Here is a 57,671-nt window from a genome sequence, read left to right on the forward strand (position 1 = left end):
TGCGCGGGGCTGTTTTCATATCAGTATTATGACAGTCCCTCTGACTGCGAGAGGGGCTTTCTTTTTAGTCGGGCATTATTATGTAGCCTGCGGTGTCACCGACGCGCACATCGCGGAAACCGCGCTTTATCGCCTGCACATCGACTTCATCACCGAAAGCATGGCTGACTGCAAGCTGAGGGAAATTCACGCCGACAGCATCAGCCTTATAACAGCCGCCTGCCATGCGGGTGTTTATCTCCATGAACACATACTCACCTTCAAGCGGGCGAAGCTGTATGTTATAGGGGTACTCGATGACAACTTTTTCGGATATTTTCTCGGCTATGCGGATAAACTCCTCATCAAACCTCAGCGCGGTGATGTGGCGGTCTACCTTACAGCGCGGGACAGCTATCAGCCCGCCCGATGTACGCATGCAGTCGATGCTTATCTCAGGTTCGCTGAGGTAGGGCATGACCACTGTGGGGTATATGCGAGAACGGCTTTTAAGGTCTGCGATATAGGCGCTGACGCTGATATCTTCGGGCAGAGTTTTCGGCGCGTCCTCGTCATAGAGCCGCCTGTAGGTGATGCCGCCCTCGTCACGGTCAGCCTTTACGCATACCTTGTGCTGTCTGCCGTATTTTTCCTTGATGGCGGCATAAGCGCTCTCAAAGCCCTCTACTGTGGTTATCCTCTCCATCAGCGGGGTGGCACACAGACTGTTCTCGCGCATGAAATTACATGACCTGAACTTGCTGTCGAGCATGTCGTTCTGCTCAAAATTGCCGTCTGCGGTGACTTTTGTGCCTATCGCGGCGAACTCATCGAGGTGTTTCATTATCTCGGCACGCCAGCGTTTAGGGAAGAACACATCTACCTCGTGTGCCTTGCAGAAATCCAGCGCCCACGCGGTATACTGCACGCCGTCAACGCCGCGCGGCTCGGTATAACGCTCGTCTGCCGATGCGCCAAAGACAAAATCCCCTACCTTTGCGCTGGCGATGATATAGTTGCGCGCATCTCGCCTGAGCATCTCTATAAAATTATACGCCTGACTGAACCAGTGGTTGAACCAGATAACACGCTTGCCATTCTTCATATGTATTTCTCCTTTATATTACAGCGAAAAGCCCGAGAGCGTGCTCACGGGCTTTATAGCAATCCGCCTTAAAATTCAGACAAAATCCAGTCACAAAACCCATAGATCCGAGCTTTTGCGACTGGATTTTGTGAATTTAAATAGTTGGATTGCTATAGGATATTTTATTTATAACACTCAAATGCCTTTTCTGTCACCTTTGCGTCCTCTTCGCTCTGCTTTGTCACAAGGCTGACAACGGGTACGACTATAAGACCGAACAGCATCGCGAATGCACCTGCGTTTACGGGTGAAGCCAGTGCCAGACCGCCCAACGTCTTAGGCGCATCGGGTATCATGCCGAAGGTGTATATCAGCATGTGTACGACAGTTATGCCAACGCCGCAGATGAAACTTGCCATAACAGCCGCCTTTGTTACGCCCTTCCAGAACAGGCCGTACATGAAAGGTGCGAGGAAAGCGCCTGCCAGTGCGCCCCAGCTGATGCCCATCAGGCTGGAGATGACCATAGCGTCCTGCTTTGCGCCGCGCAGTGAGTAGATGGCGATAGCGACCGAGATAAGCAGGAAAACAGCGATGAATGCACGCATTATGTTGACTTCCTTCTTCTCGTCCATCTTGCCTTTCATAAGGGGCTTTATCAGGTCGATGGTCAGGGTCGAGCTGGAAGTAAGTACCAGCGAGGACAGAGTGGACATCGAAGCTGACAGCACCAGCACGATTATCAGTGCGAAAAGTCCGCTGGAAAGGCTGTCCATCATTGAGGGGACGATAGCGTCAAAGCCTTCCTTTGGTGCGCCGTCAACGTTCTCCATGAACAGTCTGCCGAAGCCGCCGAGAAAATAACAGCCGCCTGCGACAACTATCGCGAACACGGTGGAAACGACTGTGCCTGTCACAACAGCCTTGTCGTCCTTGATGGCGTAGAACTTCTGCACCATCTGGGGCAGTCCCCATGTACCCAGCGAAGTCAGTATAACAACGCCCACAAGGTTTATGGGGTCGGGTCCGAACAGCGAGTTATAGACCTGTGTATTGCCGTTTGCATCGGGTATAGCGCCCATAGCTTTCAGCGAGCCTGAAAGACCGCCATGAACGTTCAGCACTGCCACAACAACGGCGGCTATGCCTATCAGCATGATTATGCCCTGTATGAAATCGTTGAGCGCAGTTGCCTTGTATCCGCCCATGATGACATATATCGCTGTGAACACTGCCATTGCGATTATGCACCATTCATACTCTATGTGGAAACTCTTCTCGAACAGTCTTGAAAGACCGTTGTACACCGATGCGGTGTAGGGTATCAGGAAAATGAAGATTATCAGCGCCGAAACTGTCTTCAAAGTTTTGGAATTATAGCGGTGCTCAAAAAATTCGGGCATCGTTTTGGCATCTAGGAATTTAGACATCGCGCGGGTGCGCTTGCCCAGCACAAGCCAAGCCAGCAGCGAACCTATCAGCGCGTTGCCGATGCCGACCCATGTTGAAGCCACACCGTAAGCCCAGCCGAATTTGCCTGCATATCCCACGAAGATAACTGCCGAAAAATAAGATGTGCCGTAGGCGAATGCCGTGAACCAGGGTCCAAGACCTCTGCCGCCCAGCACGAAATCAGCCACATTTGCCGTTTTTTTGCGGTAGTACACGCCTATACCTATCATAATGAACAGGTATACACCCAGTATGATCCATCTGACGATCATATCACTCATCACATACACTTCCTTGTCAATTTTTAGCATTAACGTTTTAACGCTTTTATGCTTTTACTTAATAAAGTTTACCATGATATTATAATACATTTTCCCGCCAATGTCAACCGCCGCTGACTTCTTTTCGGCTATAAAATTTAACGAATTTTATCCGCCAAATTTGTACAGGTTGACTTTGATGAACATTCACAGCCGAGCGTTTTGCAGTTTAATCTATTACCAAAAGCTAAAAATATGGTGAAAGCGAGGTGAAATAAGTCGGCAAATGTTTGACAAAGGCGGAGTTTTACTATATAATGTTTATACTTGCGAAAAGATGATACCGAAAGGAAAGATAGAATGAACAGCAAAAACAACGGAGGTCGCCCTCTTGACCCGTATGAACTGCAATATCAGCAGCAGCTTGAACAGTTCACACAGCTGGCGGGCGACACAGATGATGATATCGGGCTTGACCCCGGCAGTATAGACGATGCCTTTGCGGGGTACGAACAGCAGACTCAGCAGCAGTACCCACTTCCGCGAAACTATGGTCAGCCGAATGGTGGTGCGGTCTATGGAAGACCTCAGCAGCCTTACCGTGAACAGGGCGAAACATCTGGCAGGGGCAGACAGCCTTACCGTGAACAGGGCGCTCGGCGCAGAGAACAGCAGTCGGACAGAGGTCAGCAGCCTTACAGACCCGCACCTCAGCGACCCGCAAGGCAAAACACTGAACCGCCCCCGCGTCCGCAGAAGAACAAAAAGCGCTCTTCAAGCAGGAACAGACCGCCAAAAAAGCAATACGAGCGTGAACAGCTGCAATTCGGCAGCCATCATGAAGAACACACGCGGGCAAAAAGACACCCGATACAGCGTTTTTTCAGCACAGTTGTCATTCTGGTGCTGGTGATGTTTTTAGCACTGAACTGCCTGCTATACTACTACGTTTGTCTTGTGAACCAGCGCGGCAGAGGAGAGAGGGCGGTCACGGGCGCTTCGATGAAGTCAGCCGATGTGACCAACATACTGCTGATAGGCTCTGATACACGTTCACCCGAAGAATTCGGGCGTACCGACTCGATGATACTGTTATCGGTGAACAGTTCCAAAAAGACAGTCACCATGACTTCTTTCATGCGCGACATGTATGTTGAGATAGTCGGGAACGACAACAATGGTGAGAAGGTCGATGTATGGGACAAGCTGAATTCAGCCTACGTTTACGGCGGTGCGGAACTGCTGATGGACACTATACAGTACAACTTTGACATAGCGGTAGACGACTATGTTTATGTGGATTTCTTCGCGTTCATCGACATAGTGGACTCCATCGGCGGCATAGAGGTAGAAGTCACTGATGAGGAAGCGGAAGGAATGGAAGACCCTCAGCGTGAGCAGAACAAGTATCTCGGTCAGGCAAGCGGCACCGACCTGCTGACACACGGCGGCAAGCTGAACCTCAACGGCAATCAGGCGTTGGCTTATGCAAGGCTGAGGTATGTGGGCAACGCCGACTTTCAGCGCACCGAACGTCAGCGTGAGGTCATCGGCAAGATCATCGACAAGGTAAAAGGCTCGAACCCGCTGGTAATGAACAAATTCGCCAAAACATCACTGTCAAAGCTATCTACCAACATGAGCAGGGCTAAAATGATGACGACAGCGTACAAGGCTATATTCTCGCTGAACTATGAGGTGAAGTCGCTCAGACTTCCTGCCGAAGGTGCGTACAGCTACGGCTGGCATGGTGACCAGTCAACCCTTGATGTTGACATTGACGCTTGCAGGGCGCTTCTGAGAAGTGAGATATACGAGTAACCGCACAGCGGACAGTTCGTTATGAGATTGCTGATACAGAAAATTAAAGCCATAGTATCTCTGATGTGAAGTCAAGTACTATGGCTTTTCTGTTTACAGCACAGAGTTTCGGGATAAGGAGGGAAAATATGTGCCTGATATGTGAACGCATAGAGATGATAAAAAAGGGCGTGAACCCTTATTTTGTAAAAGAACTTGAAACAGGATATGTGGTGATAGGTGATAATCAGCATTTCTACGGATATACGCTGTTTCTTTACAAGCATCATGATGATAAGACAGAACTGTTTCATCTTGACCCTGCGGAGAGGGCAAAGTTCCTTGAAGAAATGACGATAGTTGCCGAAGCTGTTTCAAAGGCGTTCGGTGCAGATAAAATAAACTATGAACTGCTCGGCATGGGCGATGCCCATCTTCATTGGCATCTGTTTCCGAGAACCGACCGAGATATCGAAAACTACGGAAACAACGGCAGAGGTCCTGTCTGGTGGTATCCGATGGAAAAGATGTACTCAGATGACAACAGACCCGACCGCGAAGAACTTGAGGATATGAAACAAAGACTGCTTGATGAATTATAGCGATCAGCCTTAAAATTCAGACAAGATCCGGTCACAAAACCCATAAATCCAAGATTTTACGACCGGATCTTGTGAATTTAAACAGTTGGATCGCTATAAGTCCTATATAGCCACTGTTTTTGTGGTGTGTAAGCGGGATAACCACATAGATAAATTATTGTAGATACAGTTCTGTCTGCATAGAACGGATAAATACTATGCCCCTGAGTGCTTTGCGGCACTTTGGGGCATATTTTCTGTATGGGTGTATGTCGTGGGGGGCGTAGTACAGTTAAGAGGGGCGTAGTACAGTTCATGGTGGTGTGTAGTACAGTTTTGGGGAGCACGCGGGATTAATTTTAGCAGATATCAACAAGTGTTTTATGTAAAAATGATGCTTTATTATGATATTTTACAATTCAAGCAGAGAACTATTGACAAATCGGGTGCTTGGTGTTATGCTATAGGTGTACTACGACAGATAATACAGTTGGTACACATAGGACAGATGAAAAGAAACAACAAAACATTCCGCAAAGAACGGAAAGAAAGGCAGGTCAACATGAGCGGTCTATTATCGTTGGCGATAGGTGCGCTGGGCGTATGTGTTTATCTGGCAGGCAAAGAAGATCGTCAGGACACTGAAAGAAACAGAAAAAAAGACGGTGTATCACAGCAGACGATAGTCGAATGACCGCATAATGTCAGCTAAAAGAAAGGAGGTCGGCTATAAAATTATCAGGCTGACGACAGAAGATACGGAGAAAAGCGGCATCTGCACAGCGCGGAGAAAAAGCGGTGTGGGACAATGACGCGGAGAGAGAAAAAGAATATGGCTATCCCTTTAGCACACTGCTTTGCATGGGTGCGGCGCTGTTACCTATCCTCTGCCGAAGATGGGTCGGGTGATGAACGGTGATTATTCAGAGTACACATTAACATGGTGCGGCGCGGTGTGTCGGCGGGATGACCATAACAGAGAAAAAAAATCAAAGAGGAAAAAGGAGAAAAATGAAAATAGCAGTGATAATTGCCGCATCGGCGGTGATGGCTTTGGGGCTGAGCGGGTGTTCAAGCGAAGGTCCGAAGCAGGACATTGACACCATGAAATATGAGGTCGATGACATGAATGTTACAACGAAAAGTATGTATGAAACACTCGATACACAGGGTTATGTGGTTGACAATGTTGTTTACAGGGGCGATGATCTCTGTGACGATGAAGCGCTCGAACAACTCAACAGTAATTGCGAAAATGACGAGCCGTACACAAGCTGTATAGGTTTCAAGGTGGACTATCACCTGTCATCGAACCCGTTAGTTTTGGCGCGAAGGCTTCTGGGCGGCAAAGATATAGACAATGAGGAGAAAACACAGTACTTCTGGTTCGGTAAAACAGATGACGGCGAATGGGAAAAAGCTTACAGCGGAGAGATAGACATAGTCGTAAAGTAGAACAGGAGAAAGAATACAGCAGAAAAAGGAGTGCATGATATATGAAAAAGCTGTTCGCGCTTGTGATGGTGACGGTATTGGCGGCACTTATGACAGCATGTTACGCTGACGGCAGGGGCACATATTTCCCTGACAGCGGTGAGATGCAGAAAAACCTCACAGATAAGGGCTACAATGTCAGCATTGAGGACACTGACAGCGGTGAACACCTCATGGGCGGCAAGGGTGACACGTTCATAGAGTTTTATTGGCTCGACTCACCCGATGATGCAAAGGGGCTTTCAGATGAACTGGCGGCACATCACGCCAACTACAAGGAACTTCGCAGTATCACCAACAGTGATGAACACGGCAACATAGTGTTCTGCTCGAACGGTTCGGCTATGGACGATGCGGGCATACAGATAGTTGAGGTCAAAGTTGGCGACTGACGGCACATATATCAGCAATTACGTGTATAAGACCCGAATAAATAGATAATAGGGGTCGGCATAACAGAGATATGTATGCTGTTCGTGCATGCGCGGGAGAAAACTGACTTTCCAAAAGAACACCACCGTAAATGACGGTAAACAAAGAATAACACTGACTGTCATACATGCCTGCTGAAAGGCGGTACGGTGTTCAGGCGGGATAGTCACACACAAAAAAGAGATAACAAGACATTTGACGAGAGGAGGAAAGCTCTTGATAAACATAGACCTGACAGGCAGGATACCCATTTATGAACAGATATGCAAAGGCTTTTCGGAACTGATAGGCAGCGGGGCGCTGAAAGAGAACGACAAACTTCCCGGTGCGCGAACGCTTGCAAAAGAGCTGGGACTGAACCCGAACACGGTGGCTAAGGCTTACAGCAGGCTCGAACATGACGGCATAATATATTCGGTGGCGGGTAAGGGCTGTTTTGTGGCTAAGCAGAAAGGTCACATAGAAAAGAAGCTGTTCGAGGCATTCGATGCGGCGGCGATTGCGGCGCTCAGGGCGGGTGTCACCGCTGATGAACTGAAACAGCGGGTCGATGATGCGGCAGTCAGCTCAGGTAAGGAGGACAACTGATGATAGAGATAAACAATGTCACCATGAAGTTTGACAAAAACAAAGGTGAGAAAGAGGACTTCACTGCACTTGACAGAGTGAGCATAAACATACCCGAAAGCTGTATATACGGTTTTCTGGGGTCGAACGGTGCGGGCAAAAGCACGCTGATGCGACTGATGTGCGGTGTATACCCATGCACTGAGGGCAGTATAAAGATAGACGGCAGAGAAGTATTTGACGACCCCGAAGCAAAGGGAAAAATATTCTTCGTTAATGATGAAACGATACAGTATTCGACATACACGCTGAAAGACCTGAAAAACTACTACAAATGCTACTACCCGCAGTTCTCGGAGGAAGTATTCGACAGGCTGACAGAAAAGCTGTCACTGCCGCAGAACAAGAGAATGTCGCAGTTCTCTAAGGGCATGAAGCGTCAGGCAGTGGTGGTGGCGGCGCTCAGCTGCAAGACCAAATACATAATGCTTGATGAAGCCTTTGACGGTCTTGACCCTGCGATGCGCAAGATAATCAAGACCATGATAGTCGATGAACTTATGGACAGAGATGCGGCGATGATAGTATCTTCCCATAACGTGGCGGAGATAAATGAACTTTGCGACAGGGCGATGCTGATACATCAGGGGCATCTGATATTTGCGGGCGAGGTAGACGAGATAAAGAGCGGTTTCTGCAAATTGCAGACCTCGCTCGGCAGCAGACAGATGACAAAAGAAATGGCAGAAGCGGCAGGACTGGAGGTAATGCAGTTCTCGACACTGGGCAGTGTGGCACAGATGATAGTGCGCGGCGGCGCAGAGGATTGTCTGGCAAAGCTGAAAGGGCTTTCGCCCATACTGCTTGAAGCAGTGCCGCTGACATTAGAGGAGATATTCATATACGAACTGGAGGTGCGGGGCTATGGTGCAGACATACTTAAAGAAAATTGAACTTGCCTCAAGAGCGGAATGCCGCAACAGAAAAAAGATAAGACTGATACTGCTGATACTTACGATAGTCGGGGCGCTGTTTGAGATAAAAGATTACAAGGTCATGACCATCACAGAAAATGCTTACAATGATGGTATTCGTTTTCAAAGATCCCCTTCTTTGGAAGGTATATTCGGTGCATTCCTGATGTTTTTGGCGGCGTGCTTCGGGCTTTTTGCGGTGCATGGCGTGTTCAGTGACCTGACTTCAAAGCAGAATGCAGATATACAGCTGTCACTGCCGATGAATGCTAAAGAGAGGTATCTCTCAAAGCTGATGGCGGTGTTCAAGCTGCACATACTACCCATACTGACAGCAGGCATCGCTGTGATACTCATAGGCAGTGCAAAAGAGGACGCTTTTGACATGATGGGCTATATCGTGCGTTTCCAGCTGGTGACGCTGGCTGTGGCACTGTTCGTTGACAGCGTGAGCATATTCTGCATGAGCTGCTGCGGCGCTAAGGCTGAGGGAATATACACCTCGATAATAATGGGAGGCTGCATCAGCGTACTGCCTATCATGTTTTTCATGGAAGCGATAATAGGTTTCTCGGGCGTTGACAACACATATTCTTTCTACATGAACCCGTTTTATGTGTTCGGCGGTTCGATACTGACCGCTCTTGAGGAAGTTGGTACAGGTATAGGCGCAACAATGCCGTATATCCTTGCAAACCTGCTTATGAGTTTCGCGACCTTGTTCGCCGCATATTTCATATACCGCAGGCGTGACGGCAGACATGTGGGCAAGCCCATCGTGTACAGCTTATTCCTTGAACTGTTCATGTTCACAGGGCTGACAACGCTGTTCTTCGTATTCGTATACACAGGCGGCTGGTCGATAGGACTCACCGCTGCGCTGATAATCTGCATTGTGATACGCATAATACTGGCAAGGGCGAAGATAACCCCGATAAAGTTCGTCATATGGATAGGCAAATATGCTACTGCACTTGCTATATTCATTGTGTTGATGGGTGCGGCTTACTACACGGGCGGTTTCGGCTACTACAAAGTGAGATACCATATGAATAACGAGAAAGCTATCAATATTGAAGCCACTGCAATATCTGCTAACCCGTCAAGCGCCTACACTTCCTCCGAAACAAAAAACAGATATTTTCAGCGGGACTTCAGAACAGAAAATACCACAGCAGCAAATGATGTGACGGTACCCGCAAACTGCACCCGCGAAGAAGCAAAGCAGGCAGTTGAAGATATAAATGATCTGATCGACCGTTATCACAACCTCCAAGACCGCGATAACGAATCATTTCTCAGTATTTTTACGGATAATTACAGTAATTGGTATTATAGTCATGATTATGACTACTATAATATAAGGATAACGATCAGTGATCTGAAATTCAATACTAAATATACGGCTAACATAACATTAGACGATGAAACCGAATATGAAGAGTTTTGCAGTGAACTGAGCAAGATACTGGAAGAATCGTACACAGAAAGTTACAGATAAAATGAAGGGCACTCACCGATAATGGCGAGTGCCGCTTTGTTTTATACGCACGATCTTATCGAAGTATCAGTTCCATCAGTATACACTCACGGTCGCCTGCGGGCATGGGGAATATCTCTCTGCCAAATTCTTTGAAGCCCACCGCTTTGTAACAGCAGGCGGCGCTGACATTATCGGCAAAAACGCCGAGATCTATCCTTTTGGCAGACAGTTCACGCCTTGCATATTCGATACCGAGCCTCAGCATCTCACTGCCCTTGCCCTGCCCCCTGAGTGCGGGGTCAACTATAACAAAGCCGAAGCGCACTGTGCTTTCGTCAGTCTTATCGGGATACCTTATTATAAAATGACCCGCGATACTGCCATCGTCCTCAACAGCAGTAAGCGGAAAAAACTTCCCTGCTGACTGCATATTCGCATAATTCTTGTCGATATCACTGCCCGTCAGCGGAAATCTGCAATACCTGTCAGCCGACCAGCTGTACAATTCTTCAATATTTCTTATCCAGCCCGCTATGGCTGTGCCGTCTTTGCTTTCATACTCACGCAGTAACATAATGCTTTCTCCTTTACTATAGCGATCCGTCTTTTTAGATCCACAAGATCCTGTTGCCGCCCGAATTCCTTAAAAGTACGGCGCATGAACACGGTCTGTCACTTATCATAAATGCTCCTGATGACCCTTGCAGGACTGCCGACTGCTATCATGTCAGCGGGGATATCCTTTGTCACCACCGAGCCTGCACCGATCACGGCATTGTCACCGATGGTAACACCGGGCAGGATAATACTTCCCGAACCTATCCAAACGCCCTTGCCGATATGTACGGGCGAGGGAATAAGGTCGCCGCGCTCTTCGGGCAACATACCGTGATTTAAGGTCGCGATGACGGTGCCATGCCCGATAAGGCAATTATCACCGATAAATATCCCGCCCTGATCCTGAAACTTACAGCCCGCGTTGATAAACACGCCCTTGCCGAGATGGATATTCTTTCCGCAGTCGGTGTAGAATGGCGGGAACAGACCGAATTTATCATCAAGGGGCTGTCCTATCAGTTCTTCCATAAGGCGGCGGAGTTCGGTCGGTTCGTGATAACTTCCGTTTATCTGAGATGTTATGCTAAGTGCCTGCTGACTGAGTTCGTGCATTTTCAGGTGGACTTCACCGCCGCATTTTGTCTGAGCACTGCTGTTCATAGCATTAACAAATTCTTCGTTGGTCATTTTATATTTCTCCTTAGCATGATATTTTGCGTTTATGCTCAGTATATCACAGCATCTGCCAAATTACAAATACCTATTGTGAATGCACTGCTATTCATTTTGCGAATAAGCTATATTCTCTTTTGTGGTTATCCCGCTGACACACCACAAAAAAGCGGCTATACAGAACTTAAGGTTCTTGGCGTATATCTTTCCCCCGCCGCAGGCGGGGGAAAGATATGGGGCGCTCAATTATCCTTTTGTTTAACGCATTTTTAGCACACCGGCTGAGAATGCGTTAAACAAGCGGGAGAACCACGTTCTCTTTTTTACAAAAAGTACCCCGACTGTGAGTGGTCGTACAGTCGGGGCTGAAACTTAAAGTTTCTATTCAACAAAGAGGAAAAGAACATTTCATTACTCAGTGCCGCACCGCAATATCCTTTGAAGATACACAGTGCATTCCATTTTCTGCATAAGTATGATGCTTATGCTACAGCATAAAGCGAAAAAATGTTAAGTAAAAATAACCTCTGTAGGTCATGCTATAAGTATACACCATTTATTAATACTTGTCAATACTTTTTGTATAAGTTTTACATTTAACTAATTATTTGACCGACGATTTTATATATATTGTATTTTTATTACAGGGAACTATTTACATTCATACAATGTTATCAGTGCAGGAGCGTGTCAGCTTGACAAGTTCGGCGCTGACATGATATAATTTCACTTATATGACAATATTCGCAAAGGATGGACATGATAACATGGAAAACAGCAAGATGATAGCTAAAGCGGCACTGGAACTGCTTGAAAAAATGGAGATAGTCAGCGTTGGCATAGACGGTCTTGGCGGTGCGGGCAAAAGCACCATCGCGGAAGAGGTGCGCACTGAACTTGAAGCGGCAGGCGTGCATGTGGTACTTCTGCACATAGATGACCTGATAACCCCGCGTGCAGTGCGTTACAACAATAACTTTCCTGAATGGGAGTGCTACTATGTTTTACAGTGGCGGTATGACTATTTCACCGAAAAACTGGAAATACTCAAAAAGGGCGGCAAGACAGAGATAGAACTTTATGACAAGGACAACGACAGCTATATCACCGAAGAATACAGCACAGCAGGCAGAACTGTCATTCTTACAGAAGGTATATTCCTGCAGCGGAAAGAACTTGACGGTTCGTTCGACCTGACGGTATACATCGACCTGCCCGAAAATATAAGGCTTGAAAGGGTGCTGTGCCGCGACAGGTACATCGGCAATGATGAGGAGATACGCGCTAAATATGAGGGCAGGTACTTCCCTGCCGAGCGCAGGTATGTCGAGGAATACAGCCCCTCTCTCAGGGCGGATATCACTGTCAGCCTCAACAGCTGAAAATGTGTGCGCGGAGCGGTTAGTTAAATAATTACATTATATCGGGTTGATGTTGACATATTCACAAATTTGTGATATAATTACAATGAAATATAAAACATTGGTCTGTAAAATAATCGCCCGAACGGAGGGAAGAGAATGCACACGGAAGAAGAATATCGCGCGGCGCTGAGAGAGATAACCGAACTGAAAGGCGAACTCTCGCGAATGCGGAAAAAATATGAAACGGTGACAGAATTCATGTCACACACCAGCCACGAGATACGCACGCCGATGAACTCGATAATAAGTCTTGCAAGCATCGGTGAAGAAGAGTGCTACGGGCGGGCTGTCGGGGAATACTTCAAAAATATCCGCGAATCGGCAGAGTATCAGCTGGAGATACTCAATGAAGTGCTGGACATGGCGAAGATAGAGAGCGGCAGTGTGACCCTCTACCCCGAACCATATTCGCTGGAAAGTCTGGCAGAAAGCATAAGCGCCATCATTACACCGATGATGGAACAGAAGAAGATAGATTTCCGCTTTGAGTTCCACGATATTTTTGCCGACACGCTGGTGGTGGACAAACTGCGTCTGCGGCAGATATTCTTAAATCTGCTGTCAAATGCGGCAAAGTTCACGCCCGAACGCGGACGGGTCGAACTGATAGTTTCTCAGCTGGCGGCAAGCGGCGGCAAGGTGAGGACTGTTTTCACGGTGAAGGATAACGGCATCGGCATGAGCCGCGAATTTATCGACAAGATGTTCACGCCATTTGCACAGGAGAGGACTTCCTCCACTGCCGAGATACAGGGCACAGGGCTTGGTCTGCCCATAGCCAAAAACCTCACCGAGATAATGGGCGGCGAGATGCGTGTAACTTCTCAGCTCGGAGTCGGCACGACTTTCACGGTGGAACTGGACTGTCAGCCTGCGGGCGATGTGCCGTCAAACGACAAGGTAATAGTCAGGAACATAAACTTTGCAGGCAGGCGCGCACTGGTGGTAGATGACCACTCCATCAACCGCATACTGGAGGTAAAACTGCTTAAACGGGCAGGCTTTGAAACAGATGCGGCAAGCAACGGCTATGAGGGTCTTAAAAAGTTCATGGCGAGCGAGTCGGGGCATTATGACCTGATACTTATGGACATAAAGATGCCTGTAATGGACGGACTTGAAGCGGCGCAGAAGATACGCGGACTTGATCGCAGTGACGCTGATACCGTCAGGATAGTGGCAATGAGCGCCAATGCTTACCCCGAAGATGTGAAGCAGTCAAAGGCGGCGGGCATGAATGAGCATATCGCAAAACCTGTGATACCTGCGGTGCTTTACAATCAGCTGGCAATGCTGTTTTCAGAGGAAAAATAAAACAACTGCGGCATTGATACCCGACTGCTGTAAATATACTGAAAAGGTATCGGTTGTGCTTGACTAACCAACATTTATTGTGGTACAATTGAATTGTAAAAATCGAATATTTCACGGTGACTGACACCGATAGAAAGGAAGCATGGTTATGCAGACGAGAGTAGCTGTAATTTCTATCATCATCGAAGATTCAAGCACTGTGGAAAGCATAAACTCCATACTGCATGATTTTGCAGAGTACATCATCGGAAGGATGGGGGTTCCCTACCGAACTAAAAAGGTAAACATCATAAGCATCGCCATCGATGCACCGCAGGACAAGATAAACACTCTTGCGGGCAGGATAGGCAGGCTGAACGGTGTTACAGCAAAGACGGTATATTCATCGGTCTGAGTCTAAGCGCGGCTGACGGCTAAGACCTGAAATTTAACAGCGACAAGCATCTCCTGACGCCGAAAAGTTCTTTGAGGCGAAAGCAGCAAGCACTATACGGCTTCGTGCAGATCGGCGCGGGGTCTTTATCGGTATACTTACCCGTGTTTTCTGAGGAAGGAGAACACGGGTATCTTTTATGCTTTTTACAGTTTTTTCACAAAGGAGATGAAGGGAATGGGACTTAATGACACACCCTCCGGCGAGAGGGTACACATCGGATTTTTCGGGCGCAGGAATGCGGGAAAATCAAGTGTGGTGAACGCATTTACAAATCAGGAACTGGCGATAGTTTCCGACACGCCCGGCACTACCACCGACCCTGTATACAAGGCGATGGAACTTCTGCCGATGGGACCTGTGATGATAATCGACACACCCGGTTACGATGACGAGGGCGAACTGGGCGAACTGAGAGTAAAAAAGACGGTGCAGGTGCTTGGCAAGACCGACTGTGCGGTGCTGGTGACAGACTGCACGCGCGAACTCGATGACAGCGAAAAACAGCTGACAGAACTTTTCGTGCAGAAGAAGATACCTTATATAATAGCGAAGAACAAGTCTGACCTGCTGGAAAGCGTACCACAGGCGGGCAGTAACGAGATATATGTCAGTGCGCTGAACAAGACTAACATCAACGAGCTGAGAGAACTTGTCGGCAGGCTCAGCAATGTGAAAGAGCAGGAAGACCCGCTGGTGGGCGACCTTGTCAAGGCGGGCGAACTGGCGGTGCTGTGCATACCGATAGACAAGGCGGCACCAAAGGGCAGGCTGATACTTCCGCAGCAGCAGGTGATAAGAGATCTGCTGGAGCATGGCGCGGCGGCGCTCACCTGCCGTGAAACTGAACTGAAAGGCTATCTCGAACAGCTTAACCCTAAGCCTGCTGTGGTCATAACCGACAGTCAGGTGTTTGCAAAGGCGAATGCCGACACACCTGCTGACATCAAGCTGACTTCATTCTCGATACTCATGGCAAGGCACAAGGGATTTTTAGAGATCGCTGTGCGCGGCGCTAAGGCGATAGACACACTAAAGGACGGCGACAGGATACTTATCTCGGAGGGGTGTACACACCACCGTCAGTGCGAGGATATAGGCACTGTAAAACTTCCGAAACTGCTGAAAAAGTACACGGGTAAAGAGTTCAGGCCGGAATTTTCATCGGGCAGAGAGTTTCCCGATGACCTTAGCGACTTTGCACTGGTCATACACTGCGGCGGCTGTATGCTCAATGCCCGCGAGATGCAGAGCAGGATGCAGACTGTCGAAGACGCGGGCGTGCCTGTCACAAACTACGGCACAGCTATCGCATACATGAACGGTATACTGAAAAGAAGTCTGGAGATACTGCCCGGACTTTTATAGAAAAGAGGTCAGCGATGAAGAATAAAGATGCTTTTCCATATGAAAAAACAGGTGCGAACGCAGACAAGTTCGCTGAGATAGACAAGTTTTTACAGCTGAACGCCCGTTTCAGCGGGGGCATGAACAAATTTAAAACAGTTCTGGGTTCTTTCGTCAACCGCGGAGGGAAAGCGCCCCTTGAAAGGGCTAAAAATATAGTGAACTCCGACGGTATTGACAGCGTTTATGACGACCTTATGCACTGCACGAGGATAGACAGGTGCGATATCTTTATCGGCAAAAAATACATTTTCAAACAGGGCATGTTCGTTTTCAGAATGAGTGATGTGCGCGAGTGCTATATAGTCGATGAAGCATCGGGCGATGACAACGAGTATCACTGCATGGTGGATATCAGCGATGAAACAGGTACCGATACACTTGAACTGAGAAAGCTGAGCATAATAAAAGTACAGCGTCAGCAGCAGTTTGAAACTATAAACAAACCCATCGAAGCGGCTAAGATAAGGCTGGAATGACAGTTCCCCCTGAAACATAACGGAGGTGCGGCATGGACGGCAAAGAGATGATATCCTACTACGACATGGGCGGCAGAGATGCCGAGATGTACAGAGCGATAGACGAATACCTGCGTCTGACAGCAAGGTTCAGCCCTGAAAATGTTGCGCGAAAAAGAAAGAAACTGCTGACGGTCACACTTGTCGGCGGTATACTGCTGTATGTATCTATCCCTGTCACACTGCTGACAGTTGGGTTCAAGATTCCCGCAGTGGGACCGGAATTTGTGATAGGCAATTTCCTGGTGGGCGTTTGGAGACTGGCAAGGCAGATATACGGTGTCGGTCCTTTCACTGAGATGGAGAGGGCTGAGAAAATAATCTCGGCGGACAGCCTTGAAAGGGTCTATAACGACTTTATACATGCGAGACAGATGGGTGATACCAATATCAGGCTGGGCGAAGAATACATCTTCAAAAAGGACGACTGCCTTTACCGAATAAAGGACATACAACGCACCTATATCAGGAAAGAGAACAGCGATGACAGCTGTCACTATTTCGCCAGCGCTGAGATACTGGACGAATGCGGCTTATGCCATGTCGATGTGAAAATGCTTCACGGTTTCAGCGAAAAGAAAATGCAGGCGCGTTTTGAGGAACTGACAGCGCCCATAGAACAGGCAAGATACAAGCAGAATAAATCGGAGGACAAGCTCTGATAACAGATGACAGAGGAAAGAGGACAAAAATATGGACAACAAAGTTGATTTTTACAGGCGGCTCGACAGTGCTGATGCACAGAAGTATGAGAAGATAGACAACTTTCTCGCACTTTCGGCAAGGTTCAGCCCCAAAAGGATAAGACAGAAGAAGATACTTACAATAACGCTTGTTGCGTTCATAGCGGCACTGTTTCTGTTTATGTGCTTGGCGGCAGATGACCTGAGCGTCAGAATAATGAGCCTGCTGACCCTGCCTGCGCTTTTTGCCGGAGCATATTATAGTGTCAGAAAGCTGAACAACAACTTCTTTCCCGAAATGGAAAGGGTAAACACGATAATCGAAACTGACGGCATCGACGCTGTATTTGAGGGGCTTATGAAGGCAAGGAACATGAGCGTGAGCGGGTGTTCTTCTGACGGCAGGTATGTATATATCGCAGGCAAGACCATGTGCAGGCTCGCAAACATACAGAAAGTAAGCAAGCGGTATGTTTCACACGGCAGGGGCGGGTCGTATCACGTTTTTATCGAAGTTGCTGACGAGATGGGTCTGAATGAGATAGACCTGAAACAGCTGAGAGGTCTGCCGATGACGCAGGATAAAGAGTTACAGCGGATAAATGCTGAGATAACGATAATGAAGTTTGCTTTGGAAAAAGCGGAAAAACAGGGTGAAATGTAATGGGCAGAGTAAGAGAGCTTATAGACAGGCTTGGTGAGAACAAACATCTTGACAAGGCTGAATGGGTGGAAGTGCTTTCTGGCTTCACCGATGAGGACAGGGAGTACGCGGCATCGCTGGCGCGTGAGATAAGTCTTGCGCACTACGGCAACAAGATATTCATACGCGGCATAGTGGAGTTCTCAAATATATGCAAAAACGACTGCCTTTACTGCGGCATAAGGCGTTCAAATCAAAACGCACAGCGCTATCGGCTGACTGCTGAGGAGATATGCGAATGCTGTGACGAGGGGTATGAACTGGGTTTCCGCACATTCGTTCTGCAAAGCGGTGAGGATAAAAGCTATTCCACCGAGATGCTGTGCGGCATAGTAAGTAAGCTGAAAGAAAAGCACCCCGACTGCGCGGTGACCCTCTCGCTGGGCGAACTTGAATATGAGGACTACAAAGCTCTGCGTGAAGCGGGGGCTGACAGGTATCTGCTCAGGCATGAAACGGCGAACAAGGCGCACTACGAAAAACTCCACCCCGCCGAAATGTCGTGGGAACACCGCATGAAATGTCTGGAACAGCTGAAAGAACTGGGCTACCAGACAGGCGCGGGCATAATGGTAGGTTCGCCTTACCAGACGGTAGAGTGCATCGCTGAGGACATGCTGTTCTTTGAAAAATTCAAGCCCGAAATGATAGGTATAGGACCTTTTCTGCCCCACAAGGACACGCCTTTCAAAGACGAGCCGAAAGGCAGTTACGAACTGACGCTGTTCCTGCTGAGTCTGTGCAGGATACTTCTGCCGAGAGTGCTTCTGCCTGCCACGACTGCGCTGGGCACTATACACCCGCTGGGGCGCGAAGAGGGGGTAAAAGCGGGGGCAAACGTAATAATGCCCAACCTTTCGCCCACAGCGGTGCGCAAGAAATACATGCTTTACGACAACAAGATATGCACAGGCGATGAGAGCGCACAGTGCAGAGGCTGTCTTGAACAGCGCATGAAGTCCATCGGGTATGAGGTGGCAGTAACGAGAGGTGACTTTAAATGATAAAATTTGCGATATACGGCAAGGGCGGCATCGGCAAGTCAACGATAGCCTGCAATATCTCGGCGGCGCTGGCGGCAAAAGGTCTTACGGTGATGCAGATAGGCTGTGACCCGAAAGCAGACTCGACTTCACTTTTACACGGCGGTGACAGGATACCAACTGTGCTTGACATGACCAGAAAGACAGGCGGTAAATTCACGCTGGACGATGTGGTGTTCAGGGCTGAGTGCGGGGTGTACTGCGTTGAAGCGGGCGGTCCGATACCGGGTCTTGGCTGTGCGGGACGAGGTATAATAAACGCGCTGGAAAGTCTGGAAAAGCTGGGGGCTTATGAGAGGTTCAAGCCCGATGTAGTGATATACGATGTGCTGGGCGATGTGGTATGCGGCGGTTTTTCCATGCCGATGCGCAAGGGCTATGCCGACAAGATATTCGTGGTCTGTTCGGGTGAGAAGATGTCGCGATATGCGGCGGCAAACATCTGCATGGCTGTGGATAATTTCAAGGGACGCGGCTATGCGGGTCTGGGCGGCATAATCCTCAACCGCAGAGGAGTCCCCGATGAGGACGATGCGGCGGCTGAACTGGCGGCTGACTTCGGCACTGAAGTGATAGGCACACTGGACAGGAGCGAGGATATACCGCTGGCGGAAGAGCGCGGCAAAACGATAGTCGCGAGTGCCCCCGACAGCGATACGGCGAAACAGCTGGAAGCGATCGCTGACAGCGTATATGCGGCTTGCGGAGGTGAGTGATATGCTGAAACAAGTCGGTCTTGACAGACCGCCCACAGTCAGGCTGGGCGATGCGGTGAACGGTGACTTCTTCGCGGGGGGACTTGAATACAATCCGCCAGCAAGGGGCGTGTGGAACATAGTACACACAGGTATGCTGATACCCGAAACGCATGAGATATTCGCCTGCGCACAGGGCTGTCTGCGGGGCGTGATACTCACGGCGGCTGAGATGAACGCGCTGGACAGAATGAGCTGGATATCGGTATCCGAGCAGGATATGTTCGACGGCACACTTGAGAGCGATGTGACGGACGGTGTATGTGAGATACTTGAAAAACTCCCCTGCCGTCCAAAACAGGTGCTTTTATACCTCAGCTGTATACACCTGTTCGCGGGGTGCGACTTTGATGTGATAATAGCGGAACTTTCAGAAAAATACCCCGATATATACTTTGCCGACTGCTACATGACCCCCACCATGAGAAAGACTATCTCGCCCGATGCGAAGATGCGCGCACAGCTTTATGATGCGCTCAGACCGATGGGACTTGACAGAAATTCGGTGAGCATACTGGGCAACGACAGGGCAACAGATGAAAACAGCGAACTGGTGAGGGTCATAAAGGATAACGGCTTTGTCCTGCGCGACCTGACAGCATGCACAAGCTATCAGGAATATCTTGACATGGCAAAAAGTTCGCTGAACATAGCTTATCTGCCCACTGCGCAGTTCGGGTGCGAAGAACTTTCGGCGCGGCTGGGGGCGCAGGCGATGTATCTGCCAAACAGCTTTGATGCTGACGAGATAAGGGCGAACATGGCAAAGCTGTGCGAAGCACTTGGGGTAAACTGCCCCGACCTGACAGCAGAGGAAAATTCCGCAAAAGAAGCGCTGGCGGCGGCTAAGGAAGCTGTCGGTGATACGCCCATAGCCATCGACTTCACGGCGGTGACTCAGCCGTTCGGACTGGCGGAACTGCTTGTCCGTCACGGTTTTGATGTGAGATATATCGTCAATGACTGTCTTGGCGAGGACGGTGCGGCGTTTGAGCGGCTGAAAAGTCTTGCGCCCGACATCACCATATGTTCGGCAGTGAATGTGAACATGCTGGATTTCCCCGAACTCGAACATGAGCGGGTAATAGCAATAGGGCAGAAAGCGGCGCACTATTTTAACACCGACTATTTTGTTAACATAGTGCAGAACGGCGGATACTGGGGTTTTACAGGCATAAGCGCCATAGCCGATCTTATTGCGGGAGCCGCCCGCGCACCTAAAGACAGGCGCAGGCTGATATCCCACAAGGGCATCGGGTGCGAAAGCTGTATCTGACCACTTAATTTAAAGGCGTATGCAGTAACAACAGGCGGTGCGCAAAAAAATGTCGTATATTGTTTTATGGTCATCACGCCGACACACCTGACATTAACAATAGTTGGCGGTTCTCTTTTACCCAACGCAGGCGTGGAAAGAGAACATCTCAATAACGATCACTTGTTAAACATATCCCAATTTGGTTGTGTATTGTTCCCCCGCCGAAGGCGGGGGAACAATACGAAAGAACAGCCATTTTGTATCATCAGCAATACACATCAAAAATGGGAGTTAAACATTTATACTTATAGCAATCCAACTATTTAAATTCACAAAATCCAGTCGCAAAAGCTCGGATCTATGGATTTTGTCTGAATTTTAAGGCGGATCGCTATAGTGGTGTTTAAATGGATGACCATATATTATTTTACAGGAGTATTTTATGAAAAATGTTAGCAGGATAATCCCCTGTTATGCGGCAGACACTTCGGGCGTATGCTCGGCGCTGTACGAATTCGGGGGAATGACGGTGGTGCATGACGCATCGGGGTGCAATTCGACCTATTCCACCCACGATGAACCGCGCTGGTACGACCAACGTTCGATGATATATATTTCTGCGCTGACCGAACTTGACGCGGTCATGGGCAACGACGAAAAGCTGATAGCTGACATAGTTTCGGCTGCTAAAGACCGTTCGCCCGCATTTATAGCACTGTGCGGTTCGCCCATGCCGATGATGACAGGCTTTGACTACCGCGCGGTGGCTGAGGACATACAGCACCGCACAGGTATACCGACTTTCGGAATAGAAACAAACGGCACGCGCTCGTATGTTGACGGCGCATCAAAGGCACTGCTGGCACTGGTGAGAGAGTTCGTGCATGACATGCCGAAAGACAGCTTTGAAGGCACAACTGTCAATATCATCGGTGCTACACCCCTTGACTTTGGCATGACAGGCGCAGTCGAAAGCATGCGGAGATATTTCAGTGAGCACAAGATAAAGGTGATATCCTCGATAGGCATGGGAAGCACCCTTGACGAGATACGCAAAGCGGCTTCGGCTAAAGTTGATCTTGTGGTGTCATACACAGGGCTTGAAACTGCGCGGTATATGGAAAAAGAGTTCGGCATACCCTATATCTGCGGTGTGCCTGTGGGAGAAACAGTGCAGGCGGAAACTTGCTGCGCTGCACTGCATGAGGCGGCGCATGGCGGCAGACCGATGTCAGTTATGTATCGCGGCAAGTGCGTCGAAGAAAAAGCCGAGCGTCTGGTAATAGGCGAAGCTGTGACGGCAGGTTCGATAGCATTTTCATGGCATATACTTACTCACAGTGCAGTCGATGTGATATGCCCACCCGATATCGATGCTCCCCTCAGCCCTGATAAAAAAGACCTGCCTTTGCTTTCGGAAGATGAGATAACGGCTTATCTTTCGGATAACGGCATAAAAACGGTAGTCGCTGATCCGCTGTACAGATACATTCTGCCAGAGGGCTGCAAGCTGATCGAACTGCCGCACTTCGCGTTTTCGGGCAGATGCTTTGCAAGGGATATGCGCGATATCATCAACAATGTTAATAAGGAGTTTTTTGAATGATAAAACTGGCGATATACGGCAAGGGCGGCATCGGGAAATCCACCTGCACGGCAAATCTGGCGGCGGCGTTCGCTTCACTGGGCAAAAGGGTGATACAGATAGGCTGTGACCCCAAAGCAGATTCCACCATTAACCTGCTGGGCGGCACACCTGTCACCCCTGTGATGGACTACATGCGCGAACACGATGACGAGCCGACTTCCATTGAAGAGATAAGCAAGGTGGGCTACGGCGGCATACTCTGCATCGAAACAGGCGGACCAACACCAGGTCTTGGCTGTGCGGGACGCGGCATAATAACCACCTTCGCACTGCTGGAAGAACTTGAACTCTTCGAGAAATTCAAACCCGATGTGGTGCTTTACGATGTGCTGGGCGATGTGGTCTGCGGCGGATTTGCCGCCCCCATACGCGAGGGCTATGCCGACAAGGTGCTTATAGTGACTTCGGGCGAGAAGATGGCGCTGTATGCAGCAAACAACATCAACAAAGCGGTGAAGAACTTCGAGGACAGAAGCTATGCAAAGGTGCGCGGCATAATAATGAACCGCAGGGCTGTCGAGAACGAGGAAGAGAAAGTCAGGGCTTTTGCCGAAAGTGCAGGGCTTGATGTTGCGGCTGATATCCCACGTTCGGCTGACATAATAAAGTACGAGGATATGGGCAAAACCGTCATTGAGGGCGACCCCGAATGTGAAACCGCAAAGCGTTTCTTCGGGCTGGCAAAACTGCTTATTGCGGAGGACGAAGCTAATGGTTGAAGCATATTACATCACGGCGGCAGAACTGGCGGAAAAGGGCTTTGAGAACACGCCCGATGAACTGATGAGTTCAAAGCACATGATATACAGTTCACCTGCCACGCTGGATTTCAACTCGCCCGGTGCTAAGGGTTTCGGCGTAAAGCGTGCGGGTCTGGCAATACCCGGTTCGGTGATGCTGCTGGTAGCACCCGGCTGCTGCGGACGAAACACCGCTCTGCTGAACGAACTTGGCTACAACGAGAGGTTTTTCTATCTTCTGCTGGACGATACCGACATCGTTACAGGCAGGCATCTTACTAAGATACCCAAAGCCTGCAAGGAAGTCTGTGACAGCCTTGACTACACGCCAACGGCAGTGATGATATGTATAACCTGCGTTGATGCACTGCTTGGCACTGACATGGAGAGAGTCTGTCGAAAGTGTGAGGAAGCGACAAGCGTCCCCACACTGCCTGCATACATGTATGCGCTGACCAGAGAAAAGCGTCTGCCGCCGATGGCAGGCATACGCAAGTCGGTATACGGTCTGCTGAAACCGCAGAAAAGGCGCGGCGACCGCTGTAATATACTGGGCTATTTCTCGCATCTCCATGACAGCTGTGAACTTTACAACCTGCTTAAGTCGGTAGGGGTAAGCACACAGGAACTTTCGCGCTGTGACACCATAGAGCGCTACCACGAACTTTCAAGCGCCAACTTCAACCTTGTCATAAACCCCGAAGCCAGATACGCCGCACAGGATATGGAAAAGCGGCTGGGCATACCGTTCATAGAGATAAACAGGTTTTACCGCATAGACAAAATACGCAATCAGTACCGCCTGCTTGGTCAGGCGTTGGGTGTGCAGTTTGAAGACGGCAAATTCTATGACGCGGCAAAGAAGTCAGCAGAGGACTTAGCGGCAAAGCATGGCACTGTCAGATTTGCGGTGGGCGAATGCGTAAATGCTGACAGCTTTGAACTAGCCCTTGCGCTGACAGAGTACGGTCACAAGGTAAGTGAGATATACGGCACAGTGGGTGAGCGCAATTTCTTCTATATAAAAAAGCTGGCGGAACTTTCGCCCGATACAAGGATATTTACAAATCTTTCACCGACTATGCTGAACTATGAGCGCAAAACTGAGATAGATGTCACCATCGGCGTAGATGCGGGCTACTATCACCCCGACCTGCCCAATGTGCCGTTCAATGATGAAGAACAGCCTTTCGGTTATGAGGGCGTGTCACTTCTGGCAGAACAGCTTTCAAAAGCACTTGAAAAGGAGGGTAAGTGATGAAAAAACTGCTGAGATTTATTTCTCCCCTTGCCCCCGATGATTCGGGCGCATGTTCGGTGCTTTACGAACTGGGCGGCATAACGGTCATATGTGATGCGGGCGGCTGTGCGGGTAATGTCTGCGGTTTTGACGAACCGAGATGGTTCACCAAAAAGTCGGCACTGCTGAGTGCGGGGCTGAGAGATATGGACGCCATACTGGGCAGAGATGACCGCCTTGTGGCAAAGCTGGCGCGTGCGCAGGAACAGCTTGGAAGAGCGTTCACCGCAGTGGTGGGCACACCTGTACCCGCTGTTATCGCCACCGACTACAAAGCCATAGAACGCATGGCAGAAAAGAAAACAGGAGTTCACTGTATATGCGTGCCCTGTGACGGCACAAAGCTGTACGACAAGGGCGAAGAGGACGCATATCTGGCGCTGTTCAAGCGTTTTGCACAGGATAAACTGCCCACAGAAAAAGGCACTGCCGCCGTGATAGGCGCGACACCCCTCAACACAGGCTTTGCCAAAGCTGACAGGATAACAGAAGTCATAAAGGCTGAGGGCTTTGATGAGGTAAAGTGCATCGGGCTTGACAGCGGACTAGATGAGATAAAGAACATATCGCGGTTCGAGAAAGTTTTCGTGACAGCGCCTTCGGGCATGAAAGCGGGGGCTTATCTTAAAGAAAGATTCGGGCTTGATGTGACAGCACACGGCTGTCCGATACCGAAAGGATATGAGGACAAGCTGAAAGCGCTCGCACCTGCGGAAAAGACGCTGATAATACACCAGCAGTTCACGGCGAACGCGGTGCGCGAAATCATCGGCGGCGGTGTCTGCGGAACTTTCTTCAAGCTGGACGAAAGTGCGGCACAGGCGGGCGACTTCCACATAGCTGACGAAGAGGACTTCGCTCAGAAGGCGATGGGCTTTGAGAGGATAATAGGAGATATCAGTCTTAAAAGGGCACTGCCCGACTTCGGCGGCGAATGGATAGATCTGCCGCACTTCGCAGTGTCGGGAAAAATGTTTTGATACGGAGCAACTAAAATGAGAAAAACCGTTAATATACGCGCTTTCGGCATAGTGCAGGGCGTGGGTTTCAGACCGTTCACGGCGGTGGCGGCAGAAGAACTTGGGCTGGTCGGTACGGTGGCTAACAAGGGTTCGTATGTGGATATTATTGCTACAGGCGAGGAAGAAGCGCTTTACACTTTCGCTGACAGGATAAAGCATGAACCGCCCGAAAGGGCGATGGTGCTGAGTGTTGATATAAGCGAAGCCGAGTACACCGAGTTTTCGGGATTTGAGATAATCGAGAGTGAAAAGGAGTACGGCGATATATTCGTTTCGCCCGATATTGCGACCTGCGATAAGTGCAGGGCAGAACTGTTCGATAAAACGGACAGGAGATATCTTCACCCGTTTATAAACTGCACACAATGCGGTCCTCGCCTGACAATACTGGACACCATGCCATACGACCGCGAGCGCACCACCATGCGTGAACACCCGATGTGCAAAAAATGCGCCGCAGAATATCACGACCCGTCCACAAGGCGGTTCGATGCACAGCCTGTCTGCTGTAACGAATGCGGACCTGAGGTGTATATAGTCGGCACAGATATTCGCGGCGGGGCAGCGATAACAGAAGTGCGCCGCGCCATCATGGAGGGAAAGATAGCGGCAATAAAGGGTATAGGCGGTTTTCACCTGTGCTGTGATGCGCACAATGAAGATGCGGTGGCAAGGCTGAGAGAACTCAAAAAGCGCCCAGCAAAGCCGTTCGCACTGATGATGAAAGACATCGGCACTGTACGGCGCGAATGTCATGTCCGCGCGGGACAGGAGGAATATCTCACAGGCTGGCAGAAGCCCATAATGCTTCTGAAAAAGCGCAGTACCACCACCATCAGCGAACTGATAGCCCCCCGCAACACGACAGTCGGAGTGATGCTGCCATACGCACCTGTGCAGATGCTTATTTTCGACTACCCTGACGGGATACAGTTCAGCGACTGTCTGGTGATGACCAGCGGAAATGTGCGCGGCGCACCCATCTGCCGAAATGACGAAGATGCGCAAAAAGAGATAGGCGGCTTCTGCGACATAATGCTTTCGCATAACAGGCAGATACTTCTGCGGGCTGACGACAGCGTTTGCGACTGGCTGTTCGGCAGACCCTACATGATACGGCGTTCGAGGGGATTTGCGCCCTTGCCGTTCATGCTGAAAAATAAGGATAACAGGCAGGTGCTTGCCATCGGCGGCGAACTGAAAAACTGCTTCTGCATAGCGCGGGGCGACCTGCTTTACCCCTCGCCTTATGTGGGCGACATGGCTGATATACGCACCGTCAAGGCGCTGGAAGAAAGCACCGAGCGCATGTGCGGTCTTTTGGAAGCCGAACCGCAGGTCATAGTCTGTGACACGCACCCTAAGTACAACACAGTGCGGGTGGCTGAGGAAATAGCGCAGAAGCGCGGCATTCCCCTGCTGAAAGTCCAGCACCACTACGCGCATATACTCTCCTGCATGGCTGAGAACGGCTATGAGGGCGAGGTGATAGGTGTCAGCTTTGACGGCACAGGCTACGGCGATGACGGCACGATCTGGGGCGGCGAACTGATGGTATGCAGCTACAAAGCCTACAGGCGCGTGGGAAGCATCAAGCCGTTCATACAGACGGGCGGCGACCTTTCATCGAAAGAGGGCTGGCGCATCGCTTCGGCACTGCTGAGGGACGCTTTCGGTGACGGCGGAGAGATACTCTGCCGCAAGCTGGGCATCTGCGAAACTAACGAGTACAAACTGCAAAAAGCGATGGCTGAGAAAGGTCTTAACAGCGTGCGCTCCACAAGCTGCGGGCGGCTGTTCGATGCGGTATCTGCCATACTGGGCATTGTCAGGACTTCGACTTTTGAGGGTGAGGCTTCCACCGCGCTGATGTGCGAGGCTGAGAAGTATCTTGAAAAGCACCCCGCCATCGCGGATAACTACCGCAAGCCCGAAAAACTCATAAAAGCGGACGAGGACTATGTGACCCTCTGCACTATGGTGCTGGCGGCGGATATTGCCGAACGCAGGCTTGCAGACTGTCAGGCTGGGGCGCTGGCATACACGTTCCATGCGGTGCTGGCTGACATGGTGACTGCCGCCTGTGTGAAGATAAGCGCTGACACGGGGCTGAAAACAGCCGCCCTCAGCGGAGGTGTCTTTCAGAACAGACTGCTGACGAGGCTGTGCTGTGACAGGCTGAGCGATGCAGGCTTCAGTGTGCTGACCCACAGTCTTGTACCGCCAAACGACGGCGGCATAGCGCTGGGTCAGGCGGCTTACGGCATATACAACGTCTGATAAGGAACATTTATCAAGGTGTTTTCTTTCCTCCGCCTGTGGTGGAAGGAAGAAAAGCGCCAACTATCAACAATACCCACTGAAAAGTTGTTTGATATGGTGTGGGATATCACATCAGAAAATAAGGAGGAAATTCAAATGTGTGTTGGTTTATCTGCAAAAGTAGTAAGTGTTAAGGACGGCACTGCGCTGATAGATGCGAACGGCGCAAAGCGCGAGGTAAGCGCCGACCTGCTGGAAGAACTTGAACCCGGCGATTACGTGATGGTACACGCAGGCGTTGCCATCGCGAAGATAACCGAGAGCGATGAAGACGAAGCTAACGATGTAATGGAGAATTTGTTATGAACGAACAGGCTAAAAAAGCGCGTGACATTATCACAAATTATAAGGGCAGACCGCTGAGGATAATGGAAGTCTGCGGCACCCACACCCACGAGATATTCAGGCTGGGTCTGAGGAAACTTCTGCCCGAAAATGTTGAACTTATATCGGGACCGGGATGTCCCGTATGCGTGACACCTGTCGGCTTCATCGACGAAGCTATCTGGCTGGCGCTGGAAAAGGGCTGTATCATCACCACTTTCGGTGACCTGATACGTGTACCCGGCACTGAGATGCCGCTGGCGGGCGCAAGGGCTAAGGGTGCGCAGGTAAGACCTGTCTACTCGCCGCTGGACGCAGTCGAAATGGCGCGGCAGAACCCCGATGAACAGATAGTTTTTCTGGCGGTGGGCTTTGAAACCACCACGCCGTCGGCATGTCTTGCAGTGGAAACAGCAAAGAAAGAGGGGCTTAAAAACTTCTCACTGCTGACCGCCAACAAGACCATGCCAAACGCCTACAACGCCCTTGAGGGCAGTGCAGATGCTTTTCTCTATCCGGGACATGTCAATGCCATAGCAGGCACAGAGATATGCGAAGAACTGAAAAAGCGCGGAGTTTCGGGTGTAGTTGCGGGCTTCACCGCAAGCGAACTGCTGACAGCGCTGGCTGTCATACTGGTGAACGCCGAAAAGGGCGAGCCGTTCTTTGTAAACTGCTACCCCCGCGTTGTCAAGGCAGAAGGCAATCCCTCAGCGCGTGAACTGGTAAAGCGCGTGATGGAACCCTGCGACACCGAATGGCGCGGTCTGGGCGTGATACCCATGTCGGGCATGAAACTGCGTGATGAGTTCGCAGAGTTCGATGCGCGCAAAAAATTCGGCATGCCGAAGATAACAGGCAAGCCGAACCCAGCCTGCCGCTGCGGAGAAGTTTTGCAGGGTAAATGCAAGCCAAGCGACTGCAAGGTATTCGGCAAAGTCTGTACCCCCGAACACCCTGTCGGTGCCTGCATGGTATCGGACGAGGGCGCTTGCGCGGCTTATTATCAGTACGGCGGAGTATAAACAGACTTCATGGATAAAACGGCAGTAAAAAATCACTAGCGAAAGTACACTTTATCGTACAACAGCATAAAGGAGTAAATTGAAATGGCAGAAAAAACAGTAACACTGGCACACGGCGCGGGCGGAAAACAGACCTCCGAACTGATAGATCAGGTATTCAAGGCGCACTTCTCGAACCCGCAGTTCACCGCAGACGATGCGGCTGTGCTGAACATGGGCGAGGGCAGACTGGCTATGTCCACCGACGGCTTCATCGTTTCGCCTTTTGAATTCAATGGCGGAAACATCGGCAAACTCAGCATTTGCGGCACAGTAAACGACCTGAGCTGCATGGGCGCAAAGCCCCTCTACATGACATGCGCTTTCGTCATCGAAGAAGGCTTCCCACTTGACAAGCTGGAAGAGATAGCGGCTTCGATGGAAAAGACCGCCAACGAAGTCGGCGTTAAGATAGTTGCAGGCGATACTAAAGTCGCAGGCAAGGGTCAGGTGGATAAGATATTCATAACCACCACAGGCATCGGTAAAATAATGGACAATGCAGACACCTCAGGCACTTACGCAAAGCCTGGTGATGCTGTTATCGTGACGGGCGATGTGGGCAGACACGGCTGTACTATCCTGCTGGCGCGTGACGAATATGGCATAGATGCTGATGTTGACAGCGATTGCGCACCGCTCTGGGGAACAGTCGAAAGCCTTTACACCGTCACCAACGAGATACACACCATACGCGATGCCACACGCGGCGGCGTGGGTACAGTCCTCTACGAGATAGCCGAGCAGAGCGGCGTGGGCGTTCGCCTTAATGCGGCTGACATACCCGTAGACCCCGCAGTTAAGGGCGTTTGCGGCATGCTGGGTCTTGAACCCCTCTACCTTGCTTGTGAGGGCAGACTTGTCATAATCGCCCCGAAAGACAAAGCGCCCGCGCTGGTCGAGAAACTGCGCGAGGGCAAGTATTCTAAGAATGCGGCGATAATAGGCGAGATAACCGCCGATAACGCAGGAAGAGTCGTTATGGAGACCGAGATAGGCGCACAGACGATGCTGCCTCAGCCGGGCGGCGAACTTCTGCCGAGAATTTGCTAAAAATCAAGCGGACAGGCATTGACCTGTCCGCTTTTTTGTGCATTTATCTGCGGCTTTCCTTCCCGCACCTGCGGCGGGTGAAGAAAATATCCGACTGTTCTCCCGGTTTTATCTGCCTGTCGAACCAAACCCGCCCGCGCCGCGTTCGGTATCCGAAAGTTCGGTCACTTCACAGACTTCGGGACGGAAGATGGGTGTTACCACCAACTGCGCTATGCGCTCGCCCGCATTGATTGTCTGCGGCTTGTCGGAATGATTGTGCAGTGCGACTATCAGTTCGCCGCGATAGTCCCAGTCTACCACACCAACGCAGTTTGCAGGCGCAAGTCCCAGCTTTGTTGCGAGGGAACTGCGTGCATAGATCAGCAGAACGGCGTTTTTCTCGCCGTCAAGTTCTGCCGCCAGACCTGTCGGGACTTTTTCAGTCGCCCCCGCCGCGATGGTCAGCGGCGCATCAAGGCAGGCAGTCAGATCCATGCCTGCGCTGAATTCGGTCTGGTAAGCGGGTATCACCGCATTTTCACGTAGTTTTTTGAATAGAAGTTTCATAGCTTTCTCCTTACTGCACACCGCGATAGTAAAGCCCGCGAGTGATCTTGTCGGGGCGGCCAAGTCCGCCGATGGAATATTCATCAATGATGCGGCGCACCTGTGCGGGTCTTTCATCGGTAAAGTCCAGCATCAGGAAATCAGCTTTGCCGAAGTCACCGATCTTGTCTGCCATGTAGAGGGTGTCGCTGTTGAGTATCTCCACGTAGCCCTCTTTGCGCGAACAGCGCACAGGAAATTCTCTGCCTGTACGGTCGGTGACTTTTTTTGTACAGCTTTTGCACCCCACCGCCGCCGATATGGGGCAGTTAGCCGTCAGCATCAGCGGAAGCCTGCCATAAGCGTAAACGCCGACAGGCAAGGGCTTTTTCAGGCGTGCGATCTGAACGGCTCTCAGTTCAAAGCTGACAACAGCATCAGCCGCGCCCAGCTTTTTCGCCACATTCAGCGCACAGGAATTGGTCAGATTAAATCCGAATCCCGCGTGGAAAGTCATTCCCAGCCGTTCAGCTATCTCAGCATGTGCGAGATTAGCAGCGTAAATGCGTGTGATGCCTGCCGACTGCGCCAGCTTTGTACGGTTTATCACCGACTTTTCATCAAAAGTAAATCTCGGCAGACAGACAGCCAGCTTTTCGGCAGGAAATACCTCAGCCGCCTTTACCGCGATATTCAGCGGGACAGCGCAAAATTCCACATCTTCGGGTGAAACAGCCGCCAGCTGTTCGAGCGTTGTCACGCTTGCCCGCAGAGTCCTGCCGCCGCCGTGATACTCTTCAAAGTCCAGAATATCCGCCTTTTCAAAGCCGACTTCCCTGCCGTTGACCTTAGCACGCAGTTCGTCCATATCCCTGCACGCGCGGCGGCGCAGGTCGTTGAGTGCTTTCGGGCTGACATACAGCCCCTCACCTATATGACAGACTACCCCCGCTGATGTGTATATGCTGTCGCCCAGCTTTGAAAGCTGTTTTTCCGCAAGTTCCCTGTCAAGGGCGCGGTTCTCGGCTTTTGAGGGTGCAGGGTCTTTCTCGGTGACACGGTTGCCATCGTCATCTTCGGCAGTCAGCGCTATCTCTTCGCCGTCACTGACGAAAAGTTCAAATTTAAGGGCTGAGCGCTTGTCCTCAGCGCGGTAAAGTTCATGTATCTTCGGGAATGCTTTTGCGCCTGCCGCCGCATCTTCACCTGTGCGCATGCCGAACATATCTGCCCCCAGCTTGTGGTGCAGATAACCGTCAGTAAAACCGCCCCGCGAAAACACCGCTTCGAGTGTGCGGCGGTCGTAAGGCTCTCCGTTCAGCGCATGTTTACAGCTGTCAACGGCGGCAGCGGCGTATTCGGGGCGCTTCATTCTGCCCTCTATCTTCAGCGAACTTACCCCCGCCGCAACTATCTCGCGCAGTTCATCGCAGTATGACATATCTTTCAGCGATAGATCGTAGCGCTCTTTTCCTCTTCCGCCCGCATTACACGGCAGACGGCAAGCCTGCGCACAAAGCCCCCTGTTGGCACTGCGCGAACCTATCACCGCACTCATATAGCACTGCCCCGACACCGACATGCACAGCGCCCCATGCACGAACACCTCAGTTTCGATGCCAAGCGCTGACAGTTCGCGGATAATATCCAGCGGCAGTTCGCGTGAAAGTACAGTGCGCTTGAAGCCCAGTTTTTTTGTCAGTTCCACCCCGCAGGCGGTATGCACCGTCATCTGCGTAGATGCGTGTATCGGCAGTTCGGGACAGCATCGGCGTGCAATCTCGGTAAGCGCCAGGTCCTGTGTGATGATGCCGTCCACGCCGACTTTAGCGCAGTGTTCCACCGCCGCCATGCACTGTTCAAGCTGTTCATCGAACAGCACCGTGTTGATGGTGCGGTACAGCTTGACGCCGCGCCTGTGGCACTCATAGACAGCCCGCTCTATCTCTTCATTGGTGAAATTCACCGCGTTCTGCCTTGCAGAAAAATCTTCGCCCCCAAGATAGACCGCATCGCAGCCTGCCCTGAGGGCTGCCTGCAACACTTCAAACGAGCCGCAGGGTGCAAGTATCTCAGCCATTACTTATTGCTCCCGCCGCCTGCATAATTGCCCGCAAGGTTCAGCGGTTTCTGTGCGGCACTGGTAACAGCGCTGATATCTTCTGCCCCCACAGATGACTTCTCGCCTATCGCCGCCTCGATATCGCCTTTAAGTATATCCACAGCACTGACAGCTTCGCCCACATTATTTGATGAGCCGAAATTCGTGCGCTCTGCCAGTTCCTTTTCCAGCTGTTCCACCCTCTCTTTGAGAGCCTTTATCTCACGCTGAGCGGCAGCTGCCTGATTTCTCGCCCTGCCCGCATCGTCAACATAATCCTTTATCTGGGTGCGTATATTGTCGATATTGCGGTTCTGCTGACCCAGTTCGTCCATACAGTCAAGGGCAGTCAGCACAGCACAGTCAGTGACAGAAAGGCTGGAAAATCTTGCGCGCATGGTGCGTATACGCTTGTCGAGTGCCTCCGCCAGCTTCTCCGTATAGTCCTTATTCTCCTCACTGGTAAGATTATACTCCTTACCCATTATAATAACCTTATAGGTCGCCATAATAATACCTCCTTGCAGACCAAAATACTTCACACTTCATTATACAACATTTTTCACAAAAAATAAAGACCTTTTGCAAAAAAAGTTTTCAAAAAAATCGGAGCATTTTTCCATGCTCCGATCTTATCATTTTTCATCAGTACATCTTGTTTCCCAGAAAGCCACTGCGCCTGCCGCCGCAACGTTCAGCGAGTCAACGCCGTGTGCCATCGGTATCTTTACGGTAAGGTCGCAGGCTGAAATGGTATCTTCCCGCAGACCGTCACCCTCTGTACCCAGCACTATTGCAAGTTTTTCCGCGTTTTTCAGACGCTCGTCCGCTATACTCACAGTGTCGTCCCGCAGTGCCATAGCCGCCGTCAGCCAGCCGTCAGCTTTCAGCTTTTCTATATAGCCGCTGTCGGAAGTCCCCGCATATCTCCACGCTATCTGAAAGACCGTCCCCATGCTGACACGGATAGTGCGCCTGAAAAGCGGGTCGGAACAGCCGTCGGTCAGCAGTATGCCGTCAATTCCCATAGCCGCCGCCGAGCGGAACACCGCGCCGATGTTGGTCTGGTTCATTATATCCTCCAGCACCGCGATGCGCCTTGCATTTTCGGGAAACGCCTGCATAGCGCGGCGCTTCATGGCGCACAGCACCCCCTGTGTCAGCTTGAAGCCCGTTATCTTCGTCAGCTGTTCCCTGTCGGCGGTGTAGACAGGTACATCGCCCAGCCGCGCGATGATGTCTGCCGCCTGACCGCTTACATACTTCTTTTCTGCCAGCATCGAAACTGCTTCAAAGCCTGCGTCCAGCGCCGTTCTTATGACTTTCGGGCTTTCCGCCACGAATATGCCCGCCGCTTTCAAGCCGAGTTCGGCAGTGTCAGTGTATGGCGCAAGTTCGGGCGCGGCGAGGTCAGTGACCTCGATGATATTTGCCACCTCAGCCCTCCAGCTCGTCCATCTGCTTTATCAGGTCACCGAACAGTGCAAGCGCATCGGTGACAGGCTTTGTGGTGGACATATCCACGCCTGCCCTCTTCAACAGAGATATCGGGTCGGTCGAACAACCGCCGCTGAGGAATCCCTCAATGTAGTCCTTAACAGCGGGCGCACCCTCTTTCAGTATCCTCTGTGAGAGCGCTATCGCCGCAGAATAGCCTGTTGCATACTGGTAAACGTAGTAGTCGTAATAGAAGTGCGGTATCCTCGCCCATTCCATCTTGATATCTTCGTCAAGCACCACACCGTCACCGAAATACAGCTTGTTCAGTTCACCGTATATCTCGCAGAGAGTGTCAGCAGTCAGCGAGTCGCCCGATGCACATATCTCATTGCATTTCAGTTCAAATTCAGCGAACATGGTCTGCCTGTAAAGTGTTGTGCGGAACTGTTCGAGGAAATAGTTTATCAGATATGCCTTTTCCTTCTTGTCATCGGTGTGCGCCAGCAGGTATTGCATCAGCAGTGCTTCGTTGCAGGTCGAAGCCACTTCTGCCACGAATATCACATAATCGCTGTATACCACAGGCTGGTTCTTGTTGGAGAGATATGAGTGTATCGCATGACCCATCTCGTGCGCCAGCGTGAACATGCAGTCAAGGGTGTCCTTGTGATTCAGCAGAACATAAGGGTGTACCCTTGCACCCGCAGAATAAGCGCCGCTTGTTTTGCCCTCGTTCTCGTAAACATCTATCCAGCGGTTTTCAAAGCCCTCGCGCAGTATTGCAAGATATTCCTCTCCCATCGGCGCAAGCGCTTTCAGCACTGTTTCCTTAGCCTCTTCAAATGTCACCTTCATCTCAAAGTCTGAAACGATAGGTGTGTAGAGGTCATAGTAATGCAGTTCGTCAACGCCCAGCAGTTTTTTGCGCAGTGCCACATAGTCATACATATAGTGCATGTTGTCATGTACTGCCTTTATCAGGTTGGTATATACCTCAGTGGGAACTTCGTTGGCAGACAGCGCCGCCTCAAGCGAAGAGCCGTACTTTCTCGCCTGCGAATAGAAGTTCACCGCCTTTATCTGAGCATTCAGCGTAGCGGCGCAGGTGTTCCTGAATGTGCCGTAGCTTTTATACATCGACTCAAAAGCCGACTTTCTCAGCACACGGTCGGTACTCTTCACCAGCGGTATATAACTGCCGTGAGTTACCTGATGCGCTTTGCCGTCCTTGTCAACAGCATCATCGAATTTAAGGTCAGCATCAGCAAACATGCCGTAGATATTCTCGGCAGAATTGCCCATCTCGCCTGTCATGGCAAGGAGTTTTTCCTCAGCTTCCGACAGAACATGTTCTTTTTTCAGGCGTATGCGGTCGAGGTGATGGCGGTAGAGTTCAAGGTCTTTGTTCGCCTTGTAGAAGCCGTCCAGCGTTTCATCGGGTATCGCGATAAGTTCGGGCGTTTCAAAACTGCCCGCTGAATTTATCGCCACATACACATTCATCAGCTGACCTGTGTAACTCTGGTACTTTGCAACGGCAGTGTCCTCATCGGACTTGCGCTGTGCGTAGTTGCCCAGCGCATCGCAGGCAACGGATATCTCATCACACATTTTCAGATATCCCAGCAGAGTGTCAGCGCTCTCAGCCAGTCTTCCTTTGTAAGAAGCTATCCTTTCGGGGAACTTTTTCAGTTCTTCCAGCGCAGTCTCCCACGCCTCATCTGTAGCAAAAATATCTTCTATCGCCCAAGTATTCTCGCGGGCAACTTCCGACCTCTTTGGTATTCTTTCTTCGCTCATGTCAATTCTCCTTTACGATTTATAATATTATCCCAATTGGGTTGTGTATTGTTCCCACGCCGAAGGCGGGGGAACAATACGAAAGAACAGCCATTTTGTATCATCATCAATCCACATCAAAATTGGGAGATAATATTTACATTTGAACTTTGCTGATACATAATTCATAATTATGACTATCCCTTTAGCACAACGGCTGAAATGCGGTGGGGGAAAGATATACGCCAACCACTTTAAGTTCTGCCGGATCGCTGTTTTTTGAGGTGTGTCAGCGGGATAACCATATTCATAATTATCAGCATAACAGTGCCGCAAACAAAGTAAAGCGCGAGTCAAAGCGTTCGGTCAAGCCCGCCGCCGTAGGGCTTGCGGAGAGTTTGAGGGGCAGCGCCCTTCAATTTGGTAAACAGTCCAAACACGGGCATTTCGCCCAAAATTTCAAACGCACAGATCTTCCGCCCCTGCCAATAATTATGAATTATGAATTATAAATTATGAATTATAAAAGATGCACTACTATTATACCACGCTTTTCGCGAAATAGCAAGCGCTTTTTGTCAATTTGGTTATACAAAACTAACCATCACACAAAAGAGAACAGCCCACAGCTGTTCCCACTTTTTATCCGTACAGAAAAACAGATCACTATAGCAATCCGCCTTAAATTTCAGACAAAATCCAGTCACAAAACCCATAGATCCCAGCTTTTGCGACTGAATTTTGTGAATTTAAAAAGTTGGATTGCTATAAAAGCACGTATCCTCTATTTCTCCCTCTTTCTGAACTTCTGCTTTATATCGGGCAGATATTCCAGAAACAAAGACAGAGCCAGCCCGCCGACACATCCGGGGTCAGCCAAAAGAGGTATCACCCACAGCCATACCCGCTTTATGCCAAAAGCCACTATCAGCCCCAGCGCACACAGCATACCGCCGTAAAACGGCGCACCCGACGGCAGTCTTTTGCGCTCTTCTTTTGGCAGTTTCCGCATTTTTCTGCCCGCGTATATCAGATAATAGTTCAGCGCTATCATAGCCGCACCCGGCAGGAACAGCAATGCGCCCGCTATTATCATCTCAACTCTGTATCTTTCCATAATGTTCTCTTATATATCGAAATTCAGCCCGCTGAAACGAGCGGGCTGAATGCTGATATCAAACTCTTATATCTCCCTCGAACACAGTGACAGCTTCGCCTGTCATGTAGACTGTGTCCTCAGTGTAGCGGATAGTCAGGTTGCCGCCGCGCAGCATAACAGTGACTTCCTCATTCATCGGGCAGTAACCGTTCAGCACTGCCGCCACCACTGCCGCACAAGCGCCTGTGCCGCATGCGAATGTTTCGCCCGAACCGCGCTCCCATACACGCATTTTCAGTGTGTGGCTGTCTATCACCTTGATGAACTCGGTGTTCACCCTCTCAGGGAATATCGGGTCATGCTCAAACTTCGGACCTATCTTCTCTATCTCCATATCATCGATATTGTTCATAAAGACGATGCAGTGAGGGTTGCCCATAGATACGCATGTAACGCGGTGCTTCTCGCCCGCTATCTCAACTTCCCTGTCAACAACTCTGCCGTTTTCGTCAGCAGGAAGTGTGCATGGTATCCTCTCAGGTTCGAGTATAGCCGCGCCCATGTCAACAGTAGCGCCGTTTACCTCGCCGTAATGCCTGCTGAGTTTTACCTTGATTATGCCCGAAAGCGTTTCGATGGTCATTCTGTCGCGGTCTACCAGACCGTTATCGCGCATGAACTTTGCAACACAGCGTATGCCGTTACCGCACATCCTGCCCTCCGAACCGTCAAGGTTGAACATTCTCATCCTGCCGTCAGCAACCTTAGAGCGGCATACCAGTATAACACCGTCACCGCCCACGCCGAAATGCCTGTCAGACAGGTTCAGCGCAAAGCCCTCAGGGTTATCTATCATGCGGTCAAAGCAGTTGAAGTATACATAGTCGTTGCCGCAGCCGTGCATCTTTGTGAAGTGCAGTGTGGTCTTTTCGCGGCGCATGTTGTTAATATCGACTATCTCGGTGTTCGATTCATTGTACTTGCTTCTTATGGAAGCCGCGATAGCGTTCGCGGTATCTATCGAAGTCAGGCATGGTATGTTCCACTCGACCGTCTTTCTTCTTATCTTAACAGAATCTCTTGACGGTATGCGTCCCTTTGAAGATGTGGAGATAACGTAGTTTACCTTGCCGCTCTCGATAAGGGTCAGGGTGTTTTCATCACTCTCGTGTATCTTCTTGACAGCTTCCGCCTTGATGCCGTGATCGTGCAGTACCCTCGCAGTACCCTCAGTAGCGTATATCTTGAAGCCCAGATCCGAGAACATCTTCGCGGTCTGAGGTATCTCCTTTTTATCGGAGTCACGCACCGTGATGAACACGCCGCCCTTCTGTTCCAGCTTGTAGCCTGCCGCAGTCAGACCCTTGTACAGCGACTCTTCCAGCGAACTTGAAACTGCCAGTACTTCGCCTGTTGACTTCATTTCAGGTCCCAGATGGTTGTCAACGCCTATCAGCTTCTCAAAGCTGAACACAGGCACCTTTACCGCAACATAAGGCGAATTCGGGTGCAAACCCACGCCGTAGCCCATATCTCTCAGCTTTTCGCCCAGCATAGCTTTTGTTGCAAGGTCTACCATCGGCACGCCCGTAACTTTTGAGATGTACGGTATAGTTCTTGAAGAACGCGGGTTTACCTCGATGACATAAAGTTCGTCCTCGTAGATAAGGTACTGTATGTTGACAAGACCCTTCGTTTTCAGCGAGAGCGCCAATCTCTTCGAGCAGTCAACTACCTTGTCTATCAGCCTGTCGGAAACGTTCCATGCGGGGTAAACAGCTATCGAGTCGCCCGAGTGTATACCTGTTCTCTCGATATGTTCCATGATACCCGGTATGAGTATATCCTCACCGTCACAGATAGCATCTATCTCCAGTTCGATACCCATCAGATACTTGTCTATCAGCACAGGGTTCTCGATGCCCTGATCGAGTATGATCGCCATGTACTCCTTAATATCTGCTTCGTTGAATGCGATTATCATGTTCTGACCGCCCAGCACGTAAGATGGACGCATCAGCACAGGATAGCCTATCCTGTCAGCAACTTCCAGCGCTTCCTCACAGGTCATTACCGTGAAGCCCTCAGGACGCTTGATGTGCAGTTCTTCCAGCAGCTCATCAAAGCGCTCTCTGTCCTCAGCCGCATCTATCGAATCGGGAGGTGTGCCCAGTATCTTCACGCCGTTCTCATTGAGGTGCTTTGTCAGCTTGATAGCCGTCTGTCCGCCGAAAGCCACAACAACGCCTGCGGGCTTCTCAACGCGGATTATGTTCATAACATCTTCATCGGTCAGCGGCTCGAAATACAGCCTGTCAGCGGTATCAAAGTCGGTGGAAACAGTTTCGGGGTTGTTGTTGACTATTACAACATCATAGCCGTGTTCTTTCAGCGCCCATACGCAGTGTACCGACGCATAGTCGAACTCGATGCCCTGTCCTATCCTTATAGGACCCGAACCGAATACGATGACAGTTTCTTTCTTCTGCTTCTGCTCAGCGATAAATTCCTCCGCTTCGTCCTCGTCATCATATGTCGAATAGAAGTAAGGTGTGTTAGCCGCAAACTCAGCCGCGCAGGTATCGACCATCTTGAAGACAGCATGTGCGTGTTCTTTCACAGGTTCGCCGCTTATGCGCTCAATGACCTTGTCGGGGTAGCCCATGCGCTTTGCTTCAAGGTAAGTTTCCTTTGAAACATCGCCCTTAGCCAGTTTCCTCTCCATGTCGATGAGCTTTGTCAGCTTGTACAAAAACCACTCATCTATCATAGTTTCAGCGTGAAGTTCATCAACGCTCACGCCGCGCCTGAGTGCTTCGTATACAAGGAATATCCTCTCATCACTTGGCTTTTTCAGCTTGTCCTTTATCTCTTCAAGGGTGAGGTCTGCCATCTTTGGCGAGATAAGGCAGTCGTGACCTATCTCAGCGCCGCGCACAGCCTTCATGATAGCCTGCTCGAAAGTAGTGCCTATCGCCATGACCTCGCCCGTTGCCTTCATCTGTGTGCCCAGTTCGCGCTTTGCATAAACGAACTTGTCAAAAGGCCACTTGGGGAGCTTTACAACAACATAGTCCAGCGCAGGCTCGAAACATGCGTAAGTTTTGCCTGTTACGGCGTTCTTTATCTCGTCGAGGGTGTAGCCGATAGCTATCTGTGCCGCCACCTTAGCTATGGGGTAGCCCGTAGCCTTTGAAGCCAGCGCCGACGAACGCGAAACTCTGGGATTTACTTCTATTACAGCATACTCGAAAGTTTCGGGATTCAGCGCGAACTGACAGTTACAGCCGCCCTCCACTTTCAGTGTGTCGATTATCTTCAGCGCCGCCGAGCGAAGCATCTGATACTCCTTGTCAGCCAGTGTAACCGCAGGCGCTATAACTATCGAGTCACCTGTGTGAACGCCCACAGGGTCAAAGTTCTCCATCGAGCAGACGGTTATCACGTTGCCCTTAGAGTCACGCATCACCTCGAACTCTATCTCTTTCCAGCCTGCTATGCACTTTTCCACCAAAACCTGTGTGATAGGCGAAAGGTACAGACCGTTTCTGGTTATCTCGATAAGTTCCTCTTCATTGTTGACGATTCCGCCGCCGGTTCCGCCGAGAGTGAATGCGGGGCGGATTATCAGCGGATAGCCGATGCCCTCTTCGTTTGCGAAAGCCACAGCGTCCTCAACAGTATTTACGACCTTAGATGGTATGCAGGGCTGACCGATCGACTCCATAGTGTCCTTGAACAGCTGTCTGTCCTCAGCCTTGTCGATGGTCTCTGGGTTAGCGCCCAGCAGCTTTACATTGTACTTTTCAAGGAAGCCCTCTTTTGCCAGCTGCATCGAAAGGGTAAGACCTGTCTGACCGCCAAGTGTTGACAGCAGACTGTCAGGGCGCTCTTTGATTATCACCCTCTTGACCGTTTCAAGTGTCAGCGGTTCAATGTATATCTTATCCGCCATCGCATTGTCTGTCATGATGGTGGCGGGATTGGAATTTATCAGTATTACCTCAAGACCCTGCTGCTTCAAAGCGCGGCAAGCCTGAGTGCCCGCATAGTCGAACTCAGCAGCCTGACCTATAACGATAGGACCCGACCCGATGACCAGAACGCGGCGTATTTCATTATTTAAAGGCATATCTTATCTGTCCTTTCTAAACATTTTTGTACTCGTCCATCAACTCGACAAAGCGGTCGAACAGGAAGCCTGTATCGAGAGGACCGCCGCAAGCCTCAGGGTGGAACTGCACCGAGAAAGCGGGTTCGTCAGTATAGCATACACCCTCGCAGGTGCCGTCATTAGCATTCACAAAGCTGACCTCAGCACCAGCGGGCAGCGAGTCATTGACGACTGCATAGCCGTGATTTTGAGAAGTGATATAAACTCTGCCTGTAGCTATCTCCTTGCAGGGCTGGTTAGCACCGCGATGACCGTATTTCAGCTTTTCGGTCTTAGCGCCGTGTGCCAGTGCAAGCAGCTGGTGCCCCAGACAGATGCCGAATGTAGGCAGCTTGAGTTCAGCTATCTTTTTCAGTTCTTCGATTATCTCGGTGTTCTCAGCGGGGTCGCCTGGTCCGTTTGAAAGCATTATGCCATCAGGAGCGATCTCCTTCACGCGCTCCACTTTTGTGTATGCGGGTACAACAGTGACCTCACACCCTCTCTTCACAAGACAGCGGCAGATGTTAGCCTTAGCGCCGAAATCGTACAGCACTACTCTGCGCTTTACCTCACCCTCAGGCGAGAAAACTTCTTCCTTATCGCAGGTGGTGTTCTTCACCGCATCGATTATCCTGTAGCCCTTTATCTCCTCAGGTACAGTGCCGTCATACGAAGCGACTATCTTGCCGTTCATAACGCCGTGTTCCCTCACTATTCTGGTGAGATGGCGTGTGTCGATGCCGTAAAGACCGACTATGCCGTTTTTACGCAAAAAAATGTCAAGATCACCCTCGCAGCGGAAGTTGCTGGGTTCTTGACACCATTGTCTTACAATATATGCTTTTACATGGGGGCAGTCCGACTCAAAATCAGAGGGGATCACGCCGTAGTTGCCGATCAGCGGGAAAGTCTGGACAACGATCTGTCCGTAATAACTGGGGTCGGTAAGTGTTTCGAGATAGCCTGTCATCGCAGTGGTGAAAACTATCTCGCCGACAGCCTCGCCCTCAGCGCCGAACGACTTGCCCTCAAATACAGTGCCGTTTTCAAGAATAAGGTATGCCTTATGCACATCAAGTCCTCCTTTGTACATTCTTCCCCATATTATAACACAAGCCCGTCCGTTTGTAAAGTGGGGGTCTGTACAAAATCACCCTATTTTTTAGCTGAGATTTTGGAAACTGACATTATCTGACAAGCATTAACATTTCTGTGTTATGTATCTTCTTATCCTTGATCCATCGAAAATCGATCTTTAAAGTTACTGCCGATTTTTCTCTTGACAAGACATTGACAATGTGGTATCATATATTCGTATTAGATAAATCTTTTGTCAAAAAAGAAAAGGAGTAAAAACATGCTTAAAAGAAAAATTGCGGCACTGTCTGCGGCGGCTGTGATGGTGCTGAATACGATGCCTGTATCGGCTTATTACTATGATGTCGATGTTTCAAACCCCGACAGTGTCATAGATGTACGTGTAAACAAGCCTTATTTCAACTTCATCGTCAAAGCCGGCGAGGGAGTTAACATGGACGATATGAAATTCGCGCTGAAAAACAGCAGCGGCGATGTGGTCGCCAGATTCGGCGGCGGTGACAGCAGGCTTGAAGTGCTTGATGAACACGCTTTTGATTTTTCAAGCTACCACAGTGTCAGCGATGCCAAATGGTTCCCATCAAGCTATGACAGATATGACGATGTTTACGACCTATTCACTCCCGACCCGATAAAGGGCGTTGAACCCACAGGTCAGATGTACAATGCAGTCGGCGGCGGCGTTATCAACGGCGACAAATACTACCTGCAATTCAAGGACGAATACTATTACTATTATGCTGACAAGAACAAGTTCAACATAGTCGATCAGGTCACTGTCCCCGCAAATACGATACTGGTGGATACCGATGCCAAGTATGCCACCAACAACGACAAGACCACCTATTTCTGGCTTGAACCTATCTCTTCGGCCGACCTTGTAAGCGACCACCCGCAGAGCAACGAATTGAGAATGTGCAATGTCGCAGGCAAGACTGTAAAGTTCAAAGCACAGCCGGGCACCTATCATGTTCGTGTCAACGGCGGACGCGCAGGCGGTTACACCTGTCAGGCATACGACCACGAAACCACATACCTGAAAGTAAAAATACCTTTCACTGAGGCTTTTCCCGATTTTTGCAACAGCGACCTTACGATCGACAAAGAAGCATTCGGCAAGACCTACCATTACGATCTTCGCGGTGACCAGTCGGTAAATACTTTCTCGGCACTGTATTACAGCGGTGCAGCTATATCAGCACCTATCCCCGATGCTGACGGAAACATTCAGCTGTGGGTAAGCGAAGATGAACTCACCGCTTATATGGAGTATGACTATACCTTCCGCGATGATTCATCTATCGGCGGCGGCGGCGGTTCTGTGCGCCAGGTTCAGCTTCCGCGAAGTGTCGAGAAGATAAACAACATCTTCGAGTTCCCGCAGAAAGGCTACTGCATCTACAACATTCAGCCATCGACCTACCAGCTGGTGCTCGATGACCCCATTCTGGCGCGTGACTATGTGATAAACAGCAACACAGTTAAAGTCACCGATACCAAAAAGATACAGCAAAAATCGTTCACTGTTGATGTAAAGCCGCTGTTGCTGGGCGACTGCAACCGTGACGGTGCCATCAATATAATAGATGTTTCCATAGTTGCTGCACAGGTCAAGGGCATCAAAAAGCTGGACGGCAGAGGTCCGCTGACCGCCGATGTTGACGAGAACGGAAAAATAAACATCACCGATGTTTCCAGCATCGCGGCACATGTAAAGAATTCAAAGAAGATACCGAGAAAATACGTCTGATATCATATATCCCCGCAAGGCTTGCATACTTGCGGGGATAATTTCTGTTCTGCTGTACATTTATTTACGCTTATACCAAACACAGCCGCGCGCTGATACCCTCCCCACTCAAGCTGCTATCTCAGCGCCGATACCCGTTTTGCCCTGTATCAGCCGTTTTTGGGTCAGCCCAAGACCGAAAACAGAACAGCGTTCTTCACCACAACAGGGTATATCATAATATTTTAAAAAAGGTAAATTTTTTGACAAGGGTCTTTACAAAATGCCGTCAGGTGTGATATAATAACTGTGTATGCTGAATTATACTTAATACGAACAATTGTTTACATTCAATTCCCGATTTTTATGTGTATTGCTGATGATACAGAATGGCTGTTATTTCGTATTATGCTTATCCCGCTGACACACCACAAAAAACAGCGATCTAGCAGAACTTAAAGTGGTTGGCGGATATCTTTCCCACGCCGCAGGCGGGGGAAAGATATGGAGCGCTCAATTATCCTTTTGTTTACAGCATTTTCAGCTGGTGTGCTAAAGGGATAGTCATATTTCGTATTTCTCCACAGCCTTCGGCGGGGGGAGAAATATACGACCAAATCGGGATACATTTAATAATGTGAGGTTATGAAATGGCTAACAAAAAACAGGATTACGCTAATGACGATATTACGATGCTGAAAGGCGCTGACCGTGTGCGCAAGCGTCCTGCGGTAATTTTCGGCTCTGACGGCATAGACGGCTGTCAGCATTCGGTGTTTGAGATACTTTCAAACTCAATAGATGAAGCAAGAGAGGGTCACGGCGACAAGATAATCGTGACCAAGTACGATGACAATTCCATCGAGGTGCAGGACTTCGGACGAGGCTGCCCCGTTGACTATAATCAGCGTGAAAAGCGCTATAACTGGGAACTGGTCTACTGCGAACTGTACGCAGGCGGCAAGTTCGACAACAATTCGGGCGAGAACTATTCGTTTGCGCTGGGTCTTAACGGTCTGGGCGCATGTGCCACACAGTATTCGTCAGAATATATGGACGTTGAGGTCTTCCGTGACGGCTATAAGTACGACCTGCATTTTGAAAAGGGCGAAAACAAGGGCGGTCTTAAAAAGGAAGAAACAAAGCAGAAAAAAACAGGCACCCGCACTCACTGGAAACCCGACCTCGATGTTTTCACCGATATAAATATCGATAAGTCGTTCTTTGAAGACGTTATGAAAAAGCAGGCTGTGGTAAATCCCGGCGTGACTTTCCTGCTGAGGGTGCAGAGAAATGACGGCACTTTTGAAGAGCAAACTTTCTTCTATGAGAACGGTATAGCCGATTATGTCAAGGAGATAGCGGGCGAAGATACGCTGACAAACGTTCAGTACTTCACAGGCGACAGACGCGGACGCGACCGCGCCGACAAGGACGAATACAAGGTCAAGCTGGGCGTGTCTTTCGTGTTCTCAAACAAGGTGCAGACGCTGGAATATTTCCACAACTCCAGCTTCCTTTCACACGGCGGTTCGCCCGATGATGCGGTGAGGAGCGCTTTCACTTCGCAGATAAACGCATATCTGAAAAACAACAACAAGTATAACAAAAACGAAAAGCCCATAAACTTCCAGGACGTTGCTGACTGCCTTGTGCTGGTATCAAGTTCTTTCTCAACACAGACTTCTTATGCGAACCAGACCAAAAAGGCGATAACCAACAAGTTCATCAAGGAGTGCATGACCGAATTTTTAAAGCACAACCTTGAGGTGTACTTCATCGAAAATCCTGATGAAGCGCTGAAAATTGCCGAGCAGGTGCTTGTCAACAAGAGAAGCCGCGAGAGCGCAGAAACTTCCAGGCTGAACATTAAAAAGAAGTTGCAGGGCACCATAGACCTGTCAAATCAGGTGCAGAAGTTCGTTGACTGCCGCTCGAAAGACCTGAGCAGGCGCGAACTCTACATCGTGGAGGGTGACTCGGCGCTGGGTTCGGTAAAGCTGGCGCGTGATGCGGAATTTCAGGCTGTCATACCCGTTCGCGGCAAGATACTCAACTGCCTTAAGGCTGACTATGACAAGATATTCAAGAACGAGATAATCACCGACCTCATAAAGGTGCTGGGCTGCGGCGTTGAGGTAAATACAGGCAAAAAGAAAGACCTCTCGGCTTTCAACCTCGATAATCTTCGCTGGAACAAAGTCGTCATCTGTACCGATGCGGACGTTGACGGCTTCCAGATACGCACACTGATACTCACGATGCTGTACAGGCTGACTCCTACCCTTATCGAAAAGGGCTATGTGTACATCGCAGAATCGCCGCTGTTCGAGATAACTACCAAAGACAAGACCTACTTCGCTTATGACGAACCCGAAAAGGACAAGATACTGAAAATGATAGGCGATAAGAGTTTTACCATACAGCGCTCGAAAGGTCTTGGCGAGAACGAAGCCGACATGATGAGCCTTACCACCATGAACCCCGAAACCCGCCGCCTTATCAAGGTCAACCCCGATGATGTGGAGATGACCCAGTGGATGTTCAACATGCTTCTGGGCGATGACCTGGCGGGCAGAAAAGAATTCATCACAAATAACGGCGCTGACTATCTCGAAATGGCTGACATTTCTTAACATGGCATAACAGCTTTTACATAATACGAAAGGACAGTAAAATATGGCAAGAAAAAAAGCAGAGCCTAAGAAAAAGGCTGCTGCCCCCAAGATGGACGCTTACATCGAGGGCGCGGGTCTGGTGGCTGAACAGAAGATCACCCAGACCCTTGAAAAAAACTACATGCCTTATGCGATGAGCGTCATCGTATCGAGAGCATTCCCCGAAATAGACGGCTTCAAGCCCTCCCACAGAAAACTGCTTTACACCATGTACCTGATGGGTCTTATAAAGGGCAAGCTGACAAAGTGCGCAAACATCGTGGGTGCGACAATGAAACTCAACCCTCACGGTGACGGCGCGATATATGAAACACTGGTAAGACTTTCGCGCGGCAATGAGGCACTTCTGCACCCATACGTGCAGTCAAAAGGCAACTTCGGCAAATCCTATTCGCGCGATATGGCTTACGCGGCATCGCGATACACTGAGGCTAAGCTGGAACCCATCTGCGAAGAGCTTTTCAGGGATATCGACAAGGAAACGGTGGACTTCGTGCCGAACTACGACAACACCATGACCGAACCTACTCTCTTCCCTGCCACTTTCCCGACGATACTGGTAAACGCAAACGTCGGCATCGGCGTTTCGATGGCTTCGGCAGTCTGCCCTTTCAACCTCACTGAGGTCTGCGAAACTGCCATCGCACTGATGAAAGATCCCGATGCTAATGCACTTGATACACTGAAAGGTCCTGATTTTCCCGGCGGCGGTTATCTGCTGTACGATGAAGCCGAACTCGACAAAATATACCGCACAGGCAGAGGTTCGGTAAAGCTGAGGGCAAAATACCGCTACAATTCCGACGAGAGGTGCATAGAGGTCACCGAGATACCCGCCACCACTACCATCGAAGCGATAATCGAAAAGATAATCGCACTGGTAAAGGCGGGCAAGATAAAGGAGATATCCTATATCAGAGATGAAACAGACCTCGACGGCTTGCAGATAGGTATTGACATCAAAAAAGGCGTTGACCCCGAAAAGCTGATGCAGAAACTCTACAAGCTGACCCCCTTGCAGGATACCTATTCCTGCAACTTCAACATACTGGTACACGGCTACCCTAAGGTAATGGGCGTGTATGAGATCTTGGACGAGTGGACAAAGTTCAGGCTTGACTGCGTAAAACGCAGGGTAAACTATGACCTCAAAAAGAAGCGCGACAGACTCCACCTGCTGAAAGGTCTGGGCAAGATACTGCTGGATATCGACAAGGCAATAAAGATAATCCGTGAAACTGAGGAAGAGAGCGAAGTCGTTCCCAACCTGATGATAGGCTTCGGCATTGACGAGGTACAGGCTGAATACGTGGCTGAGATAAAACTGCGCCACCTCAACCGCGAGTACATCTTAAAGCGCACCGCCGATACCGAAAGACTCGAAAAAGAGATAGCTGAACTGGAAGAGATACTGGGCAGCGAGAAAAAGCTGAAACAGGTCATCATCAGCGAACTGAACGATGTTATAAAGAACTACGGTCAGGAACGCAAAACACAGTTCTTCTACCAGAGCGACATCGAAGAAGTCGAAGAAGAGGAAGAGATAGAGGACTACCCATGCAAGCTGTTCATCTCCGAGAGCGGCTATTTCAAGAAATGTACCATGCAGTCATTGAGAATGGCAAGCGACCAGAAACTGAAAGAGGGCGACCGCATGATGGCGGAGATAGAGTCCTCAAACAGGGCGGAACTGCTGTTCTTCTCCGACAAGGCGGCAGTGTACAAGGCTAAGGCAAGCAGATTCGGCAACACAAAAGCGAGCGACCTCGGTGATTATATCCCCGCAGTGCTGGGCTTTGACAGCGGTGAGGGATTTTCGGCAATGGTCGAAACTATGGACTATTCGGGCTACCTGCTGTTCGTCTACGACAACGGCAAGGCGGCAAAAGTCCCGCTCAACGCCTACGAAACAAAGACCAACCGCAAAAAGCTGTCCAACGCATACTGCGAAAAGGCAGGTCTTGTGACGATACTCAAGCTGAACGACAACGCACAGGTGATGCTGAGGACGACCAACGGCAGGGCGCTGCTTTTCGATACAGCACTTCTTCTGCCAAAAACCACCAGAAACACTCAGGGCGTTCAGGTCATGACCCTTAAGGCTAAGAATGCAAAGATAGAAAAAGCCTACATCGTCAGCGATGAAGAAGCTGAAACGCTGTCGAAGTTCCGCAGCAAGACCATACCAGTTGCAGGCAGTCTGGCAAAAGACCTCGAAGACCCCGACCAGTTACAGCTTTTCTGATAAATAAGCCAAAAACGGACATCGCAAGATGCCCGTTTTTATTTTGGTCAGCGCAGTATACTACGCCAGCCAATAATTATGAATTGTGAATTATGAATTATGAATTAAAAACTGCCCCCGCAGAACGATCCCGCAGGGGCAGCATACTATATCACATGTCAATAATTATGAATTGTGAATTATGAATTATGAATTATCAAACGTCCCATTTCCAGTTGCGTACTTCGGGCAGGTCAAGACCGACCTCGTGAATGTACTGCTTGTGCTCGACCAGCTTGTCCTGCATCATCTGGTACAGGTAAGAACCTGTGTTACCCAGCTGCGGCAGACGCTTCAGCATCTCCATAACAAGGTGGAAACGGTCTATCTCATTCTGTACACGCATGTCGAACGGCGTGGTGATAGTGCCTTCCTCGTTGTAGCCGCAAACGTACAGATTGCGGTTGTTTCTGTGGTAAAGCAGTTCGTGGATAAGTGTTGGGTAACCGTGGAATGCAAAGATTATGGGCTTGTCCTTAGTGAACAGCGCATCGAACTCAGCATCAGACAGTCCGTGAGGGTGCTTGCTCTTGGGCTGTAACTTGAACAGGTCAACAACGTTTATAAATCTTATCTTTACATTCGGCATGTTCTTGCGCATTATGGTGACAGCCGCCAGCGCTTCAAGAGTCGGGGTGTCGCCGCAGCATGCCAGTACCACATCAGGTTCCTGACCCTGATCGTTTGAAGCCCACTCCCAGATGCCGATACCCTGTGTGCAGTGCTTTACAGCCTGCTCCATAGTCAGCCACTGCTGACGAGGGTGCTTGGAAGTGACCATAACGTTCACGTAGTTCTTGGAACGTATGCAGTGATCGAAAACGCTCAGCAGACAGTTGGTGTCGGGCGGCAGATACATTCTTACCACATCTGCCTTCTTGTTGGCAACGTGGTCGAGGAAACCGGGATCCTGATGGGTGAAGCCGTTGTGATCCTGCTGCCATACGTTTGAAGAAAGAATGTAGTTCAGCGATGCTATCTTCTGCCTCCAGGGGAGTTCACTGGTGACTTTCAGCCACTTTGCGTGCTGCGAGAACATCGAGTCAACTATTCTGATGAAAGCCTCATAGCTTGCAAAGAAACCGTGACGACCTGTCAGCAGGTAGCCCTCCAGCCAGCCCTCACACATATGCTCGGAAAGATAGCTGTCCATTACACGACCGTCAGTCGCAAGGAACTCGTCGTTGTCCTTCATGTCAGCGTTCCAGTCGCGCTTGGTAGCTTCAAATACCTTGCCCAATCTGTTCGACATGGTTTCGTCAGGTCCGAAAATACGGAAGTTCCTGCTCTCTGCATTCAGCTTGAAGATATCCCTTACAAAGCCGCCCAGTTCGATCATATCCTGCGCTTCGGTAGCACCCGGCGCGGGAACTTCGATGCCGTAGTCGCGGAAATCGGGAAGTCTTAGATCTCTCAGCAGCAGACCGCCGTTTGCATGTGGGTTAGCGCCCATTCTTCTGATGCCTGTGGGAGCCAGCTCTTCCAGTTCGGGGATAAGTCTGCCGCTCTCATCAAACAGCTTCTCAGGGTGATAGCTTTTCAGCCACTCCTCCAACTGAGCCATGTGCTCAGGCTGTGACATATCCATCGGCACCTGATGCGCTCTGAATGTGCCCTCGATCTCGTTGCCGTCTACCCACTTCGGACCTGTCCAGCCCTTTGGTGAACGGAATACGATCATCGGCCAGATAGGTCTTTCGGTCTTGCCGCCGACTCTTGCGTCCTTCTGGATAGTCTTGATCTCTTCAATAACAGTGTCGAGAGTTTCAGCCATCTTCCTGTGCATCTCCATCGGGTCGCTGCCCTCAACGAAATAGGGCTTCCAGCCACATCCTCTGAAGAAGCTCTCCAGCTCTTCATGGGTAATTCTTGAGAAAACAGTGGGGTTGGAGATCTTGTAGCCGTTCAGGTGAAGTATAGGCAGCACCGCACCATCGGTAACTGGGTTCAGGAACTTGTTAGAATGCCATGCAGTAGCCAGCGGACCTGTTTCAGCTTCACCATCGCCCACAACGCATGCCGTTATAAGATCGGGGTTATCAAAAACCGAACCAAAGCTGTGTGCCAGAGAATAACCAAGTTCACCGCCCTCGTTGATAGAGCCGGGAGTTTCGGGTGCAACGTGGGAAGATATTCCGCCGGGGAAAGAGAACTGCTTGAACAGTTTCCTCATGCCCTCAACATCTCTTGAAATGTTGGGATATACCTCTGAATAAGAGCCCTCAACATAAGTATTTGCGACCATGAAGTTTCCTCCGTGACCGGGACCTGAGATGTAGATCATATCAAGATCATACTTCTTGATAACGCGGTTGAGGTGAACGTAGATGAAGTTCTGACCGGGAACAGTGCCCCAGTGACCTACGATCTTCTTTTTGATATGCTCTTTTTTGAGCGGTTCTCTGAGCAGCGGGTTATCGAGCAGATAAAGCTGACCTGCGGAAAGATAGTTCACAGCGTCCCAATATCTGTTCATTTTGTCCAGCAGCTCGGGTGTGATGGTTGTTACATCAGACATTTTTGACCCTCCGATTAAAAATTTGTGTGAAAATCCCAGATTGACAACATTTTCACAATGACAATATTATAGCACACTTCCCGCACGCTTACAAGCTAATTTTTGCGAATATCTCCGACAATAATTGGCATGTCCGCTTCAAAGAAATATCTCACCCGAGCGCCTTTTTACGCCCTTTCGACCGTTTTTTGCGCATATAAGTTGTCACAACATTTGGTCAATCAAAGCAATACAAATTTGCAAGTTGTATGTATCTGCATTTAGCAATTGTTATTACATATCCGATATTCAAAACCTTATAAAAGCAAAAAATGCGGGGACAAAAACTGTCCCCGCAAAGGTGAAACTGCATTAATATCAGCATATATCCCCGCCGACTTCACATCGGACAGGCTAGTCCTTAAAATTAGCCCTGCTGGATATATCTGTTGAGGTCGTTGGCGTTTACGCACTTTTCAAGAGCAACTTCCTTAGAAATAACTCTGTTTCTGACCAGCTTAGCCAACTCCTGATCCATAGTCTGCATTCCGACAGCACGACCTGTCTGCATAGCAGAACCGATCAGGTGTACCTTATCATCACGGATCATAGCCTTGATGGAGTCGGTAGCGTTCAGTATCTCACAGCAAGCTACACGGCTTGTGCCGTCGAAAGTACGGCAAAGTGTCTGTGTACAGATGCCGACCAGTACCGATGCCAGCTGAGTTCTGATCTGGTGCTGCTGGTGAGCAGGGAAAACGTCGATGATACGGTCGATGGTGGAAGCCGCATCGGTCGTATGCAGAGTAGACATAACAAGGTGACCTGTTTCTGCGGCAGTTACAGCAGCTTCGATAGTTTCAAAGTCACGCATTTCTCCGACGAGTATGATATCAGGGTCCTCACGGAGGGCAGCTCTCAGCGCCATAGAGAAGCTGGGTACATCGGGTCCGATCTCTCTCTGGTTTATCATACATCTCTTGTGTGAGTGCATATACTCGATAGGGTCTTCAACAGTGATTATGTGAGAAGACTTGTGGATATTAACATGGTCGATCATCGCAGCCAGTGTGGTAGATTTACCCGAACCGGTAGGACCTGTAACGAGCACCAGACCACGAGGACGCATAACGAACTCTGCCAGTACGGGAGGCAGGTCGAGATCGGTCAGAGTAGGTATATCGTTTCTCAGCAGACGGATAGCGATAGCTGTGTTGCCTCTCTGGTGGTAAACGTTAACTCTGTGACGGAAACCTCTGCTGGATACATATGTAAAGTCGGTATCGATCCTGTCCTTGATCTGCTGCCTCTGCTTATCATTACACATATCCTCGCATACTCTGAGTATTTCGATCTCGGTCATATCAGGATAGCTGGACAGCTTTCTCAGGTTACCGCCCTGTCTTACTATAGGGGGAATACCAACGGTAAAGTGCAAGTCCGAGCAGCCCAGTGCTCTGGATTCGTCCAGTATCTTGTTAATATCAATTGCCATTTGTTTATACCTCCAAACAATATATTTACAGACGGCTGTCCGGCATTCTCCCGGCGGTCAGCATTCCTCCACAGCCACCTAAATTCACAATAATTAAACTGCGTATGTTACACGCACCAGCTCGTCGATGGTAGTTCTGCCCTGCTGTACCAGCTCAGAAACGTTATCTCTCAGCAGACGGCAGCCTTCCTGTCTGGCAAGTTCCTGTATCTCCTCATTCTTAGCGCCCGCAGTGATTATCTCCTTCATCTTTGGTGTCGCCAGAAGTATCTCGTGTATAGCGGTACGTCCTACGTAACCGTTGGTACACTTCGGGCAGCCCTTAGCCTTGTAGATCGGCACGCTCTCCGAGATCTCCATAAGATCGTTTTCTTCGGGAGTTGACATGTAACCCTCGCGGCAGTTCGGGCAAACGACCTTAGTGAGTCGCTGTGCAACGACACCGATCAGCGAAGTTGCCACCATGTAGGCATCAACGCCCATATCAACAAGTCTTGTAACGGTCGATGAAGCATCGTTTGTATGCAGAGTTGAAAGAACAAGGTGTCCTGTGATAGCGGCTCTTATACCGATCTCTGCTGTTTCGGTATCACGCATCTCACCGATCATTATGATATCAGGGTCCTGACGAAGTATCGAACGCAGAGCCGCCGCAAAGGTCATGCCCGCTTTCTCATTTATCTGACACTGATTTATATTAGCTATCTTCTTCTCGACAGGGTCTTCGACTGTGATAACGTTCAGGTTAGGCTTAGCGATCTCGCCCAGCGCCGCATACAGTGTGGTAGATTTACCTGAACCTGTAGGTCCTGTGACCAGAACAACGCCCTGAGGCACCTTAAGGCAGGATACGAAACGCTTATAGTTATAGTCGGTCATACCAAGATCCTGTATCCTTCTTACCGAACTGTCGCCCGCAAGTATACGGAGAACGACCTTCTCGCCGTAAACCATTGGCAGGTTGGATACACGGAGGTCAACAACGGTGCCGTCGATCGTCTGCGACATACGACCGTCCTGAGGTATACGCTTTTCGGCGATGTTCATACCTGAAAGGATCTTGAATCTTGTTACCAGCGAAACATGCAGTCTTGCATCGATGTTTTCCATCAGAGGTATCAAGTCACTGTTGACACGCACTCTGATCTTTGTGAAGTCCTTGAAAGGCTCGATATGTATATCGGTCGCACCCTGACGATATGCCTGTTCAACGATCGCAGTCGCCAGCTTAACGATAGGCGCATTGTCAACACGGTCAGAACTGAGGTCGATCTCGTTGAGGTTGATCGATTCTTCTTCCTTCTCCGCAGTAGCTTCCTCAGCCACCTTCGCAGCCGCACCCTCCGAGTACATCTTACCGATCGCTCTGTTGATAGCACTCTTCGTAGCAAGGTGAGCGGTGATGTTACAGCCTGTCTGAACTCTCAGGTCTTCAAAAATGTAGAAGTTCATCGGGTCATCGGTAGCAACGATCATACGCCTGCCTATCTTCCTGACTGCGATAACATTGTACTTTCTTGCAGTCTGTTCAGGTATCATCTTGACTATCTCAGCATTCAGCGGAGTGTTGTCGATATCCACAAACTCTACATTCATTCTTTCAGCCAGTGTTTTTGCGAAATCCACATCACTGACCAGTTTCATTTCGATGACAAGATCACCGAACTTCTTACCGTTGCCTTCGGCTTTCTGACGGTCAAGAACTGCCTTCAGATCTTCTTCACTGAGCAGACCCTTTTCTACCAGATATTGTCCAATTGGTCCGTTTCTCATAGATACTCTCCTGTCTTCCGCCTCAGTGTGCAACACGGATCTCTGCACTGCGGATAAAATAATTTTTTGAATAAATTCTTAAATTCTTAATACCTCTTGTAATTCATGTTAAATTGTGTTAAAATATATATATGAAATGCGAATAGCAGATCAATTCTTACGGAAAGGAGGCTTATTTATTATGGATAATGAGATGATATTCACATTTATCATCTACGTGTTCGTCTTTCTGTTCGGCGTGTGTATCGGCAGTTTTCTCAATGTCTGCATCTACCGCCTGCCTTTGGGCGAAAGCCTGATAAAGAGCAATTCGCACTGCATGACCTGCGGCACACCTATCAGGAAACGTGACCTGATACCTGTCATAAGCTGGTGCATGCTGCGTGGCAAGTGCCACGCCTGCGGTGCGAAAATATCGCCGCGCTACACAGTGGTCGAGCTGCTCAACGGTGTCTGCTACCTGCTGATATTCCTGCATTTTGATGTAGTCATCAGCCCGCTTTACGCCGCGCTGGTGTCACTGATGACCTCAGCACTGATCGTAGTATTCTTCATGGACTGGGATACTCAGCTGATAAACACATGGGTCGTGGTATTCATCGGCGTGCTCGCCATACCGAAGTTCCTGCTCTGCCAGAGTGCTGCACCGCTGTCGCTCTCCGCGATGATACTGGGTGCATTCGTCGTCAGCATACCGTTGCTGGTCATCGCACTGGTAAGCCATGAAAAGGCGATGGGCATGGGTGATGTCTACCTCATGGCGGCTGGCGGTCTGTTTCTCGGTGCACCGAACATACTGGTCGCAATGGCGATAGCCCTGATAGTCGGCTCGGTGTGCGGCGTGATACTCAAGCATGCCAACGGCAATTCGGTATTCGCCTTCGGACCTTACCTTTCGCTGGGCATCGCAGTCGCCGCACTTTACGGTGACAGCATCACCGCATGGTACATGGATTTCACAGGGCTGAACGAAACGCTCAGTGAAACCACTGCTTTGATAGCATCAATATTCTGATAATCAAAAATATCCGCTGAGCGATCAGCGGTATTTTTTTGCCCATTTTATAGAGCTTGTTTTGCTCAAAAGGTCCTCGCGAGAACCCTCGCGGGGATCTTTTCAGCAAGCGGCTTATCCAGCCGCTTGTGAAATTGATTAAATCAATAATGCTTTACATTTAAAACTTTCAACATATCTTTTGCTGCCTGCTCATCATAGATTTTCTCAATATATTGTACCTTACATCCTAGTGAGATATAATCACTCTGATACTTGGGAAGATTTCCTGTTTTAGTAATGTACAGCTTATTTCCAGAAAGTGAAACGCTACCATTTTCATCAGAAACAACCACACCCAAACTTTCAATATCTACATTAAATTCTACCTCAACTGTAATAGTAACATTATCAATATCTGTATCTGAATTATTTCTATATGAAAATTTCAAATTTACAGTTGGATAATGAAAGTTTTTATAATCATTGCCTACTTTTTCAGTTCCAGCATAATAAGCCAAATTAGAAACATTTTTCTCAGTTTCTATTACAGATGATGGTAATGTCGCTGCAGGCATATCTCCAAGTTCTGGCTTAACCCAGAAGTTATTCTCAGTATCAGGGAAACTGCTCATTGTTTCGAGATCAGCCACATAATTATTACTTGAATCGTAAACTTTCCAAGTAATTGTCTTTTTTGCTGCTGTCTTCGCATTAATAAACGCTTGAATTTCAGGACTGGTCGTGAATTCACTGCTTAAAGTTACCTCATTACCTGTCGCAGAATGTCTTATAGTTACAACGTCGCTATCACCGGACGGATTCAGTTCTGCATCAGTTTCATCTACGAATGTCAGTACAGCAGGATCCTTGTAAACCGCAAAATACTCCTCATCGCCATAGATCGTTCTATAGTACAGATTATTACCGTGGGACGTTGTGCCCAGTTCATTTAAAGCAAGAACATTGCCCGAACCATCTTCCCAGTGGTCGAATTCGTGTACACCGTCACCGCCGGGGTATTTTACCTCAATTGAATCAAGTACATCGTCACCCTCACTGCATACAGGAGTGTAGATAGGAACGCTCCAGTAAGGGTTGGAATTGTATTTGCCGTTGGCATCATCTATCCATACGTTTGAGTCGTCAAAACGGTCATAGAATTTTACCCAGAAGCTCGGTGAAGGCACTATTTGCTTATCATATCTTGCGATAAGTTCAAGGTCATTGGTGATCGCCGCATCTTTTATAGTTTCAAAATCAGCGCCGTTAGCATCAAAGTATTTGAATGTTATACGATACCAGTCACTGCCAATCTGATGCAGACCAACATAAGCAGGAGAATTTGCGAGGGTCTTCCACTCCGTCAGCATCGCATCGGTGACAATACTGCCCGAAGTAAAATCAGTTTTTTCCGCGATTGTAGCACCATCTTCGTGCTTGACAGTTATAGTCACCTTTTCATTATCAGGCACTGACTTAGTATAGAAGATGTAAGTGAACGAGATAGCGTTGCCGTTCTCGTCATTTCCGTTGTACAAATAGCTGACATTGGGGTTTGAAGAAGTTGATGTGCTTTCTCTTGCAAACTTGGCGTAATCCAGTGTCTGCGCAAGATACTTTGTAGGATCATTAGTATCAACTCTTGTTGTATAATATTCAGCTGAATA

Annotated in this window: 46 protein-coding genes (1 of these 46 running past the window's edge); 30 read left to right on the forward strand and 16 right to left on the reverse strand. The window is 49.6% G+C overall.

Annotated features, from left to right (window positions below; all coding sequences use genetic code 11):
- Positions 1–64 precede the first annotated feature (64 nt).
- Positions 65–1,084 (reverse strand): ATP-grasp domain-containing protein, encoded by a 1,020-nt coding sequence (locus tag CUS_RS05435; protein ID WP_002848190.1) that lies wholly within the window; start codon positions 1,082–1,084, stop codon positions 65–67.
- A gap of 164 nt (positions 1,085–1,248) precedes the next feature.
- Entirely contained in the window at positions 1,249–2,799 is a 1,551-nt protein-coding gene (locus CUS_RS05440) for a sodium:solute symporter family protein (protein ID WP_002848224.1), read from the reverse strand.
- Between the two features lie 339 nt (positions 2,800–3,138).
- Here CUS_RS05440 and CUS_RS05445 point away from each other — a divergent pair, with 339 nt between their 5' ends.
- The 8 genes from CUS_RS05445 (at position 3,139) to CUS_RS05480 (ending at position 10,127) form a co-directional block, all read left to right on the forward strand.
- The gene (locus tag CUS_RS05445; RefSeq protein ID WP_002848333.1) at positions 3,139–4,599 is read left to right on the forward strand and encodes an LCP family protein; all 1,461 of its coding nucleotides are present in this window, start codon (positions 3,139–3,141) and stop codon (positions 4,597–4,599) included.
- A gap of 128 nt (positions 4,600–4,727) precedes the next feature.
- Positions 4,728–5,180 (forward strand): HIT family protein, encoded by a 453-nt coding sequence (locus CUS_RS05450; RefSeq protein ID WP_002848228.1) that lies wholly within the window; start codon positions 4,728–4,730, stop codon positions 5,178–5,180.
- A 487-nt stretch (positions 5,181–5,667) separates the two neighbouring features.
- On the forward strand, positions 5,668–5,853 hold the full coding sequence (locus CUS_RS19755; RefSeq protein WP_157769503.1) for a hypothetical protein: 186 nt from the start codon (positions 5,668–5,670) through the stop codon (positions 5,851–5,853).
- Positions 5,854–6,170: 317 nt separating this feature from the next.
- Entirely contained in the window at positions 6,171–6,614 is a 444-nt protein-coding gene (locus CUS_RS05460; RefSeq protein ID WP_037276700.1) for a hypothetical protein, read from the forward strand.
- Between the two features lie 41 nt (positions 6,615–6,655).
- The gene (locus CUS_RS05465; protein ID WP_002848336.1) at positions 6,656–7,045 is read left to right on the forward strand and encodes a hypothetical protein; all 390 of its coding nucleotides are present in this window, start codon (positions 6,656–6,658) and stop codon (positions 7,043–7,045) included.
- Between the two features lie 256 nt (positions 7,046–7,301).
- Positions 7,302–7,673: a GntR family transcriptional regulator gene (locus CUS_RS05470; protein WP_002848479.1), complete on the forward strand. Its 372-nt coding sequence runs from the start codon at positions 7,302–7,304 to the stop codon at positions 7,671–7,673.
- Entirely contained in the window at positions 7,673–8,605 is a 933-nt protein-coding gene (locus tag CUS_RS05475; protein WP_002848399.1) for an ABC transporter ATP-binding protein, read from the forward strand. The genes CUS_RS05470 and CUS_RS05475 overlap by 1 nt, the downstream gene beginning before the upstream one ends.
- Positions 8,577–10,127 carry a hypothetical protein gene (locus tag CUS_RS05480; protein ID WP_002848221.1) on the forward strand — a complete coding sequence of 517 codons (1,551 nt, stop codon included), beginning with the start codon at positions 8,577–8,579 and terminating at the stop codon, positions 10,125–10,127. Before CUS_RS05475 ends, CUS_RS05480 begins: the two co-directional genes overlap by 29 nt.
- A 55-nt stretch (positions 10,128–10,182) precedes the next feature.
- Here the strand turns inward: CUS_RS05480 and CUS_RS05485 are convergent, their stop codons facing one another.
- Positions 10,183–10,683: a GNAT family N-acetyltransferase gene (locus CUS_RS05485; RefSeq protein WP_002848531.1), complete on the reverse strand. Its 501-nt coding sequence runs from the start codon at positions 10,681–10,683 to the stop codon at positions 10,183–10,185.
- A 98-nt stretch (positions 10,684–10,781) separates the two neighbouring features.
- Positions 10,782–11,354 carry a sugar O-acetyltransferase gene (locus CUS_RS05490; RefSeq protein WP_002848194.1) on the reverse strand — a complete coding sequence of 191 codons (573 nt, stop codon included), beginning with the start codon at positions 11,352–11,354 and terminating at the stop codon, positions 10,782–10,784.
- Between the two features lie 752 nt (positions 11,355–12,106).
- On the opposite strand from CUS_RS05490, the gene CUS_RS05495 reads away from it, so the two are divergent.
- The 18 genes from CUS_RS05495 to hypE all read left to right on the forward strand — a co-directional run bounded on the left by CUS_RS05495 (position 12,107) and on the right by hypE (position 30,350).
- Positions 12,107–12,721 (forward strand): uridine kinase family protein, encoded by a 615-nt coding sequence (locus tag CUS_RS05495; protein WP_002848578.1) that lies wholly within the window; start codon positions 12,107–12,109, stop codon positions 12,719–12,721.
- 138 nt (positions 12,722–12,859) lie between these two features.
- Positions 12,860–14,077 (forward strand): ATP-binding protein, encoded by a 1,218-nt coding sequence (locus CUS_RS05500; RefSeq protein ID WP_002848361.1) that lies wholly within the window; start codon positions 12,860–12,862, stop codon positions 14,075–14,077.
- A gap of 148 nt (positions 14,078–14,225) precedes the next feature.
- Positions 14,226–14,471, forward strand: a complete 246-nt coding sequence (locus CUS_RS05505) for a TM1266 family iron-only hydrogenase system putative regulator (protein ID WP_002848545.1) — start codon at positions 14,226–14,228, stop codon at positions 14,469–14,471.
- A gap of 216 nt (positions 14,472–14,687) precedes the next feature.
- Positions 14,688–15,878, forward strand: a complete 1,191-nt coding sequence (gene hydF, locus CUS_RS05510) for a [FeFe] hydrogenase H-cluster maturation GTPase HydF (protein ID WP_002848316.1) — start codon at positions 14,688–14,690, stop codon at positions 15,876–15,878.
- Positions 15,879–15,892: 14 nt separating this feature from the next.
- Positions 15,893–16,396: a hypothetical protein gene (locus CUS_RS05515; protein ID WP_002848339.1), complete on the forward strand. Its 504-nt coding sequence runs from the start codon at positions 15,893–15,895 to the stop codon at positions 16,394–16,396.
- A gap of 32 nt (positions 16,397–16,428) precedes the next feature.
- A complete protein-coding gene (locus tag CUS_RS05520) occupies positions 16,429–17,097 on the forward strand; it encodes a hypothetical protein (RefSeq protein WP_002848476.1) in 669 nt (222 codons plus the stop codon).
- A gap of 31 nt (positions 17,098–17,128) precedes the next feature.
- Positions 17,129–17,782 (forward strand): hypothetical protein, encoded by a 654-nt coding sequence (locus CUS_RS05525; protein WP_002848180.1) that lies wholly within the window; start codon positions 17,129–17,131, stop codon positions 17,780–17,782.
- On the forward strand, positions 17,782–18,825 hold the full coding sequence (gene hydE / locus CUS_RS05530; protein ID WP_002848513.1) for a [FeFe] hydrogenase H-cluster radical SAM maturase HydE: 1,044 nt from the start codon (positions 17,782–17,784) through the stop codon (positions 18,823–18,825). The genes CUS_RS05525 and hydE overlap by 1 nt, the downstream gene beginning before the upstream one ends.
- Positions 18,822–19,580 (forward strand): nitrogenase iron protein NifH, encoded by a 759-nt coding sequence (locus CUS_RS05535; protein ID WP_002848462.1) that lies wholly within the window; start codon positions 18,822–18,824, stop codon positions 19,578–19,580. The genes hydE and CUS_RS05535 overlap by 4 nt, the downstream gene beginning before the upstream one ends.
- A gap of 1 nt (position 19,581) precedes the next feature.
- Positions 19,582–20,895 carry a nitrogenase component 1 gene (locus tag CUS_RS05540; RefSeq protein ID WP_002848199.1) on the forward strand — a complete coding sequence of 438 codons (1,314 nt, stop codon included), beginning with the start codon at positions 19,582–19,584 and terminating at the stop codon, positions 20,893–20,895.
- 424 nt (positions 20,896–21,319) lie between these two features.
- Positions 21,320–22,483, forward strand: a complete 1,164-nt coding sequence (locus tag CUS_RS05545) for a nitrogenase component 1 (protein WP_002848661.1) — start codon at positions 21,320–21,322, stop codon at positions 22,481–22,483.
- A complete protein-coding gene (locus CUS_RS05550; protein ID WP_002848426.1) occupies positions 22,480–23,244 on the forward strand; it encodes an AAA family ATPase in 765 nt (254 codons plus the stop codon). The genes CUS_RS05545 and CUS_RS05550 overlap by 4 nt, the downstream gene beginning before the upstream one ends.
- Positions 23,237–24,523, forward strand: coding sequence for a nitrogenase component 1 (locus CUS_RS05555; protein WP_002848250.1), 1,287 nt, complete (start codon positions 23,237–23,239; stop codon positions 24,521–24,523). Before CUS_RS05550 ends, CUS_RS05555 begins: the two co-directional genes overlap by 8 nt.
- Entirely contained in the window at positions 24,523–25,545 is a 1,023-nt protein-coding gene (locus CUS_RS05560) for a nitrogenase component 1 (RefSeq protein ID WP_002848239.1), read from the forward strand. The genes CUS_RS05555 and CUS_RS05560 overlap by 1 nt, the downstream gene beginning before the upstream one ends.
- A 15-nt stretch (positions 25,546–25,560) precedes the next feature.
- Positions 25,561–27,867, forward strand: coding sequence for a carbamoyltransferase HypF (gene hypF, locus CUS_RS05565; protein WP_002848576.1), 2,307 nt, complete (start codon positions 25,561–25,563; stop codon positions 27,865–27,867).
- A gap of 138 nt (positions 27,868–28,005) precedes the next feature.
- On the forward strand, positions 28,006–28,215 hold the full coding sequence (locus CUS_RS05570) for a HypC/HybG/HupF family hydrogenase formation chaperone (protein ID WP_002848260.1): 210 nt from the start codon (positions 28,006–28,008) through the stop codon (positions 28,213–28,215).
- Entirely contained in the window at positions 28,212–29,258 is a 1,047-nt protein-coding gene (gene hypD, locus CUS_RS05575) for a hydrogenase formation protein HypD (RefSeq protein ID WP_002848589.1), read from the forward strand. Before CUS_RS05570 ends, hypD begins: the two co-directional genes overlap by 4 nt.
- A gap of 84 nt (positions 29,259–29,342) precedes the next feature.
- Positions 29,343–30,350 carry a hydrogenase expression/formation protein HypE gene (gene hypE / locus CUS_RS05580; protein ID WP_002848530.1) on the forward strand — a complete coding sequence of 336 codons (1,008 nt, stop codon included), beginning with the start codon at positions 29,343–29,345 and terminating at the stop codon, positions 30,348–30,350.
- Between the two features lie 108 nt (positions 30,351–30,458).
- Here hypE and dut read toward each other — a convergent pair whose 3' ends face one another.
- From dut to CUS_RS05620, 8 genes are all read right to left on the reverse strand, one after another.
- Positions 30,459–30,899 carry a dUTP diphosphatase gene (gene dut / locus CUS_RS05585; protein ID WP_002848272.1) on the reverse strand — a complete coding sequence of 147 codons (441 nt, stop codon included), beginning with the start codon at positions 30,897–30,899 and terminating at the stop codon, positions 30,459–30,461.
- Positions 30,900–30,909: 10 nt separating this feature from the next.
- Positions 30,910–32,958, reverse strand: a complete 2,049-nt coding sequence (locus CUS_RS05590) for a U32 family peptidase (RefSeq protein ID WP_002848637.1) — start codon at positions 32,956–32,958, stop codon at positions 30,910–30,912.
- Positions 32,958–33,488: a cell division protein ZapA gene (locus CUS_RS05595; protein ID WP_002848501.1), complete on the reverse strand. Its 531-nt coding sequence runs from the start codon at positions 33,486–33,488 to the stop codon at positions 32,958–32,960. The genes CUS_RS05590 and CUS_RS05595 overlap by 1 nt, the downstream gene beginning before the upstream one ends.
- Positions 33,489–33,614: 126 nt before the next feature.
- Positions 33,615–34,415 (reverse strand): TrmH family RNA methyltransferase, encoded by an 801-nt coding sequence (locus CUS_RS05600; protein ID WP_002848244.1) that lies wholly within the window; start codon positions 34,413–34,415, stop codon positions 33,615–33,617.
- A 1-nt stretch (position 34,416) separates the two neighbouring features.
- Entirely contained in the window at positions 34,417–36,219 is a 1,803-nt protein-coding gene (gene pepF, locus CUS_RS05605; RefSeq protein WP_002848470.1) for an oligoendopeptidase F, read from the reverse strand.
- 763 nt (positions 36,220–36,982) lie between these two features.
- The gene (locus tag CUS_RS05610) at positions 36,983–37,315 is read right to left on the reverse strand and encodes a hypothetical protein (RefSeq protein ID WP_002848315.1); all 333 of its coding nucleotides are present in this window, start codon (positions 37,313–37,315) and stop codon (positions 36,983–36,985) included.
- Positions 37,316–37,373: 58 nt separating this feature from the next.
- Complete coding sequence (gene carB / locus CUS_RS05615; protein WP_002848374.1) at positions 37,374–41,429, reverse strand: carbamoyl-phosphate synthase large subunit; 4,056 nt, start codon at positions 41,427–41,429, stop codon at positions 37,374–37,376.
- A gap of 16 nt (positions 41,430–41,445) precedes the next feature.
- Positions 41,446–42,525, reverse strand: a complete 1,080-nt coding sequence (locus CUS_RS05620; protein ID WP_002848178.1) for a carbamoyl phosphate synthase small subunit — start codon at positions 42,523–42,525, stop codon at positions 41,446–41,448.
- Between the two features lie 285 nt (positions 42,526–42,810).
- Between CUS_RS05620 and CUS_RS05625 the strand changes: the two genes are divergently transcribed.
- The 3 genes from CUS_RS05625 (at position 42,811) to CUS_RS05635 (ending at position 49,203) form a co-directional block, all read left to right on the forward strand.
- Positions 42,811–44,301 carry a dockerin type I repeat-containing protein gene (locus CUS_RS05625; protein ID WP_002848639.1) on the forward strand — a complete coding sequence of 497 codons (1,491 nt, stop codon included), beginning with the start codon at positions 42,811–42,813 and terminating at the stop codon, positions 44,299–44,301.
- 629 nt (positions 44,302–44,930) lie between these two features.
- Complete coding sequence (locus CUS_RS05630) at positions 44,931–46,916, forward strand: DNA gyrase/topoisomerase IV subunit B (RefSeq protein WP_002848485.1); 1,986 nt, start codon at positions 44,931–44,933, stop codon at positions 46,914–46,916.
- Positions 46,917–46,959: 43 nt separating this feature from the next.
- Positions 46,960–49,203, forward strand: coding sequence for a DNA gyrase/topoisomerase IV subunit A (locus tag CUS_RS05635; RefSeq protein ID WP_002848352.1), 2,244 nt, complete (start codon positions 46,960–46,962; stop codon positions 49,201–49,203).
- Positions 49,204–49,399: 196 nt separating this feature from the next.
- On the opposite strand, the gene CUS_RS05640 is transcribed toward CUS_RS05635, so the two are convergent.
- From CUS_RS05640 to CUS_RS05650, 3 genes are all read right to left on the reverse strand, one after another.
- On the reverse strand, positions 49,400–51,760 hold the full coding sequence (locus CUS_RS05640) for a phosphoketolase family protein (RefSeq protein ID WP_002848560.1): 2,361 nt from the start codon (positions 51,758–51,760) through the stop codon (positions 49,400–49,402).
- 406 nt (positions 51,761–52,166) lie between these two features.
- The gene (locus CUS_RS05645; protein WP_002848587.1) at positions 52,167–53,234 is read right to left on the reverse strand and encodes a type IV pilus twitching motility protein PilT; all 1,068 of its coding nucleotides are present in this window, start codon (positions 53,232–53,234) and stop codon (positions 52,167–52,169) included.
- A 93-nt stretch (positions 53,235–53,327) separates the two neighbouring features.
- Positions 53,328–55,007 (reverse strand): GspE/PulE family protein, encoded by a 1,680-nt coding sequence (locus tag CUS_RS05650; protein ID WP_002848410.1) that lies wholly within the window; start codon positions 55,005–55,007, stop codon positions 53,328–53,330.
- A 181-nt stretch (positions 55,008–55,188) separates the two neighbouring features.
- Here CUS_RS05650 and CUS_RS05655 point away from each other — a divergent pair, with 181 nt between their 5' ends.
- Positions 55,189–56,022 (forward strand): prepilin peptidase, encoded by an 834-nt coding sequence (locus CUS_RS05655; protein ID WP_002848572.1) that lies wholly within the window; start codon positions 55,189–55,191, stop codon positions 56,020–56,022.
- A 143-nt stretch (positions 56,023–56,165) separates the two neighbouring features.
- Here CUS_RS05655 and CUS_RS05660 read toward each other — a convergent pair whose 3' ends face one another.
- On the reverse strand, positions 56,166–57,671 hold the 3' portion of the coding sequence (locus CUS_RS05660) for a PilW family protein (protein ID WP_002848436.1). The gene runs 672 nt beyond the window's last position; 1,506 of the gene's 2,178 nt are visible here — the last part of the coding sequence; the start codon falls outside the window, past its right edge — the gene reads right to left on this strand; it ends in the stop codon at positions 56,166–56,168.

Source organism: Hominimerdicola alba 8, assembly GCF_000178155.2.
In the GTDB taxonomy this organism is placed as follows: domain Bacteria; phylum Bacillota; class Clostridia; order Oscillospirales; family Ruminococcaceae; genus Hominimerdicola; species Hominimerdicola alba_C.

What these genes read in the sequence shown, in the direction of transcription:
- hydE (WP_002848513.1), top strand. Translation starts at nt 17,782, where the DNA reads ATGGGCAGAGTAAGAGAGCTTATAGACAGGCTTGGTGAGAACAAACAT.
- carB (WP_002848374.1), bottom strand. Translation starts at nt 41,429, where the DNA reads ATGCCTTTAAATAATGAAATACGCCGCGTTCTGGTCATCGGGTCGGGT.
- dut (WP_002848272.1), bottom strand. Translation starts at nt 30,899, where the DNA reads ATGAAACTTCTATTCAAAAAACTACGTGAAAATGCGGTGATACCCGCT.
- CUS_RS05460 (WP_037276700.1), top strand. Translation starts at nt 6,171, where the DNA reads ATGAAAATAGCAGTGATAATTGCCGCATCGGCGGTGATGGCTTTGGGG.
- CUS_RS05595 (WP_002848501.1), bottom strand. Translation starts at nt 33,488, where the DNA reads ATGGCGACCTATAAGGTTATTATAATGGGTAAGGAGTATAATCTTACC.
- CUS_RS05650 (WP_002848410.1), bottom strand. Translation starts at nt 55,007, where the DNA reads ATGAGAAACGGACCAATTGGACAATATCTGGTAGAAAAGGGTCTGCTC.
- CUS_RS05570 (WP_002848260.1), top strand. Translation starts at nt 28,006, where the DNA reads ATGTGTGTTGGTTTATCTGCAAAAGTAGTAAGTGTTAAGGACGGCACT.
- CUS_RS05490 (WP_002848194.1), bottom strand. Translation starts at nt 11,354, where the DNA reads ATGACCAACGAAGAATTTGTTAATGCTATGAACAGCAGTGCTCAGACA.
- hypF (WP_002848576.1), top strand. Translation starts at nt 25,561, where the DNA reads ATGAGAAAAACCGTTAATATACGCGCTTTCGGCATAGTGCAGGGCGTG.
- pepF (WP_002848470.1), bottom strand. Translation starts at nt 36,219, where the DNA reads ATGAGCGAAGAAAGAATACCAAAGAGGTCGGAAGTTGCCCGCGAGAAT.
- CUS_RS05610 (WP_002848315.1), bottom strand. Translation starts at nt 37,315, where the DNA reads ATGGAAAGATACAGAGTTGAGATGATAATAGCGGGCGCATTGCTGTTC.
- CUS_RS05440 (WP_002848224.1), bottom strand. Translation starts at nt 2,799, where the DNA reads ATGAGTGATATGATCGTCAGATGGATCATACTGGGTGTATACCTGTTC.
- CUS_RS19755 (WP_157769503.1), top strand. Translation starts at nt 5,668, where the DNA reads ATGAAAAGAAACAACAAAACATTCCGCAAAGAACGGAAAGAAAGGCAG.
- CUS_RS05485 (WP_002848531.1), bottom strand. Translation starts at nt 10,683, where the DNA reads ATGTTACTGCGTGAGTATGAAAGCAAAGACGGCACAGCCATAGCGGGC.
- CUS_RS05590 (WP_002848637.1), bottom strand. Translation starts at nt 32,958, where the DNA reads ATGGCTGAGATACTTGCACCCTGCGGCTCGTTTGAAGTGTTGCAGGCA.
- CUS_RS05635 (WP_002848352.1), top strand. Translation starts at nt 46,960, where the DNA reads ATGGCAAGAAAAAAAGCAGAGCCTAAGAAAAAGGCTGCTGCCCCCAAG.
- CUS_RS05525 (WP_002848180.1), top strand. Translation starts at nt 17,129, where the DNA reads ATGGACAACAAAGTTGATTTTTACAGGCGGCTCGACAGTGCTGATGCA.
- CUS_RS05560 (WP_002848239.1), top strand. Translation starts at nt 24,523, where the DNA reads ATGAAAAAACTGCTGAGATTTATTTCTCCCCTTGCCCCCGATGATTCG.
- CUS_RS05505 (WP_002848545.1), top strand. Translation starts at nt 14,226, where the DNA reads ATGCAGACGAGAGTAGCTGTAATTTCTATCATCATCGAAGATTCAAGC.
- CUS_RS05535 (WP_002848462.1), top strand. Translation starts at nt 18,822, where the DNA reads ATGATAAAATTTGCGATATACGGCAAGGGCGGCATCGGCAAGTCAACG.
- CUS_RS05445 (WP_002848333.1), top strand. Translation starts at nt 3,139, where the DNA reads ATGAACAGCAAAAACAACGGAGGTCGCCCTCTTGACCCGTATGAACTG.
- CUS_RS05655 (WP_002848572.1), top strand. Translation starts at nt 55,189, where the DNA reads ATGGATAATGAGATGATATTCACATTTATCATCTACGTGTTCGTCTTT.
- CUS_RS05495 (WP_002848578.1), top strand. Translation starts at nt 12,107, where the DNA reads ATGGAAAACAGCAAGATGATAGCTAAAGCGGCACTGGAACTGCTTGAA.
- CUS_RS05540 (WP_002848199.1), top strand. Translation starts at nt 19,582, where the DNA reads ATGCTGAAACAAGTCGGTCTTGACAGACCGCCCACAGTCAGGCTGGGC.
- CUS_RS05545 (WP_002848661.1), top strand. Translation starts at nt 21,320, where the DNA reads ATGAAAAATGTTAGCAGGATAATCCCCTGTTATGCGGCAGACACTTCG.
- hypD (WP_002848589.1), top strand. Translation starts at nt 28,212, where the DNA reads ATGAACGAACAGGCTAAAAAAGCGCGTGACATTATCACAAATTATAAG.
- CUS_RS05645 (WP_002848587.1), bottom strand. Translation starts at nt 53,234, where the DNA reads ATGGCAATTGATATTAACAAGATACTGGACGAATCCAGAGCACTGGGC.
- CUS_RS05520 (WP_002848476.1), top strand. Translation starts at nt 16,429, where the DNA reads ATGGACGGCAAAGAGATGATATCCTACTACGACATGGGCGGCAGAGAT.
- CUS_RS05630 (WP_002848485.1), top strand. Translation starts at nt 44,931, where the DNA reads ATGGCTAACAAAAAACAGGATTACGCTAATGACGATATTACGATGCTG.
- CUS_RS05435 (WP_002848190.1), bottom strand. Translation starts at nt 1,084, where the DNA reads ATGAAGAATGGCAAGCGTGTTATCTGGTTCAACCACTGGTTCAGTCAG.
- hydF (WP_002848316.1), top strand. Translation starts at nt 14,688, where the DNA reads ATGGGACTTAATGACACACCCTCCGGCGAGAGGGTACACATCGGATTT.
- CUS_RS05480 (WP_002848221.1), top strand. Translation starts at nt 8,577, where the DNA reads ATGGTGCAGACATACTTAAAGAAAATTGAACTTGCCTCAAGAGCGGAA.
- CUS_RS05475 (WP_002848399.1), top strand. Translation starts at nt 7,673, where the DNA reads ATGATAGAGATAAACAATGTCACCATGAAGTTTGACAAAAACAAAGGT.
- CUS_RS05550 (WP_002848426.1), top strand. Translation starts at nt 22,480, where the DNA reads ATGATAAAACTGGCGATATACGGCAAGGGCGGCATCGGGAAATCCACC.
- CUS_RS05515 (WP_002848339.1), top strand. Translation starts at nt 15,893, where the DNA reads ATGAAGAATAAAGATGCTTTTCCATATGAAAAAACAGGTGCGAACGCA.
- CUS_RS05450 (WP_002848228.1), top strand. Translation starts at nt 4,728, where the DNA reads ATGTGCCTGATATGTGAACGCATAGAGATGATAAAAAAGGGCGTGAAC.
- CUS_RS05465 (WP_002848336.1), top strand. Translation starts at nt 6,656, where the DNA reads ATGAAAAAGCTGTTCGCGCTTGTGATGGTGACGGTATTGGCGGCACTT.
- CUS_RS05555 (WP_002848250.1), top strand. Translation starts at nt 23,237, where the DNA reads ATGGTTGAAGCATATTACATCACGGCGGCAGAACTGGCGGAAAAGGGC.
- hypE (WP_002848530.1), top strand. Translation starts at nt 29,343, where the DNA reads ATGGCAGAAAAAACAGTAACACTGGCACACGGCGCGGGCGGAAAACAG.
- CUS_RS05640 (WP_002848560.1), bottom strand. Translation starts at nt 51,760, where the DNA reads ATGTCTGATGTAACAACCATCACACCCGAGCTGCTGGACAAAATGAAC.
- CUS_RS05500 (WP_002848361.1), top strand. Translation starts at nt 12,860, where the DNA reads ATGCACACGGAAGAAGAATATCGCGCGGCGCTGAGAGAGATAACCGAA.
- CUS_RS05625 (WP_002848639.1), top strand. Translation starts at nt 42,811, where the DNA reads ATGCTTAAAAGAAAAATTGCGGCACTGTCTGCGGCGGCTGTGATGGTG.